Raw genomic sequence first — 57,671 nt, forward strand, 5'->3', positions numbered from 1 at the left:
CCACCATAGCCTTTCAACTTTATTTCTTTTCCATCTGTAATTCCTGCTGGAATGGTTATGCGAATGTCCTTACCTTTAAAATGGAATGTTTTTTTATGGGTTGAAAAGGCTTCACGAATGTCGATTTGCATTTCGGCATAGAAATCTTCTCCCTTGTATTTGGTTGTTCTGCTACGTCTTCCATACGATTGAGCACTGCCAAACATTGATTCAAAAAAGTCCGAATAATCCCCGCCTTCAAAACCACCAAAATCTCCGCTTTGATTGGAGTAAGATTGTCTCTCAGATTGCTGTTGGTATTGTTGGGTTCGGGCTTTTTCAAAGGCTTCTGCATGTTGCCAATCTTTTCCATACTGGTCATATTTTTTTCGATTTTCAGGATGGCTAAGCACTTCGTTGGCTTCGTTGATCTCTTTGAATTTCTTTTCCGCTTCTTTATCGTTGGGATTCAAATCGGGATGATACTTTCGCGCCAATTTCCGATAAGCTTTTTTGATGTCGTCCGGACTTGAAGATTTATCAACCCCTAAGGTTTTGTAATAATCAATAAAATCCATAAATGCAAATAATTTAGAATTCTAATGTATGAATTTTGGAAGTAAGATATGTAAGATGAAGAAAAATTATAAAAAAAAAAGCAGTAAAGAAACTTACTGCTTTTAAGTGCGGGCGGGGAGACTCGAACTCCCACACCTTGCGGCACCAGATCCTAAGTCTGGCGTGTCTACCAATTCCACCACGCCCGCAGGTATTTGTTGAATCGGGTTGCAAATATACATTAAAATCTTTGTTGACAAATTTTATTTTTCTGTTTTTTCCCTTCCCTTTTATTCCCTTACTTTTGTAAAAAATACGAACAATGGAACTAAGCGGAAGAATTAAAAAGATTTTTGACGAACAGACCTTTAGCAGCGGATTTCGTAAAAAAGAAATCGTAATTACAACTCAGGAACAATATCCTCAAGATATTTTGATCGAATTTACACAAGACAAAATTGACCTTTTAAGTCAGGTGACACCAGGTGATGAAGTGAAAATCTCTATCAACATCAGAGGAAGAGAATGGATCAACCCGGAAGGTGTTGCCAAATATTTTAATAGCATTTCTGGATGGCGTTTGGAAAAGGCCGGAGCAGCTGCACCTGCCATGAACCAATACGCAGATTTACCTCCTGTGACTAATGATGTTTCTTCATCCTCAGAGCCGGATGATTTACCATTCTAAATGAATATCTTTCAAGAATTAGAAAGAACCCATAGCAAAGAAAATTCTCTGAAAATAATCGCCTATATAGGTGATGATAAAGAAAAATTCAGTGAATTGATGGATTGCTTTTTTATGGAAACCAAAGACTATCGTGTGCCGCAAAGAGCGGCACATGTTGTTTCCCTGAGTTTTGATCAGAATCTGGAATTCATTCAACCTTATATCCCAAAATTGATCAAGCATCTTTTCATTCCCGATTTAAAAGGTGCTTTGAAACGAAATATCTTGCGTATATTTCAATTTACGGAAGTACCGAAAAAGGAAAGAGGAAAAGTTTACGATAAGGTCTGCGAATTTCTAAGTGATCCTAAAGAGGAAATTGCTATTCGCGCATTTGCCATGACCGTTTTATATAAAATCACCACGCATCATCCGGAACTCAAACCGGAATTGTTTACTACTATCCAATTTGTATTGGAAAAGCCCAATTCTTCTCCAGCAATCAGATCTAGAGGTAAGCATGTTTTAAGTCAATTGATTAAAGACGGAATCGGCAACAAGTTTTTAACACCATAAAAATTTTCAATATATTGCGGTAATTTAGGATTTAACAATTCTTTAAATGATTTGGCATTGACTTTGTAAAACGTTTGGATACGTAAATTATATATTATGAAAAATTTAAAGTTCATACTGGTATTGTTTGCTACTGCTTTAATTTCAACTGCTTTCATGCAGGACTTTCATGCTTCAACAACAAAAGTAGAGTATGAGAACAATTCGTTGAAACTTACTGCAAAATTTTTTACCGCTGATTTGGAAACAGCAGTAGGAGCAAGTGTTAGCAACAAAGCCAGTTTTGACAGTAAAGCAAAATCCTATACCAATTCAAATTTGGTCGTGAAAGTGAACGGAAGCCCTGTTGCTTTAACTTATGTAGGCTCTCAAACCAACGATAAATCAACTCGTTTGTATTTAAAAGCGGATAATGTAAACAATATCAATGAGATAGAGATTAGAAATTCCATGCTGATCAATAGTTTTTCAGATCAACAAAACTTGGTTACTTTTGATGTAAATGGTGTGCGTAAAAGCTTTACCGCCAAAAAAGGAGGTGATACCGGAAAAGTGACATTCTGATAAGCATCATATTAGAAATAAACCTTAGGCGAAATCCTAAGGTTTTTTTATTTAGCTATAGAAGTAATTCCGATTTTTTCAATGTCTTTCCAAAAATCAGGGTAAGATTTTACCACAACTTCCGGATTTTCAATTTCTAAATTTTGTACCATCGCAAAAGCCGCAAAACTCATCGCCATCCGATGGTCATTGTAAGTTTTGATTTTGGGGAGTTTTTCCGGAGGAATAAAGTAAATGATTTCTAACGAATTTTCCGTTATTTCCGTAACCGCACCTATTTTGAACAATTCATTTTGTAAAGCAACCAAACGGTCAGTTTCTTTTACTTTTAAAGTTTCCAATCCTGTCAATTTGCATTTAACTTTCAGTCCGGCACAGGTTACAGCAATGGTTTGGGCGATGTCCGGCGTATCGTTTAAATTTATTTCGAAATGCTCGGGATTGAATTTTTCGATTTTTTTAAGTCGAATTTGATTTTGACTAAAATCGGTTGCTACACCGAAATGATTCCGGTATATTTCTATCAATTTCGCATCGCCTTGTAAACTTTCCGTTTTAAAAGAATTGATTTTTAAATCTGCCGAATTTGAAAGTGCAGCAATCGAATAAAAATAAGAAACAGAACTCCAATCTGACTCTACCGTAAATTCCTGATTTTTGATGTTTTCAACAGGGTAAATTTGAATCTCATTTTCTATCCTTTCCGCTTTCAAACCAACTTGATTCATCATCTGAATCGTCATTTCCAAATAGGGAAGAGAAGTGATTTTTCCGTTCAATTTGATTTTTAAACCATTGGACAACTTAGGCGCGATGAGCATGAGCGCCGTGATGAATTGGCTGCTGACGTTTGCATTTAATTCGACAAAATCTTTTTCAAGTTTTTTCCCAACTATTTTCAACGGTGGAAATCCTTCCTTTTCTACAAAATAAATGTCAGCTCCTAAAGACCGCAAAGCTTCCACCAAAACACCGATAGGACGTTCTTTCATCCTTTCAGAACCGGTTAACAAAACTTCTTTTCCTTCTTGAATAGAATAAAAAGCCGTCAAAAAACGCATCGCTGTTCCGGCATGATGAATGTCGATGGTCTCGGAAGTTGATTTTAAGGCTTTTTGCAACAATTCCGAATCTTCTGAATTGGATAGGTTTTTCAGTTGAATTGGGTTTCCAAATAGCGCATTTAAAATCAACAAACGATTGTTTTCGCTTTTGGAACCGCTGATCGATATTTCTCCTGAAATATCCTTTTTATTGTTATTTAATACTAAACTACCCAATTTTTATGACTTCAATTTATCATTGTTCTGATGACGATCGTGGTCGCGTTTGGTTTTGATTTCCAATTTTTTTTGAAAAGCAGTCTCCAAATCTACGCCTGTTTGGTTGGCCAAACACAAAACGACAAAAAGCACATCGGCGAGTTCTTCTCCCAAATCTTTCTGTTTATCGGACTCTTTTTCTGATTGTTCACCATATCGGCGTGCGATTATCCTGGCAACTTCACCTACTTCTTCGGTAAGTTGGGCCATATTGGTCAATTCGTTAAAATAACGAACGCCATGGTTTTGGATCCAATCATCTACTTCTTTTTGTGCTGCTTTTATACTCATTTTATTATATTTTGACCAATACGATTTCCTGACTTTCGGCATTGATTTGTTTGCTTTCAAAATCTTTCATCAGTCCATAATAATTGGCAGGTAAAACACTGTGCGCAATTTCATAAACGGAATTTAAAATGATATGTCCGTCTTTTTCTTCGATTTTATACACATATCCGGCTACATTTCCATCCACTACAAATTGTTTTTCTGAAGGTAAGGATTCTACTTTATAACCTTCTGGAATTTTGATTTTGATGATTTTCGATTTAGAAATTAAAGAACCAAACTCCAAAGGATAATTCCTGTTGTCTTGGGTAAATGAACTTTCTTTTAATTGGGTGAAAAGCATAGGGTTGAGGATCAGTTTGTTGGAGATGGATTCTCCAACAGGAATGTCTGTGAATTTGAAAGAATAGCGTAAAAGGCCTTTCTCAGCATTTTCATCAATTTTGTATTGCTCAACATCGAAATTAAATTGTTCCAAATAATTTTTATCAAATCCTTTCGGGTCTTCTACTTGACTCATTTTATCGGTCATCGCAAAATACTTGTCTTTCGTTTCAGTAAATACGCCCGAAACTTTTCCATCTTCAGACAAAGAAACATTGATTACTTCTTTTTCTGTACTTAGTGCATAATTGGTCAATTGAATTTCCTGAACTGTTCCGTTGTCCATGATTCGGAAGCCACGATGATTGAGGTCGCGTAATGGTAACATATTGATATCGCTGTACTTTTCAGTTGCATCCATCAGATACAATCCATTGTTGATTTCAACAGCGGCAATTACGAAATCCAAACTGGTAACTGAAGGGAAGGTATAGTTGACCATTAAATTCTGAACGGTACTTAAGACGACAGGATTGGCGTTTAGTCCAGCTTTTTGTAACATGGAGACGAGCATGAGATTTAGATCGGCTACATTTCCGGTTTTGTCTTTAAAAGTACTTTTTACTCCGGTGTCACTGCCCAATCCCGAATAATTGTTCCATGAATAATTGGATTTTACAAAATTGAAAATCGCTTGCATTTTTTCTTTTGGAGAAGTCAATCCGGAAGTGATGTTTTCTACGGTTTCATCTAGAAAACCATTGCCTTTTAATTGTCCACCAAATTCACTGTGATTCATCAAATCTTTCCCAATTGCTACCCAAGTGGTCGAATAATTCTCTGTGAGGAATCCCGGGTGTTCAAATTTCATCAATTCAAACCTGATGGAGGATTTTAAATTATTTAAATTGAAAACAAAAGGTTCTTTTCTAAGTGGTTTTACATTTTGAAATACATATTCCGTAATCGTATTATGGAAATTCATCCCCATAGCAGCCTTTCGAGTTTGGTTTACTTTTCCTCGTAAACCTCCTCTTTCATCTGGACTGTACACAAAGAACTCCGGTCTGATGAAAGTGAATTCACTATATTCAATCGGAATTTCTTGTTGGAAATACCATCTGTCGATTTCTTGATAAAAAGGAGAAACCACGGTGTATTTGTATTCGAGGACAGATCCATTTTGGACATTTGGAAATGCAAATTTTTCTGATTCGTAGTATTTGTTTTCCTTTTCTTTGAATATATCTGATCCTTTTACTTTGGTTTCTACAGCTTTTCCGTTTTCGAGATTATAAGTTGAACCTTTGAAACTGGTGATTTTTTCACGAGTAGAATTAGGAGAATATACCCGAACTTTTTTATTTAAAAATCGGCTGCTCAAATTGTCTTTATCGTAAACTTTTATACGACCTTCCACTTCTTCTGTGATGTAAAATCGATTTTCAGTTGTGGAAAGCTCAAGCCTTATCTCAGCTTTTTCATACAGAATTTCTCCTGCCGCATCAGCGTCGATCATGCTTTTTTCTTTTTTTAATTCTTCGACACTTACTTTCCCATATTTAAAATCTTGGGAAAAGCCATGAATGGTAAAAATGGAGAGGAGAAAAATAAATGTAGTTTTCATTTGTGGTATTGGGTTTTATATTTTTTCTATTAAAATTTTCGCATTATCAAATGACGATATTTTTCTTCGAAATTCTACGTAATCATTGAATTTTTCTTTTGGATAAGTTCCGTCTTTGATGATCAATTTCCGATTGACAGATAGTTTTCCGTTTTCTTTTTCTTCGGCCGATAAGAGATAGGTGCCAAATTCGTCCGCAAATAAAATGGGTTGAAATTTTTCGCTCATTTTGTATCCGGAAGGAAGTTGAAATTCAAATTCACTTTGGTCTGTATACCCAAATCTGATCTCAAAAGGATGTTGGCGGTCATTCATTTTTTTGAGATTGGTCGCCATTCCACCGATTGGTAAAATATTTAAAGTCATGCTGTTGCCGTAGTTTTTAGCAAATTGTCCCGATTCCAAATTGACCTTCATTTTAAATCTTGCATTTTCCCAATCATTTTCTATCTTATGTTGGTTGATGGTCAAATTTGGAAGGTTATTCCAAATATTTTGCAGAATTTTCTTTTGTTCTTTTTCCGTTTCAAAATGAAGTCGGTAAATATTGTCGTATTGCAAACCGGAAACTTCATATTGTATATCTGTTTTCAATTTCCCATCAGCTGAAATAATCCCCACACCTTTTATCAATTCTAAGTTTTGTTCGGTAGGAAAGGCTTGGGTTTTTTTGATTTCGGCACCGTCTGGTGTGATGATCAACGCCATTCTATTATCCGTAAATTTCCCCAAATAATTAAAAGCAGTAGTTTGGCTCGTTGCTTCCAACCAAATTTCTTCTTCTTCCAGCGGAACGTAGAGGATGACGTGGTTTCCTTGTTCGAGACTTGCGAAATCTGTAAAGAAATCCTCTCTTGGTCCAGATTCTATAACGGTGTAATAGGATGGAATTCCGACGGCTTCCAGCATGGATTGTAAATAATTGGTCAGCGCTTTGCAGTCGCCATAACTTTTGTTCTCTACATAAGAAGCCGGATAGGGTTTGAGTCCTCCTATCCCGAGTTGTACGCCGATGTACCTCGTTTTATTTTGTAGAAATTTATACACAATCTGCACTTTTTCTTTGTCAGAGGTTGCGTCTTTCACCAAATCTTGAAAAAATGCTTTTTGAGCAGGTTTTAAATCATTTGTTCCTTTTAGCAAAGTATTGTACCAAATGCCCAATTCATTCCAATTGGTGAAACTGCCTTTCACACCGTCGATTACAAATTCGGAAGTTGAAAATGCGACATAAGGAAAAAGATATTTTAAGCTCGGCATCAATTCTTCTTCCTGAAACGCTATTTCATTATTGATTTCATAGGTGATGATTGACTGTTCGTTGTTTTGAGTAGGGATTTTAAATGCTTCCAAATTCAATTCTTTTGAGAGCACTTTCACATTGGCGTTGTTCTCTAGTGTAAAAGAAGATTTTTCGATGGCAAGATTTGGATGTTTAATCGGCATCCATGTTTCCAAATAAGTGTCAGAATTGGTGTAATTGGATTTAAAATGCAGCGTGTATGGATAAGTTACCGGAGTGTAGTTCAGGTATTTGACCCTTGTGTCTGTGTACATTTGTCCATTGGAAATATAAGACTGATCAGAGAAATCTTTGGTTTTGAACTTTTTGATTTCTTTTCCATTGGCATTGTAATAAACTGCTTCAAGCGAATGAATCTTCAGACTCGGTTCATACATTTGATAGGCAGTCGCAAAGGCGTCTCCGGCTTTGTTAAATACGGTTATGACCAATTCTTTTGAATAAACGATTTTATGGATGGATTCAAATCGGATATGAATTGATTCATTTCGGATGACTGCATAAGCGTCTTTTTTTAATTCATCTGAAATGTTTTGCGCTGAAAAGTTTTGGGCATTGAGAATTGGAAAAACGCAAATGAAAATTAGTAGGAGGAAACGGTTCACGTTGTAAAAGTTTGATTCTAAGTGTTATGCTTTATTTTTTGAGTCCATACAGATGGTAACCGGGCCGTCGTTGATCAATTCAACTTTCATGTCGGCACCAAATTCACCTGTTTGAATTGGACTAATATATTTATTTTGCAAAATTTTAACAAAATTTTCATACTGATTTTTGGCCAAATCAGGTGGAGAAGAAAGGATGTATGATGGCCGATTTCCTTTTTTGGTCAATGCATGAAGTGTAAATTGACTCACCACCAAAATTTGGCCGTTGATGTCCTGAACCGAAACATTCATTACGCCATCTTCATCGTGGAAAATCCTAAGCTGGATCAATTTGTTAGCCATCCATTCAAAATCATCCTCAGCATCAGCTTGTTCAAATCCAACTAAAACCAACAACCCAACGCCTATTTCTCCGACGATTTTTTTATCAACCGTCACATTTGCGTGTTTCACTCTTTGGATGACAACTCTCATTTGGTTTACGAATTACTATTTGGTGGTTATTTTAATATTCTTCTTCTTCAATTTCTTCTAGAAAGCCGAGGTAATTATCATATCGGCTCGGTGCGATTTCTCCATTTTCAACAGCTTCGATGATTGCGCATTTGGGTTCGTTCAGATGCAAACAATTGTCAAATTTGCATTCGCCCTTTCGTTCAAATATTTCCGGAAAATACTGCTGGATTTCTTCTTTTTCCATTTCCACCAAACCAAATTCTTTGATGCCCGGCGTGTCGATGCAGTATCCGCCAAACGGCCATTCATACATTTCGGCAAAAGTGGTTGTATGTTGGCCTTTTTGGTTAAAATCAGAAACGACGGAAGTTTTTAAATTCAATTCCGGATTCAAAACATTCATCAATGTGGATTTCCCAACACCGGAATGACCGGCAATCAAGCTGGTGATGTCCTTGAGTTCTGATTGTAATTCGTCCAAACCTAAACCCGTTTTAGAGGAAATCTCCATCGTTTTATAACCGATCGCTTCATATAAATACCGATAATATTTCACTTCTTCTTTTAAATCTTCATCATAAGCATCCATTTTGTTGATCAACAAAACAACAGGAATATGGTAAGCTTCTGCTGTAACCAAAAATCTGTCGATGAAGCCAAAAGAGGTTTTTGGATTGTCAATTGTGACTACCAAAAATGCTTTGTCGATGTTGGATGCGATGATGTGTGATTTTTTAGATAAATTCACGGAACGACGAATGATGTAATTTTTCCGCTCATGGATTTTGGTAATGATTCCCAAACAGTCTTTGTCGGTCTCAAAGTCGACAAAATCACCGACAGCAACCGGATTGGTATGTCGGATGTTGTCCAACCTGAACTTTCCCCTGATCCGTGCTTTCACTATTTCGCCCGATTCGGTTTGTAAAATGTACCAACTTCCCGTTGATTTGATCACGCGTCCGTTCATGGAAATTAATTCGAATTTTCTTTGTTCATGATTTGATTTTGATGTGAAATGGATTCTTGATGGATGGCACGTACCAATTTGTCGATGAATTCTTCTGATAATCCAAGTTTTTCTCCTTGTTGGACTGAATTGTCTTTAATTTGTTTCCATCTATCCGGTTGAAAAACCGCTACGTTATGCTCTTTTTTTAATTCACCGATTTGGGATGCAATTTTCATGCGCTGCGCAATGGTTTCTAGAATTCCCTGATCGGTTTCATCGATTTCATTTCTAAGGTGATTGATTTTGGAATGGTAGAAGGCATCTTCGTCATCGCTTTTGCGCAATTCTATTTTTCGAAGAATTTCCAATAATCTATCTGGTGTGATTTGTTGTTTGGCATCGCTCCAAGCTTCGTCAGGTTGATGATGGGATTCGATCATCAAACCATCGTATTCAAAATTATAGGCCTGTTGAGAAACATCAAAAATCCCTTCTCTGTTTCCGCAAATATGAGATGGATCACAAACCATAGGGATTTCCGGCATTTTATTCATAAAGTCGAGAGCGATTTGCCATTGTGGGTTGTTACGGTATTTTGTTTTTTTATAAGTTGAAAACCCACGATGGATGGCGCCGAGGTTTTGGATATTTTGTTGTTGAAGCCGTTCGATGGCTCCCATCCAGAGTTCCAAATCGGGATTGACCGGATTTTTAACCAAAACTACTTTTTTGGTATCTCGTAAGGCTTCTGCAATTTCCTGAACGGTAAATGGATTTACCGTAGAACGCGCCCCGATCCATAGATAATCAACATCATATTCCAGTGCCAATTTCACATGACTGGCATTGGCAACTTCAGTTGCGATTTTAAATCCGAATTCGTCTTTGACTTTTTTTAACCAATTTAGTCCGATGGCTCCTACGCCTTCAAAACAATTGGGTTTGGTGCGTGGTTTCCAGATCCCGGCGCGGAAAACTTGAACATAATCTTTGTTCAATTGTTCTGCGATTTCCATCATCTGCTTTTCGCTTTCGGCACTACAAGGACCAGCGATGGCAAGTGGTTTGTCGAATTCTTTTATCCAGTTTAATTTCTGACTCATGAGTTTACAAATTTACGATTTTATTCAATTAATTAATGGTTTCAAGGCTGGTGGGGTAGGCTTTAACATCCACGATTGGGTCGACAGCATTTTGATAGCATCCTAAAATTTCAAGGGATGTGGTTTTGGGTCGAATTCTTTCAAGTAATAATTCCAATTTTCGATCAAAATCCAATTCTAAATCGACATGAAAAGCGTATTGCCAAGGTTCGTCCACGATAGGTACGGATTGAATTTTTTTCATGTTGATGTCCAAATTGGAAATTTCATTTAAAACATTGACCAAAGCTCCTTTTTCATGAGAAGTGGAAAATTTGAGTGAGACTTTTGAAAAGGAATCGGGTGCTGAAGCATTTTTTTTCAACACAAAGAATCGGGTGGAATTCTTGTAAATATTTTGGATATCGGGTTGTAGGATTTTTAATCCATATATTTCAGCTGAAAGTTTGGAGGCGATTGCGCCGATGTTTTTTAAATTTTTATCAGCAATCAATTTAGCAGTAGAAGCGGTGTCAGAGGATTCAAATATTTTGAAATGGCTGTTTTTCTCTAAAAATTTGTCACACTGTAAAAGCGCCATGGGATGCGAATGAACTTCTGTAATGCTTTCCCAATCAGCTTCTGGATGCACCATGAATTGATGGTGAATGGGCAAATATACTTCACCTACGATTTTCAAATTGTATCGGGTGATCAAGCGGTAATTGGGCAATAGCGTTCCAGCGATGGAGTTTTCTATGGCCATAATCCCGAATTCTGACTCTTCTGTATGAATCGATTTGGCTACTTTTGAGAAGCTGTCCAATTTGTTTAAGTCCAAGTTTTGATTGGTGAAAAATTCAATTGCAGCTTGATGGTGGTAAGATCCTAAAGTTCCTTGAATGGCTATTTTCATGCGTTTTAAGTATAAAAAAAGTCCCGCCTTTTGAGCGGGACTGTGATTTCGTTTATGGTTTTGATTTATTTCATCACATAGATTACCCGCTTCTGAACGCTTGTCCAAAAGAAGTAATAAAAAAATGTGTTAAATAAATTGTTCATTTCCTGATGATTGTTAGGCAAATGTAATTAATTCTTGAAAAAAACGAAATTTTTTAAAAGAAAATTTGAAATATAAAAAAAGCCGATTTAAAAATCGACTTCCTAATTTGTATGTATAGAATGATTTATTCGAATTTTAAGGAGAAGAAAACGCCTCTTGTAGAAAGCGATTTAAGCGATCCTGCCCATTGTGGAGGTGTGTCGGGATTGTCCTGAACCAATTCGTTGTTGAATAGGAAAATTCCTTTTAAAGCCGGCGTTAATTTGAACTTTTTGAAATAGATTTCAACACCTAACTCTGCTTGCCAGTTGACGTTATGGGTTTTCATCCGGAACATGGCATCTTGGTTGTCTTCCTCTTTCTTTTCATTGGATTGAAGATTGACCATGTATCCGACACCAGCTTGTAGATAAGGTCTTGTGTTGACCCAACGATCACCATGGACTTTCAAAAGCAAAGGAATGTCGATGTAGGTAGATTTTACTTCACGAACGCTATCGACTTCAGAGGAAATGTTACCGAAATATAAATTTCTTTCAGCAAAATGAACACCTGGTTCTAATTTTAGATCCAAATATTCATGCAATTTCATTTTTCCCATTAAACCGACAGAAAATCCCATTTTATTTTCTTGTCGCAAATAAATCATCCCTTGTTGGTTCAGACCATTGTCGCCCGGCGTTACTTTGAAGGACATCAAATTGGTTCCCAAAAAGTATCCCCAGCTAAAAGGTTTTTCATCAAAATCCTCGCGATGCCAAGTTTTATCGTTGTTGGGACGAAATTGGCCAAATGAATTGACCATCAATGAAAAAAGGAGTATTGCCAAAAAATTTCTCATCTGTTCTGTTCTAGTTTTTTCATTTAGGTCAGTTTGATTTGCGGTTGAAAATGGATTTTTCAAAACTGCTGAATTCTTACCCTTTCCTTAACGAAAATTTCTGTGTTTTATTTTAAGCTCTCGTAAATGCTTGCGATTCCAAAAGTAAGTTTTTTATCGTAAGGTTCTACAAAATTTGAATTTTTTAAAATTTTCTTCATTTCATCTCCATATGGAAATGCTTTTACAGAGTCAGGTAGATAGGTGTATGCGCTTTGGTCTTTGGATATTTTTTTACCGATTTTTGGCAGGACATATCGCGAATAAAATGTGTACAATTGTTTCATGGGAACGGCTTCCGGCTGTGAGAATTCTAAGATGATGAATTTTCCGCCCGGTTTTAAAACCCTGTAAATGTCGTCCAATCCCTTTTTTAAATTCTCAAAATTCCGAACGCCAAATGCAACCGTAATTACATCAAAGGAATTGTCTGCAAATGGCATTTTCTCTGCGTCTCCTTGGATCATTTCGATGCGGTTTTCCAGATTTTGCTCTTTCACTTTTTTACGACCGACTTCCAACATACCAGCAGAAAGATCAAATCCGGTGATTTTGGCATCGGTTGCTTTTGCCATCGCAATCGCCAAATCTCCCGTTCCGGTGGCGATATCCAAAATGGTTTTTGGGTTTTCTTTTTTGACCGATTTTACCACTTTTTTGCGCCAACTTACGTCAATTCCCATCGATAAAATGCGGTTCAACAAGTCATATTTTCCTGAAATATTGTCAAACATCTGTTCGACTTGTTGCTTTTTGGTTAAATCTGAATCCGAATAGGGTTTTACATTACTCATAAGTTTGCAAAGTTAAATATTTTGTGCGAAGTTGGGTGTGGGATGTAGGAAGTAATTTTTTTGATTATTTTCTCCATTTGACTGATTTATGTAGATGATAATTTACGTGAATTCACTATCTGTTGTTAGTCATCCATCATCCATCATCCAACATTACTCATAATTCTCAAAATAAAATTGTTTGAAATCGTCTTTGGAAAATATTTTGGATAAATCGGTCGGAACGCCTTTTTTCAAAAAGATTTTAGGGTAATTCTGATCCAGATTATAATAGAAATCTTGGATGTAAATTTCGTTGAAATGTTTGATGTTTCCATGATAAATTTTTTCATCGATGGTGATCGTTTGGGAAGTAAACAAGGAATCTCGGTTTCTTCCGGCGCCATAAGGCCGTAGAAATACATAATAATCTGCGCGAGTTGGATTGATAATCGCATTGAAACGGGTTACGTTAATGATGGTATCGACGCTTTTTCCATTGTAATTGAACTTTAAACTATGTTTTCCGCCGTCCATTTGGATTTCCGTAGTTTGTTTGGGTGCGATAGAATACGTCTTTTCATCCAATTGGACTTTTAATATTTCGTCAGAAGGATTGGTGATCAGATAACTGTCTTTTTTTTCCAAAAAGAATTTGTAAATACCAAAGGAAAGGATAATAATTCCGATGGTCACCAATAAACCGATCATCGCAGGATTCTTTTTCATTTTATTCTTTTTAAATAAATTTTGTATCCGTTTTCAAGTATTTTATTAAAATTATCCACAAATTCATCATGTTGATTAGGGTCATATTCAATATTCATTACGACAGGATTAGGAGTATTGTGACTTATAAAATAAATAGAGTCATCACTAATTTTATGTATATTATAACTATAATAGTAATCGTAATCTAAAAATTCAATTATCGAATCCGATTTAAGTTTGTATGCTTGTTCATTTAAACAATCAGAAAGACCATTTTTATATGGATAAATTTTTAATTTTTCATTTGATTTAAATTCAAATACAGAATTTATTCTTAATGTGTCGGTACACATAGAACCATGTGAAAATGGATTAATTTCACAGTCATAAATTTGCCATTTACCAATAATCCAATCGGACTTATTTTTTTTACAATTAATCAGTACTAGAATAATACTAATAAATAGGATTCGCCTAAATAAATTCATTTAGCAAAATTACCCAATCGAAACCGAAATAATTCAAAACACCACAAAGTTTTTCTACTTTGCGAAATAATTGTACATTTGCAGCCGCATACATAATAATCATTTAAAACAATATTGGAATGTATTTGACAACAGAAAAAAAACAAGAAATTTTTGCAAAACACGGTAAATCTACAACAGATACCGGTTCTGCCGAAGGCCAAGTTGCCTTATTTACCTTCAGAATCAACCATTTGACGGAGCATTTGAAAAGAAATCGTAAAGATTTTGCTACGGAAAAAGCATTGGTTGCGCTCGTAGGTAAAAGAAAAAGTTTATTGGATTATTTGAAAAACAAAGACATCGAAAGATATCGTGCGATCATCGCCGAGCTTGGTCTTCGTAAATAATTCAAAACAACAACAGAAAAAAGGGCAATTGCAAGATTGCCTTTTTTGTTTTTTAGAAGTTTCAATTTCAAACTTGAAACCTTGAACTTGAAACCTGAAATGAAAATTATAGAAAGACTATAAATAACCGTGAAGCAAACGGCTTCACACAGACGAATTAAAAACATTAGACGATGATTCCACAAGCAATCACAGAAACGATTACACTGGCAGATGGCCGGGAAATCACGATTGAAACGGGAAAGTTAGCCAAACAAGCTGACGGTTCCGTTGTTGTAAAAATGGGCGGTACGATGCTTCTTGCCACCGTAGTTGCCAACAAAGAAGCCAACCCTGGTGTTGACTTTTTACCTTTGACAGTAGATTATAGAGAGAAATTTTATGCAGGAGGAAAGATTCCGGGGAATTTTTTCCGTAGAGAAGCAAGACCTTCTGACCAAGAAATTTTGACCATGCGTTTGGTAGACCGCGTTTTGAGACCTTTGTTTCCGGAGGATTTTCATGCGGAAGTTCAAGTGATGATTTCACTTATTTCTTATGACGGACAGTCTATTCCGGACGATTTAGCCGGACTTGCTGCTTCTGCGGCAATCGCCATTACTGACATTCCGTTTAACGGACCGATGTCTGAAGTACGTGTCGTGCGTATCAATGGAGAATTGTCCATCAATCCCAACTACAAACAATTGGCAGAAGTCGAATTGGATATCGTGGTCGGTGCTACGAAATCTTCTATCGTGATGGTAGAAGGTGAAATGAAAGAGATCACGGAAGAGGAAATGCTCGAAGCGATCAGTTTTGCACACGAAGAAATCAAAAAACAAATAGAAGCGCAAGAAAGATTGGCCGAGAAAGTCGGGAAATCTGCGCCGAAAAGAGAATATAGCCATGAAGATCACGATGAAATAATCCGTGAAAAAGTATGGGCAGAATGTTACCAAAAAGTATATGACGTTGCCAAATCTCCTTCTGCAAAAGAAGAAAGAGGAGAGAAATTCAAAGCCGTTTTGGATGAATTTTTAGCACAATATGAAGGTGATGAAGAAGAATTGGCCCGCGTTACGCCATTTGTAAAAGTATATTACCACGATGTGGAAAAAGAAGCGATGCGTCAGATGATTTTGAACGAACAAGTTCGTCTAGATGGTCGTAACCCGAAAGAAATCAGACCGATTTGGTGTGAAGTGGACTATCTGCCAGGAACACATGGTTCTGCAGTATTTACACGAGGAGAAACCCAGTCATTGACTGCTTTGACGCTTGGTTCTTCCAAAGATGCCAATATGGTAGACAGCGTGATTTCACAATACGATGAAAAATTCTTCTTACATTATAATTTCCCACCATTTTCAACCGGTGAAGCGCGTCCATTAAGAGGAACTTCTCGTCGTGAGGTTGGTCATGGAAATTTGGCACAAAGAGCATTGACTTGGACCTTGCCAGAGGAATATCCTTATACAGTCCGTATCGTTTCAGATATTTTGGAATCCAACGGATCCTCTTCCATGGCGACGGTTTGTGCCGGAACTTTGGCGTTGATGGACGGTGGTGTGCCAATTAAAAAACCGGTTTCCGGAATCGCAATGGGATTGATAACCGATCAGAAATCAGGGAAATTTACCGTTCTTTCAGACATCTTAGGAGACGAAGATCATTTGGGAGATATGGACTTTAAAGTTACCGGAACCAAAGACGGAATCACAGCTTGTCAGATGGACATCAAAATTCAAGGTTTGACCATGGACATCATGAAACAAGCGTTGGAACAAGCACGTGAAGGTCGTATTCATATTTTAGGCGAAATGATGAAAACAATCACCGAATCTCGTGAGCAATTGAAACCAAATGCACCGAAATTGATCGTAGTTGAAATCCCTAAAGAATTCATCGGTGCGGTAATCGGACCAGGTGGAAAAGTAATTCAAGAGTTACAAAAAGAAACCGAAACGGTTATTGCAATCGAAGAAACCGAAACTTCAGGACGCGTAGAAATTGCAGGTGTAGATCAAGCGAAAATCGATGCAGCCATCGCTCGCATCAAACAAATTGCATTTGTACCGGAAGTAGGTGAGACCTACAATGCCGTTGTAAAATCCATCAAACCATTTGGAGCTTTTGTTGAGATTTCAAAAGGCGTAGAAGGATTGGTTCATATTTCCGAAATCGAGCACAGACGTTTGAATACGGTTGAAGAAGTATTGAACTTGAACGATAAAGTGAAAGTGAAATTCTTAGGTTATGATGATAAAAAGAAAATGAAACTTTCCATCAAAGCTTTGTTACCAAAGCCGGAAAAAGCCGAAAAGCCGGCTCAAAACAATAATTCTGCTGAATAATTTGACTTTGTCGAATCTTCGATTTCAGTTGTTATACTCGAAAAACGCCTCCATTTGGGGGCGTTTTTTTATTTCAATTCAACTCAACTTCAAAACTCTCACCCAAACTCAAACTTCCTTCCGACTTATTTTCCGGATGCGATTTAAATCCTTTCAACTTTGAAGTTTTTCCTTTTTGTATCAAATCTTGTATTTGTTTCTCAGTCAGCTTTTTACCAAAAATTTCAAATGGAATTTTAAACCCACATTTCTTAAAATTCGTACAACCAACAGCCGTTTTCCCTTTGACCAATTTAGCGGATTTGCATTTCGGACAATCCATTTCTTCCCAAATGATTTTCGATTTTTTGCGTGATGCTTTTTCTTTTTTGACTTCAGGTTTTACTTCGTGCAGTTCTATGGTTTTGCCTCTTCCTGTTTTTACTTTTTGTGTCAATTCCCAAACCATTTTGATCAATTCTTGTTTGAATTGATTTGCTTCATATTCACCACTTTCTATCTTTCGGAGTTTTGATTCCCATTCGCCCGTCAATTCCGGACTTTTTAACAATTCATCTTCGATCGTATCGATGAGTTCCATTCCGGTTGAAGTCGCAACTAGGTTTTTGCGTTTTTTTTCAATGTATTTTCTTCGAAACAAAGTTTCGATGATGTTCGCTCGGGTGGAAGGTCTTCCGATCCCATTGTTTTTCATCATTTCCCGCAATTCCTCATCTTCTACTTGCTTTCCGGCAGTCTCCATCGCACGGAGTAAAGTCGCTTCTGTAAAGTGTTTAGGAGGGGAAGTTCTTCCTTGATGGACAAATGGTTCATGTGGTCCGGTTTCGCCAACTTTAAATTCGGGAATGGATTGTTCTTCGTTTTTTTCTTCCTCAGATTCGTCCTTTTTGTCTTTAACATAAACTTCGCGCCAGCCCAATTCTAAGATTTGTTTTCCGGTTGCTTTGAAAGGAATTTCGCCTACTTTACCTTCAACGAGCGTATTGGAAATTTTACACTCCGGATAAAAAACCGCAATAAACCGACGCGCAATCAGATCATAAATTAATTTTTCTTCTCTCACCAAACTAGCGCTCGGCGGAATGTCGGTTGGGATGATCGCATGGTGATCGGTCACCTTTTTATCGTCAAAAACCGCTTTGGATTTCTGAATCGGTTTTTCCAGAAGAGGCGCAATTAAATGGGTGTAAAAATGCATTTTCTGAAGAATTCCGGGAACTTTCGGATGCAAACTTTCCGACAAATAAGTCGTGTCTACCCGCGGATAAGTCACATGTTTTTTCTCGTATAAACTTTGGACATATTTCAACGTATTTTCAGCTGAAAAACCAAATTTTTTATTTGCCTCAACTTGCAAAGCCGTCAAATCAAACAACCGCGGATTTTTTTCTTTTCCTTCTTTGATTTCAAATGAAAGGATTTCAAAAAGGTGTTGTTTCAAATAATCCAAACCTTTTTCCGCTCTTTCTTGGGAATTCAACCGATCTATATCCGCATTGAACACAACTTCTCGGTATTTGGTTTTCAATTCCCAATAATCTTCCGTTTGGAATGCATCGATTTCTTTTTGTCGCTGAACAATCATCGCCAAAGTCGGCGTTTGAACTCTTCCAATCGACAAAACCGCTTTTCCACCACCAAATTTTTTGGTAAATAATCTCGTTGCATTGATGCCTAGAAGCCAATCCCCAACAGCTCTTGCGTTGCCGGCGAGATAAAGATTCAGGTATTCTTCAGCAGGTTTCAGATTTTCAAAACCTTCCTTGATCGCTTCTTCCGTCAAAGACGAAATCCAAAGCCTTTTGGTCGGTTTGTCACAACCTGCTTTTTGTAAAACCCAACCTTGGATGACTTCTCCTTCCTGTCCGGCATCACCACAATTGATCACTTCTTCACAATCTTGAACCAATTTTTCAATGGTTTTGAATTGTTTTTCAACGCCTTTGTTGGTCAGTAATTTGATGCCAAATCGCTGTGGAATAATCGGTAAAGTATTTAAATCCCAGTACTTTAAACTCGGATCATAATCATGAGGTTCTTTCAGCGTGCACAAATGCCCAAAGGTCCAAGTTACACAATAGCCATTCCCTTCCAAATAACCATCCCGAGCCGTTGTAGCGCCCAGGACTTTGGCGATATCTCGTGCTACACTTGGTTTTTCTGCGATGCAAAGTTTCATGAATGGAAATTTGGACTACAAAAATCTGTAAATTTTTTGACTTCGAATTAGCCTTAAGACGAAAGCTGAATTGAATTAGCTAAATCATTGATCGACTGTGTGAAATTCGTAAAAACAAAAAATAGAAATTAAAAACAAAGTTGCAGCTCCGCCAATTCCTCTGATCAATCTTGCAGCAGCTAAATGGGATTTTTCTTTTTGATCTTTAATCCAATCTCTGTACAAATAAACCGAATAATAGATTCCCAAAATCCCAAATGAAATTCCTCCGATCAATTGAATGTTCATCCTTTTACCAATTCTATCGACTCCAAATCGCTGAAATCTTCACTTAAATCTTTTGACAAATGGAAAATCTTTTCATTCTCAAATAATTCAATTGGACTGAAAACCACCAAAACATCTTGACGTTCATCGTTGACCAATAAAAAGAAATCTAACAAATCTTCGTTAACATCTGTATCATTTTTGCGAAGAAATTCCTTCAAATTTTGATCAATAATCGTTTTATCAATTGCCGCAATTTCAAAAATTTTTGTACTTCCTAAATAATATATCTCATCAAATTCTGCTAAAACTTCTTTCTCCAATAAAGTCTGTAAAGAATCCAACCAAACATTCATAAATCTTTCTTTTTAATTAATTTTCACTTTTTTTATCAAAAACCGCATCCAAACTAAATCTTCCTGCTCCTTCAAAAATCAACAACAAACTCCCAAAAAACATCGCCAAAGCCGGTGTCATTTCTTCCAAACTCAAATGTCTGTCCACAACAAAAAACGCAACCAGAAAATTGATCAACATCAGAAAAGCCACAAACCTTGTTTGGAGGCCGAGTACGATCAAAAGTCCGCAAATCATCTGTGCATAAACCGAGAGTGGCGCTGATAAAGTCGGATAAGGAACGCCATAACTATCGAGAAATTGAGCAAATTCAGCCATTTTCTCTGAACTGACCACATTGTCCCAAACGCCTAAAAATATCCGACCTCCCATGAAAAATCGAAATAGTAAAAGTCCTAAACCTTTTAATGCTTCCATAGTTTTTGAATTAGTTGCACTAAATTAACGAAAATCAATCAATTCATCGAAATATTTAGCTTTTGACAAACAGAATGGATTTGAAATGCTGAATAAAAATCCATTATATTTGTTTCGACAACAAACACACAAATGAATTATCTTTCGGCGAACAGCCTTTCCAAATCCTACGGGATCAGGACGCTATTTCGTGAAGTTTCCTTTCACGTAAATGAAGGAGACCAAATCGCATTGGTGGCCAAAAACGGCAGTGGAAAATCTACATTGTTGAAAATTCTGGCTGGTAAAGAAACTTCAGATTCCGGTGAAATTCTATTCAACAAAGACGTTAAAGTTCTCTTGTTTGAACAAACCGATGATTTTAACGAAGCTTTAAATGCAAGCGATTATATTTTTAATCATTCGAATTCGGTTTTGGATGTCATCCGAAAGTATGAAGAATTGATGCTGAAAAATCCATTTGATCCTAAACTTATGGACCTGATGGAAAAAATGAACCAATTGGATGCTTGGAAAGTGGAATCAACGATTCAGGAAATTCTTTCCAAACTCAAAATTGATTTTCTTCATCAAAAAATTGGCGAACTTTCCGGTGGTCAACGCAAAAGGATTTCTTTAGCTAAATTCTTGATTGACATCAGTTTAGAGTCTGGTCATTTGTTGTTGATACTGGATGAGCCGACCAACCATCTCGACATCGAAATGGTCGAATGGCTCGAATTCTTTTTGAACAAAGAAAATAAAACCATGATTTTGGTGACGCATGATCGCTATTTTCTCGATGCGATTTGTACCAAAATCATCGAACTGGAAGGTGGACAAACTTACGTACACAATGGTGATTATGAAACTTATGTGAACAACAAAGCCATCCGCATTGAAAACCAAACTGCAGAAATCGGAAAAGCCCAAAACCTTTACAGAAAAGAATTGGAGTGGATGCGTCGCCAACCCAAAGCCAGAACGACAAAATCCAAAAGTCGGATCGACGATTTTTACGATACCAAAGAAAAAGCCCATCAGAAAATCGATAAATCGGAAGTGAAACTCGATATGCAGATGACGCGATTGGGTAAAAAGATTATCGAAATGAAAGAAGTTTCCAAACGATTTGGAGAGAAAATCATTTTGGACAATTTTTCCCATTTTTTCGGACGTGGCAATAAAATCGGGATCATCGGGAAAAATGGCGTTGGAAAAACGACTTTTTTAAAAATAATTGAAGGAATCGAAACCGTTGATTCGGGTGAAATCGAAATTGGTGAAACGCTGAAAATCGGCCATTTCAAACAAGATGGAATCGACTTTAAAGAAGACCAGCGCGCCATCGATTTTGTAAAAGATTTAGCTGAGTCTTTTCCGCTTTCAAATGGAAAACAACTTTCGGCTTCGCAATTCATGGAATTGTTTCTTTTCAGTCCGGAACAGCAATACACGCCGATTCAGAAATTGAGTGGAGGTGAAAAAAAACGTTTGCAATTGCTGGCGGTTTTGTTTCAAAATCCAAATTTTTTAATACTCGATGAGCCGACCAATGATTTGGATTTACCGACTTTGACGGTTTTGGAGAATTTCTTACGGGATTTTCAAGGTTGTTTGCTCATCGTGAGTCACGACCGCTATTTCATGGACAAAGTTGTGGATGAAATGATGGTTTTTGAAGGGGATGGTAAAATCAATTGGTTTTTGGGAAATTATACCGAATATTTTTTGATCCAAAAGGAATTGGAAGAAACCAAAAAGATTCAAGAAAAACCAAAAGAAAAAATCCAAGAGACTTCAAAAGCAAATGCTAAAAAAGTGAGTTTTAAGGAAAAACGAGAATTTGAAACGCTTGAAAAAGAAATTCCAAAACTTCAAGAATTAAAAGAAAATTTAACCGATAAATTATCCCAACCCGATTTAGATTTCGAAGAATTACAGAAAATCAGTTTAGAATTGGAAAAAACCATAGAAAAGCTGGATGAAAAAGAAATGCGTTGGTTGGAATTGTCCTTATTAACAGAAGATTAATGGGTTGCGAAGAAGTCATAGGGTATTTTGGAGCACTTTTTATAGGGCTCATCATGGGATTGACCGGAAGCGGTGGTTCCATTCTTTCGATTCCTATTTTGGCTTATTTGTTCCATTTGGATGAAAAAACGGCAACGGCTTATTCGCTTTTTATCGTAGGTACGACGGCATTGTTTGGAGCAGTTCAGTCTGTTTGCAAAGGATTGGTCAATTATAAATCGGTTTGGATTTTTGGGATTCCGGCAGTTGTTGGCGTTTTATTGATCAGAAGAATCGTCTTACCGGTTCTACCCGAAGTATTGTTTCATGTACTCGGATTTGAAGTCACGCGTCGGATGTTTATATTTGGGCTTTTCGGGCTTTTGATGTTATTGGCAGCCTATACGATGTTGCATAAATCCAAAATAAATTTGTCCGAAATTGACAAAAAATCATTTGAGTTTAATCCCTTAATGTTGAGTGAAGGATTTTTCTTAGGCGTTTTTATGGGTTTAATCGGTGCTGGAGGTGGATTTTTAATCGTTCCGGCTTTGATGCTCATTGCCAAATTGCCGATCAAAGAAGCCATCGGAACTTCATTGGTAATCGTTTGTTTGAATTGTTTGATCGGATTCTTTTTGGGTGATTTTTTCACATTGGAGATCGATTGGTATTTCTTGTTAAAATTTGTGGTCATCTCCTTGATCGGTATTTTTATTGGCGGGATTCTAACTCAATTTGTCAACAATCAAAAACTGAAAGTACTATTTGGATACTTTATAGTAGGAATGGCGGTATTCATTTTTATGATTGAATTCTTTATAAAACCCAATTGAACTTAAGGATGAATGATATCATATTAAAATTTAAAACCAACTAAAATTCATAAATTTACACTTTAAATTCTTTAAAATGAAAATCGAACAAATCTATACTAAATGTCTGGCTCATGCGGCTTATTATGTTGAAAGTGAAGGAGAAGCAGTTGTAATTGATCCCTTGCGTGAAATAGACTCTTATTTTGAAATGGCCCAAAAAAATGGCGCAAAAATCAAATATATTTTTGAAACGCATTTTCATGCTGATTTCGTTTCAGGACATTTGGAATTGGCTAAAAAATCCGGCGCTCAAATCGTTTATGGACCAACTGCTGAAGCCGATTTTGACTTTCACATTGCAAAAGATGGTGAAATTTTTCAAGTAGGAAAATTAACCTTTGAATTGTTGCATACACCAGGACATACCATGGAATCTTCTTGTTTTTTGCTGCGAGATGAAAATGGAAAAGAAATCGCGTTGTTTTCAGGAGATACACTGTTCATCGGTGATGTAGGTCGTCCGGATTTGGCGCAGCGCGTTTTTTCCGATTTGACACAAGATAAATTGGCGGGGCATATGTTTGATTCGCTTCGAAATAAAATCATGCCTCTTTCCGACGAAATCGTCGTGTATCCCGGTCATGGAGCAGGTTCGGCTTGTGGAAAAAACATGAGCAAAGAAACCTTTGACACACTTGGAAACCAGAAAAAAGTGAATTATGCGTTGAATCCCGATTTGTCCAAAGATGAATTCATCAAAGAATTGACCACCGGATTAACGCCTTCTCCGGCTTATTTCCCAAACAATGCTGTGATGAACCGCAAAGAATCTTTGGGATTTGATGACGTCTTGAAAAAGAATTTAAAACCATTGTCGGTAGAAGAATTTGAAACGTTGGCTGCTGAACCGGATGTGTTGGTTTTGGATACGCGTCATCAAAATGATTTCGTAAAAGGATTTGTTCCAAATTCTTATTTCATCGGTGTTCAAGGTGATTTTGCACCATGGGTGGGAACGGTAATCGAGAACATCAACCAGAAAATAATTTTTATCTCCGAAATCGGTAAAGAAGAAGAAGTGATCATGCGTCTGTCCCGAATCGGATATGACAACGTTTTAGGTTTTCTAAATCGTGGATTTGACGAATGGAAAAATGAAGGAAAACCGGTTGAAACTTTGGAAAGCATTGATATTTCCGAATTTGAAAAACAATACACATCCAATCCTGAAATCAACATTTTAGATGTAAGACGTGCAGGCGAATTTGACTCAGAACACGTAAAATCGGCTCAGAATCTTCCGGTGGATTATATCCATAAAAATTTACATGAAGCTTCGGCCGATAAAACTTATTTCGTGCATTGTGCCGGTGGATATCGTTCTGTGATTTTCGCATCTATCGCGAAATCCAAAGGTTATGATAAATTGATCAATGTAGAAGGTGGATTTGGGAAAATCAAAACTTCAGATGTTTTTCCAAAAACTGAATTCGTTTGTCCGACGACGATGTTGTAAATTACAGTGTAAAAATATAGAATGTATCAACCTCGCAGGTTTCTGAAATCGGCGAGGTTTTTTATATATACTTAAATCATTTTTTAGCAGACTTCTTAGTTTTCAAAAAAGCAAACGTCAGCATCACGCCTATAAAAGCCATTCCCACACCGACCAAAACCGGCGTATCATACGCTAATCCCATCGTTATCGGAATTCCACCCAAATAAGCACCTAAAGTATTTCCCATATTAAAGCTGGCTTGTCCGGCAGAAGCAGCAAAGGTTTCTGCGCCTTTGGCATCTCGGATGAGCATCATCTGAATCGGTGAACCCACCGAGAAAGAAATCACACCCGTGATAAAAGCCATCACATACGCCATTTCATGAATATGTGCTGTAAAATGAACGACCAATAAACAGAGAACCATCGATGAAAAACAAATGATGGTCGCTTTAGTCGGATTGACCGCATCGGCCAATTTTCCACCCAAAATATTTCCAAAAAACATCCCGAGACCTACCAGAATCATGATCATCGGAACACGTCCTTCGGGCACATTGGAAACTTCGGTTACCATCGGAGCGATATAGCTGATCCAAGCAAATAACCCTCCGGTTCCGATGGAAATGATCGCAATCAAAAGCCAAGAACGGCCTTTTTTAAAATAGGAGAGTTGACCAAAAAGATTTTTATTGGAACCTTGAATCTTAGGCAACCAAAACCATAAAGCTAAGAAAGTAACCAAACCCAAAAAGGCGATTATTCCATAGGTAATTCGCCAAGAATAATGATGGCCAATGTAGGTTCCGAGCGGAACACCGATCAAATTGGCAAGTGTCATTCCGGTGAACATCGTCGCAATCGCTTGGGCTTCTTTTCCCTTTTTTGCCAAATGAGTAGCTACGACAGAACCTACGCCGAAAAATGCGCCATGCGGCAGTCCGGCTGCAAATCGGGAGACTTCAAGTAAGAAAAATCCAGGAGCGATGGCAAATAATCCATTGAACACAAAAAAGACCAACATTAACACCATCAATACGGTTTTGGGTGGATATTTCCCTGAAAACAACACCAAAGTCGGTGCGCCAACTACAACACCAAGCGCATACAAAGCAATCAAATGAGCTGCTTTTGGGATTTCGATTTCGAGGTCTTTTGCGATGTCGGGAAGAATTCCCATCATCGTAAATTCAGTCATTCCTATCGCCATTCCCCCAAATGCGAGGGCTATCAATCCTTTGTTCATCTGAATTTTCATAAGCGCACAAATGTCGAGCTGATTTCAATAAGAAAAAATGGAAATGAGCATTATTTTTTTATGGCGAAATTAAATTTGGTTATGATGTTTATTTGTATCTGTAAATCAATATTTTAGGTAAATTTGATGAATTGATTTTAAGAAATAAAAAGAATTAAACATCCATTTCTTTCAATTCTTTGATCAAATCCCGAAATTTCGCAGCTTCGATAAAATCCAAATTGGCAGCTGCTTTTTCCATTTTCTTTTGAAATTCTTCGATTTTATTGTTTAAATCATCGGCCGACATATTACCATATTTCGCTTTTTCCTCTGCAGCAATATTGTTCAAAGGTTTTCTTTCATAAGGATTCAATTCAAATTGTTCCGCAGAATTTTTGATCAAATTGATTTTTTTGTTCAGCGGTTGCGGGGTTTTATTGTTATCTGCATTGTATTTCATTTGAATTTCGCGACGTCGATTGGTCTCATCGATGGTCATTTGCATGCTTCCGGTAATTTTATCGGCATACATGATCACACGTCCGTTTACATTTCGCGCAGCTCGACCTGAAGTTTGCGTCAACGAACGATGGTTCCTTAAAAAACCTTCTTTGTCCGCGTCTAAAATCGCTACCAACGAGACTTCCGGTAAATCCAAACCTTCTCTCAATAAATTCACACCCACCAAAACATCAAACAAACCAATTCGTAAATCCTGCATGATTTGTACACGCTCCAAAGTGTCCACATCCGAATGAATGTACCTTGTTCGCACACCAAATTTGGTTAAATATTTGGTCAATTCTTCTGCCATTCGTTTGGTCAAAGTCGTTACCAAAGTACGTTCGTCTATTTCCGCTCGTTTTTGGATTTCTTCCATTAAATCGTCCATTTGGTTTAAAGAAGGACGTACTTCGATGATCGGATCGAGTAATCCGGTCGGGCGGATGATTTGTTCCACCACCACACCTTCTGATTTCTCCAATTCGTAATTTGCCGGCGTAGCCGACACATAAATCACCTGATTTTGCATCGCTTCGAATTCTTCAAATTTCAATGGTCTGTTGTCCATCGCCGCCGGAAGTCGAAACCCGAATTCCACCAAATTTTCCTTACGGCTTCTGTCGCCACCGTACATCGCATGAACTTGAGGAATCGTTACGTGGGATTCGTCCACTACCATCAAATAATCTTTTGGAAAATAATCGAGCAAACAGAAAGGTCGCGTTCCGGGAAGTCGACCGTCGAGATAGCGCGAATAATTCTCAATTCCTGAACAATAGCCCAATTCTTTCATCATCTCCAAATCAAATTCGGTGCGTTCTTGTAATCGTTTCGCTTCCAAATGTTTCCCGATTTCCTGAAAATAAGCGACTTGTTTTCCCATATCCAATTGGATGGATTTGATGGCACCGTTTAGCGTATCTTGTGAAGTCACAAACAAATTCGCCGGATAAATATTGATTTTGTCTAAAGTCGAAATCGTCCGTCCTGAAGCCGGATCAAATGTGGAGATTTCTTCGATTTCATCGCCAAAGAAATGAATCCGAACCGCTTGGTCAGAATACGCCGGAAAAATATCCGTTACATCACCACGAACCCGGAAATTTCCACGTTGAAATTCCACTTCCGAACGCGAATACAACGAACTCACCAACTTTTGTAAAAATTGTGTTCGGGAAATTGTATCACCTGCATTTATGTTGATGATGTTTTTATGAAATTCAGTCGGATTTCCGATACCGTACAAACAGGAAACGGATGCAACTACCAATACATCTCGTCTTCCGGAAAGGAGAGAAGAAGTTGTGCTCAATCGTAATTTTTCGATTTCTTCGTTAATTGACAAATCTTTTTCGATGTACAATCCCGTCGTCGGAATATACGCCTCAGGCTGGTAATAATCATAATAGGAAACGAAATATTCAACCGCATTTTCCGGAAAAAATTCCTTGAATTCCATATACAATTGCGCCGCTAAAGTTTTGTTATGCGCCAAAACCAAAGTCGGTCGTTGTGTTTCCTGAACGACATTTGCAACTGTAAAAGTCTTTCCCGATCCGGTTACACCCAAAAGTGTCTGGTATTTATCACCGGAAAGAATTCCATCCGACAAAGATTGAATCGCTTTCGGCTGGTCGCCCGTAGGCTCAAATTCAGAATTGATTTTAAATGACATATTCGGATTTGGAATGAGAATGCAAAGGTACGTTAAAAATGATGGAAGCTGGATGTTGGAAGCTGGATGATAGAAAAAGAAAAGTTAATTTTCACGCGCCGCAGCGGACAAATTAACTCATTTTCAAATTAGCTTCGCCTTTTCCCACAACTCATCTTGTTCTTTCAGCGAAAGTTCTGCGATGTTTTTCCCTTGTTGCTTCGCTAAATCCTCAATTTTTTGAAATCGTGAAATGAATTTTTTATTGGTGCGTTCGAGTGCATCCTCAGGATTGATTCCGGTGAAACGCGCATAATTGATGAGTGAAAACAAAACATCCCCAAATTCTTGTTCGCGTTTGGTTGCTTCTGTTTCTGCTTTGAATTCGTTGATTTCTTCCTGCACTTTTGCCCAAGTGTCTTCCGAATTCTCAAATTCAAATCCTACACCTTTTACTTTTTCCTGAATCCGATAGGCTTTTACCATTGCCGGAAGGGATTTGGGAACGCCTTCAAGAACGGATTTTTTTCCCTCTTTCAGCTTGAGTTTTTCCCAATTTTGTTTGACTTCCTCTTCGTTGGCAACTTCTACATCGCCATAAATATGCGGATGACGGTGAATCAATTTCTCCGAAATGCCATTCAGCACATCGGCCACATCAAAATCATTAGTTTCGGAAGCAATTTTCGAATAAAAAATCAAATGAAGGAAAAGGTCGCCCAATTCCTTCTTGATTTCATCTGTATCCTTTTCCAGAATCGCATCGGAAAGTTCATACATTTCCTCGATGGTCAAAATACGAAGCGATTCCAAGGTTTGTTTTTTGTCCCAAGGACATTTTTCACGCAAATCGTCCATAATGTCTAACAGACGGTTAAAAGCTTCTAATTTATCTTTGCGTGAATTCATATTCGTTTAAAGTTCAAGGTTTAAAGTTTAATGTTTTTTAAATCATCCAACATCAAACATCCCTCATCCAACATTTATTCTTCTTTCTTCGCTTTCGCAGCTTTTTTCTTCGGTTTTTCTTCCGTTGCAACTTCCTCTGTAGCAACTTCTGCAACTGGTTCCGGCGTCACCAAACCTTTGGCTTGAAGGATGTTGTACCATTGGAATAACTTTTTCAAATCGGAATCATAAACTCTGGATTCGTCGTATTCCGGTAAAACTTCTTCAATGTATTTTCTTAAAGTAGCACCTGATTCTTTATGGTTGATTGTCGGTCCACCGTTTTCTTTTTCATAGATTTTGGTGAAAACGTCTTTCAATGGAAATTCTTCCGAAACCCCATAAATCGCTACATTTTCGAGCAAACTCACGTTGTTATGTGCTGAAATAGAAGTCTTTTTTCCTTTGTCTAAATCTTCTACGATAAAACTTCCTTTGGCTTGAGAAACCAATTTGAACAATCCCGGTTTTCCGGAAATTGAAATAATCTTTGTTAAATCCATAATTCTTCTTCAGTCAATTTTTAGTTGGGAAATTGCATCTGATAATCTGCTTTCACTTTCCCTTTTGATATATTTTTTAATTTGTTTTGAACCAATTTTTTCTTGAATGGCGATAAATAATCCGTAAACAAAATGCCTTCGATGTGATCGTATTCATGTTGAATCACGCGGGCACGAATGTCGGAAATTTCTTCTTTGTGTTTTTTAAAATTTTCATCTAAATATTCGATGACTATGGTTTCCGGTCTGGAAACGTCTTCCCGCACACCCGGAATGCTCAAACAGCCTTCGTTAAACTTCCATTCTTCTCCTTTTTTCTCGATGATTTTTGGGTTGATGAATACTTTTTTGAAAGATTTTAATTCTTCAGAAATATCCTCATATTCTTCATCATCTGCAAAAGGCGTCAAATCTACTATAAAAAGTCGGATTGCCAAACCGATTTGAGGTGCTGCCAAACCTACGCCGTAAGCATCTGCCATCGTCTCAAACATGTTTTCAATCAATGGTTTGAGGTTTTTGTAGTTTGGGTCGATGTCAACTGCTTTTTGTCTTAAAACTGGATCACCAAATGCACGAATGGGTAAAATCATGTTGAAAATTTGATGCAAAGATAAAACTATGTAGAAAGTAAAAAATAGAAAGTAAAAAGAATTTAACGCAAAACACTCAACTCAGAACCTACAACTTAGATTCCATATATGATTGCAAAATAATCGTTGCACTGACTTTGTCAATTAAGGATTTGTCTTGGCGTTTTTTCTTTTTGGCTCCGGATTGAAAAATTGCTTGAGAAGCCATTTTGGAGGTGAAAGATTCATCTTGCCGGAAAATCGGAATGAGTGGAAATTTCTCTTTTAATTTCAATATGAATTTTTGGATTTCCGTTTCCAGTTGACCAACTTCACCATACATACGCATCGGAAGCCCAATCACGATTTCCTGAATATTATTTTCACTGAAATATTTTTCCAGAAAAGGAATCAATTTAGAAGTTTCGATGGTGTCAAGTGCAGTGGCGATGATTTGCAATTCGTCGGTGACGGCAATTCCCGTTCGTTTCATTCCGTAGTCGATGGCAATGATTCTTGGCATAGAGCAAATTTAGAATATAGAAATTAGAAGTCAGAAGTTTCGTGAGATATTTTAAAATCAAATTGAAATAAAAAGCGAAATTCGATTTTCGAAGTTCGAATTTCGTTTGAAAAATGTAGTTTTGTAGCCAACTGAATTATTAAAATGGAAAATTTACAATCGATCATAGAAGCGGCTTGGGAAAACCGAGAATTATTGAATCAAACTGAAACCCAAAATGCCGTACGAAAAGTTATTGACTTATTGGACGAAGGAAGTTTACGCGTGGCAGAACCAGTAGAATCAGGTTGGAAAGTGAATGAGTGGGTGAAAAAAGCGGTAGTGATGTATTTTCCAATCCAGAAAATGGAAACGATTGAAGTTGGGATTTTTGAATTTCACGATAAAATTCCATTGAAAAGAAATTATGCTGAAAAAGGTGTTCGTGTCGTTCCACATGCAATCGCACGACATGGTTCTTATGTTTCAAAAGGTGTGATCATGATGCCTTCTTATGTTAACATCGGCGCTTATGTAGATGAAGGAACGATGGTCGATACTTGGGCGACGGTAGGAAGTTGCGCTCAAATCGGGAAAAATGTTCATCTAAGTGGTGGAGTAGGAATTGGAGGGGTTTTGGAGCCATTGCAAGCTGCGCCGGTTATCATTGAGGACAATGCATTTATCGGTTCGCGTTGCATCGTAGTAGAAGGCGTACGCGTAGGGAAGGAAGCGGTTCTAGGCGCAAATGTCGTGTTGACGGCTTCGACCAAAATCATCGATGTAACGGGTGAGACTCCGGTTGAGGTAAAAGGTTCCGTTCCACCGAGATCGGTAGTGATTCCGGGAAGTTATACCAAAAAGTTTCCAGCAGGAGAGTTCCAAGTGCCATGTGCCTTGATCATAGGAAAAAGAAAAGAAAGCACCGATTTAAAAACCTCATTAAATGATGCTTTGAGAGAGCATAATGTTGCGGTTTAAGGAAATTCTGCTTAAATTCATTTTGAGGAAAAGGTATGCTGGAATTTCAAAAAAATAATCAGATCGATTCAAAATTCGTTTCGGGTAGAACAAAAGCTTTGATTTTGCAAAACAAATACATCGGCGATGTGTTGACTTCTTCGGTCATCGCTGAAAATTTGAAACAAATTGATCCTGAAATTGAGGTACATTATTTTTGTTATAAACCTGCAGTTTCAGTGTTGGAGAACAATCCTTTTATCGATCAAATCATTTCATTTGATGAGAAAAAACTTAAAAAGATTTTGGTTTTAAACCAATATGCCAACCAAATCAAACAGGAGAATTATGACATCGTTCTAGATCCTTATGCCAAATTGCAAAGTCGGTTCATCGTCTTAAAATCCAGAGCCAAACGTCGCATCAGTTACGACAAACCCTTTTTTAAACACATTTATACGGATGTGGTCAAGAAAACGATGATTCCTTCTGTAGAGACTTCTTGTACGGCCATTGATAACCGAGTTTCACTTGCTAGTCCTTTGATGAAAGGACAAATAGAACTAGCACTTCACCCCAAAATTTATTTAACGGAAGAAGAAATTCAGGAAGGAAAGGATATTTTGCAAAAAGCCAAATTGGATTTTGATCGTAAAACCTTGATGGTCGGAATTTTAGGAAGCAGTGAAGAAAAGTCATGGCCGATTGAATACATGATCAAATTGATTTCTCATCTCCAGAAATATTATGATTTCAATTTGTTGTTCAATTATATTCCGAGCCAACAAAGTACCGTCGATAAAATATTAGCAGGATTGAGTTCGACTGATAAAATTTATCCGGAAGTGATGGGGAAATCGGTTCGAGAATTTTTAAAAATTCTTTACCATTGTGATGCGTTTGTTGGAAATGAAGGTGGAGCGGTAAATATGTCCAAAGCTTTGGATATTCCGACTTTTAGCATTTATTCGCCGCATAAATTTCCTTCTGACTGGGGCTGTTTTGAAGATGGATTTCATCATGTGAGCGTTCATTTCCAAGATTTGGATAAAAAAACGGTAGACAATTCAACTGCTAAACAACTATTAAGAAATACTCACAAATACTATAGAAAATTGAACTATCCTTACGTAAGGACGGAAACCGACAAATTTTTGCAAGATAATTTTGGTGCGATTGATTTGCCTGTTGAATTCAAAAAGGAAACGCCAAAAATTTCTGCTTTGTTGATTACGTATAACGAAGAGCGCAACATTCAGAAATTTCTGGATGAAGCTTGGTATGCGGACGAAATCATCATTGTGGATTCTGAAAGTACAGACCGAACAGCAGAAATTGCCAAAAAGCATCCGAAAGTCACTTTCATCACGCGGAAATTTGACAACTTTACAGCGCAAAAAAACTTTGCCATCGATCAAGCTCAGAACGAATGGGTCACTTTTTTCGATGCAGATGAGCGGATTTCAAAAGCCTTAATTTTTGAAATGATGGATGAAATTAACAAAGCAGAAGCCGATGCTTTTTTTGTTTACCGCCGATTCTATTTCATGGAAAAATACATCAAGCGATCTGGTTGGCAAAACGACAAAGCCATTCGTCTATTTAGGAAATCCAAAAATCGATATGGTGAAGGAAGATTGGTTCATGAACTCATCGATAGCAAGGGAAAGGTGAAGTTTTTACAAAATAAATTGGACCATTATTCTTATTATTCAGTTGAAGAATACGACCGAAAATTGACCCAATACTCCATTTTACGCGCCAAAGAATTGTTCTCTAAGCGATTGAAACCCAATGTTTTTCATTTTTGGGTAAAACCATGGTTCCGATTTGTGCACCATTATGTTTTGAGGATGGGGATTTTAGATGGAGGAGAAGGATACATCATTTCCAAACTGCATGCGCACCACGTTTTTAAACGATATCTTTTCCTTTCCAAAATGTGGGAAAGTGAAAAAGAGAAAAAAGCAAAATAATTTTTTTACATTTATTTTTTAATTAGAACAAATCACATGAAACACCCATGATTAAACTTAAATCACACTGCGGAATGTTAATTTGGGTGTTCCATGTGACCATAGAAATCAATAAATAATAACAAATGAAAGCATACGTATTTCCGGGACAAGGTGCCCAATTTACTGGCATGGGAAAAAATCTTTATGATACTTCCGATTTGGCCCGAAATCTTTTCAATCAAGCTGATGCACAATTGGGTTTTGAAATCTCAAAAATCATGTTTGAAGGAACCGCAGACGAACTCAAACAAACCAAAGTAACCCAACCTGCGGTTTTTTTACATTCGGTTATTTTAGCCAAAACTTTGGAGAATTTCAAACCGGATATGGTGGCCGGTCATTCCTTAGGAGAAATTTCAGCTTTGGTTGCCAACGGAACTTTGGATTTTGAATCCGGATTGAATTTGGTATTTAAAAGAGCGATGGCGATGCAGAAAGCCTGTGAAATGCAACCTTCTACTATGGCTGCCATTCTCGGATTGGAAGACGAAATCGTCGAGAAAATATGTGCGGAAATTGATGGCGTTGTTGTTCCTGCTAACTATAATTGTCCGGGGCAATTGGTGATTTCAGGTGAAGTTCCGTCGGTAGAATTGGCTTGTGAAAAACTAAAAGAAGCCGGAGCCAAACGTGCTTTGTTATTGCCTGTCGGTGGTGCTTTCCATTCGCCACTCATGAAACCTGCCGAAGATGAATTGGCAGAAGCAATCAATCAAACAAAATTTAATACACCTATTTGTCCCGTTTACCAAAATGTAACGACAACGGCTGTGACTGATCCGGAAGAAATCAAGAAAAACCTGATTGCGCAGTTGACTGCTCCTGTAAAATGGACACAATCGGTTCAAAATATGGTCAAAGACGGAGCGGCGGAATTCATCGAAGTCGGTCCGGGAAATACTTTACAAGGATTGATCAGAAAAATTGATGGAACTGCTGTGACGAGTTCGGCAACTGCTACTTAACCTAAAGGCCTCAAACTCCAAACATGAAACCTGAAACACCTGTCCGCCGTGGCGGATTAAACGTTTTTAGAGCCAACGGAAAACTATTGATCGCTGGCGAATACACGGTTCTCGATGGCGGGCTTTCATTTGCGGTCCCTACAAATTTAGGTCAAACGTTAGAAGTGAAATATTTGGAGGTTTCTGAAAATCCTAAATTAATTTGGGAGGCTTTTTTAGAGGATGGTTCGCTTTGGTTTTCAGTTGAATTTGAACTCAATCCATTGATGATACTTCGAAGTTCTGATGCTAAATTGGCTTCCAAATTATTGGATATTTTTCAGGCAATTGAAAACTTAAACCCCAATTTTTTTCAAAGTCAAAATCGAAACATTCATTGCAAAACCCAATTGGAATTTCCAAATAATTGGGGATTGGGAAGCAGTTCGACTTTGATTTATTTATTGGCTCAATTTTCCGGTGTGGATGAGTTTGAATTGAACAAATTGACTTTTAATACAAGCGGGTATGATATTGCTTGCGCCGAAGAAAATCAACCTATTTTATATCAAATTGAAGAAAATCAAAGACAATTTGAGCCAATTCATTTTCAACCTAAATTTTTGGACAAACTTCATTTTGTTTATTTGAATCAAAAACAAGACACGCAAATCAGCGTTTCAAAAATCTATAAGTCCAAACTAAAAAATGAGAAATTGGTTCGGGAAATTTCTGAAATTGTTTCTAAAATGATTCAAGTTGAAGAATTGAATGAATTTGAAAATTTAGTGAATCAACACGAAAATCTGCTTTCCGCACATTTAGAAATTCCGAAAGTGAAAGATTTGTATTTCTCAGATTACGAAGGAACGGTAAAAAGCTTAGGTGCTTGGGGCGGCGATTTTGTGATGGTTACGGAACGTGAAAATTTCCGAAATTATTTTTTTGAAAAAGGATTCAAAACGATTTTCAGTTTTCGGGAAATGGTTTTATGTTATTAAATCTTTCAAAGCAGCGTCCGAGTTCTTGAACTTAAAATCGAATCCGGTTTTTTGAATTTTTTCGGAAGAAATCGCACTTCCTTTCAATAAAATAGTTGACATTTCTCCTAAAATTAATTTCAACATAAAACTTGGAACATTTGGAAAAATAACTTTTTTGTCCATTGCTTTTGTCAATTTTTGGACGAATTCTTTTTGGGTTATAAATTCGGGCGCGGAAGCATTGTAAGCGCCATTTAAATTTTCATTTTCTAAAATTTGAATATAAATATCGGTTAAATCGTCAATGTGAATCCAAGGTAAAATTTGTTTTCCCGAACCCAAAGCCGATAATAAATTCCATTTTGCTATCGGCATTAATTCTTTCAACATTCCGCCTTTTTTGGATAAAACAGCTGCAGTTCTCACCATCGAAACACTTGCACCGATTTCCTCAAATTTTTGGGCGGAATTTTCTAAATCGAAACAAAGTTTTCCTAAAAAATCATTTGCATGTTTGTCGTTTTCAGTGAAAATTTTATCAGTCGTTTGGGTTCCGTAATAATTGGTTCCGGAAGCGGTGATGAATTTTTTGACAGGAGAATTTAATTTTTTAGCAAATTCAAAAAGCAAATCTGCAGATTCGACTCTGCTGTCATACACTTCTTTTTTATAGGATTTGGTCCATCTTTTCGAAATAGGAGCACCCGCCAAATGGATGATGGCATCCAGATTTTCAAAAGCGGCTTCATCTATCTTTTTTTCATCAGGATCCCAATGGAATTGTCCAGGTTTTTTTAATTCTAGATAGCTTTCGGACCTCATATCCTTTTTCTTCTAATTTTTTGGAAATTGGTTTGCCAATTAATCCGGTTGCTCCGCTGATTAATACAGTTTTCATTTATAATGTGTACATTCGTTTTACAAATTTAGTTGAAATGAATTTGATTGATAGGCTGTTTTTTCCCAAAATGGAGAAAACAAAACTGAATCGTCGCAAAGACCGAATTTTTGAAATCATTTTTGAAGCAGACACTTATTATGGGAAGTTGTTTGATATCCTTCTTTTGGTTGTAATTATGATCAGTGTGGGGTTGGTTATGTTGGAATCAGTTCCGATGATCAACGCCAAGCACCATAAATTATTGGTCATACTGGAATGGATCGTTACCGCCATTTTTACCGTTGAATATGGATTTAGACTTTATTGTGTACGCAAACCTTGGCGGTATTTTTTCAGCTTTTATGGCATCATCGATTTGTTGAGTATTTTACCCACTTATTTGGGTATCATATATCCGCAAACCAAATATTTATCCAGTATCCGCATTTTAAGGCTCTTCCGTATCTTCCGTATTTTTGGTTTGACCCAATTTAATCGCGGCGGATATACCATGCTGATTGCTTTACGGAAAAGTCGTGCGAAAATTGTCGTTTTTCTGGCTTTTGTGATATTAATTGTCGTGGTGATAGGTTCTATCATGTATGTGGTGGAGGGAAAACATCCCGAATCCGGATTTACCAGCATCCCGATCAGTATTTATTGGGCAATTGTAACGCTTACGACGGTTGGTTATGGTGATATAGCTCCAGTCACATCAGTTGGAAAATTTTTAGCCTCTGTTGTAATGATCATAGGTTATGGTGTGATTGCGGTGCCAACCGGAATTGTGTCTGCTGAGGCAATGAGCGCCAATTTAGGGGAATCCAAACGAACCACTCAGGTTTGCCAAAATTGTCATGATCAAAACCATGAAGAAGCTGCCAACTATTGTAAAACCTGTGGAAATCCTTTAAAATAAAAAATCCCGACCTAAGCCGGGATTTCAATATCTCAATATTTAAATCCTAATTAATTTCCTGATCCATCTACCGGTGGTGTAGCAGGAGCGTCTGTTGCAGGTGTTTGAACCGGTGGTAATTCTACCGGAACGCTTTCTACATTTGTACTCGTAGTATATGGGTTTTCCATCAGAACGTTTGCGGTAATGATCAGAATTACGATGATTCCAGCGAGTGTCCAAGTTGCTTTGTCAAGGAATTCGTTGGTGCGTTGTACACCGAACATTTGTCCTCCTCCAGAACCACCAAATGTAGAAGAAAGTCCTCCTCCTTTAGGGTTTTGGGATAAAATAACCAAAGCCAATATGACACAAACCGCAATGATGATGATCATTAAAAATAAAAACGTCTGCATTTTAATCTTATTTTTTCAAATTTTAGTCTGCAAAGAAACTAAATTTTCGTATAATATTCAAAATTATTTACTTGAACTTATTTGGAATCGATCAGATTTTCGATTTCTTCAATTTTGTCTTCAAAAATTTCTTTTTTATCCGGATACTTTAAACTTAAAATTTTATAAGCACGGATGGCTTTGTCATACTTTTTTTGTTCTGCATAAATTTGCGCCAAAGTCTCCGTCATCAAATCTGAAAATTCAGTCGAAATCTCTGATTTTTTTAGGACCGGATTCGGCTCATGGGTCTTGTTGACCGGAGAAATTTTGGGTGATTTTTCGATAAATTCATCGATCAATTGGTATTTAATATCCTTTTCACTCGGTGTTTTTTCCGGTTCTTCCGAATTGGATTTTGAAAGCGAAAGCCATTCAGAAAAAGTATGTTCAGATGAGGTTGTATTGATTTCTTCTTGAACTTCCTCTTCTTTTTCCACTTGATTTTCAATCCTTTCTTCTGGCTGAATCAATTCAGTTTCTTCTTTTTGAATTTCTTTTTCAACTTCAACCTTTTCAATTACTGAAGTTGCTGTTTCTTCAATATTTGCCGTTTTATTATCGACAGTAGATGTTTGTTTTTCACGTTGGAGATAATGGTAAAGCGCAACACGACTCGGGCTGTGGATGCTCGTTTTCTTTAATTCTTCTTGATAAGTATCATGATCCAATTCCTTTAAACCAAATAACAAAAGCGTGCGCAAAGTCGCGAAATAGGGATATTTTTCGATTTCGTCTTGTAACAAAGCGATGTCTTCGTTTCCTACTTCAAATGGATTTTGTAAAAGGTGTGAAATTCTTGTATTCATTTTCAAAGCTTCAAATTAACTCATTTTCAAATTAGCCTTACCAATCCATTGCGATCGCATTAAAAATTTGCGTGGTCAATTGTTCCAAAATACTGTCAAGTAGTGCTCCTTCCGCTTGTTGCAAAGTCAAATTCGAAGCAAAATCTTCATAAGCAGAAAAAGACCGGTCAAAACTCTTGGTCTCGTCTTGGTTGTTTTGGTAGCGTACTCTCACGGTCATGGTCAAACGGTTTTGGCCGGCAACTTCGTTGGATTGAATTGCAACAGAACTTTGTTGGTATCCCGTGATTTCACCATCGATTAACAAGTCTGCCGTTTCATCTGTGGTCAGCGCCAATTTCGTTCGATTATTGAAAATGTCTTGCAGTTGATTAGTGAACTCTTGACTGAGATTGGGGTTTTGGTATTGCGGCGCATAATTGGGGAAAGTCGAAATATTGATCGTTTGCCATTCCGGTTTGATGGAGGAGCCCGAAAGCGTATAACAACTATTTAAAACCAAGATGCCCAAAATGAGAAGCAATATTTTTAAAGTTCGCATTTTAAAGTTTGATTTCAATTCTTTCATTTTTATATAGATCATTCTAAATCAAATTGTTTGATTTTTCTATAAAGCGTCCGTTCTGAAATGCCCAATTCGTCTGCAGCAGATTTTCTTCTTCCTTTGTATTTTTCCAAAGCTTTTTTGATCATTTCTTTTTCTTTATCCTGAAGCGAAAGCGGTTCTTCCAAATCGTTCACTTCTTCAAATTCATGATCGTCAAAATCATAATTTTGGACGATGGAACTCGGTTTTTCCTCTTTTGGGATGATTTTTAAAGGAGAGAAATCATTTTCAGCTTCATCATTGTCCTGAATGACACGTTTTAAAACATCCAGATTTTGAGACGAAATATTTTCTTTATTATGAATCAAATCCAAAGTCAATGAACGCAAATCATTCAAGTCTTGTTTCATTTCCAATAAGAATTTGAACAAAATTTCACGCTCCAAATGGTCTGCACTCCCAGTTGATTTTTCTGAATTGACCAATACAGGAACTGAATTTTGATAAGGAAGATAAGCTTGGATTTTTTCCAAAGAAATCAGCCTGTCTTTTTCCACAACCGAAATTTCTTCAGCTACATTTCGCAATTGGCGTATATTTCCAGGCCATGGGAAATTGACGATGTATTGGGCTGCTTCTGGGCTTAAATCCAACGGAGGCATACGGTATTTTGCAGCGAAATCAGCCGAGAATTTTCTGAACAAAAGCGGAATGTCTTGTTTGCGGTTGCGTAGGGCCGGCATGTCAATTTGAACGGTATTCAGCCTATAATACAAATCTTCTCTGAATTTTCCTTTTTCGATGGCCTGCATCATGTTGACATTGGTCGCAGCGACAACCCGGACGTCTGTTTTTTGGATTTCAGAAGAACCCACTTTCATGAATTCGCCACTTTCCAAAACCCGGAGTAAACGAACCTGGGTAGGTAAAGGCAATTCACCGACTTCGTCTAGGAAAATCGTTCCTTTATCTGCCACCTCAAAATAACCTTTTCTAGTGGTTGTAGCTCCTGTAAAAGCACCTTTTTCATGCCCAAATAATTCAGAATCAATCGTTCCTTCAGGTATGGCTCCACAGTTAACAGCGATGTAATTATTGTGTTTTCGGGCGGATTGCGAATGGATGATTTTTGGGATGAATTCTTTCCCTACGCCACTTTCTCCACTCACCAAAACGGAAATGTCAGTCGGCGCAACTTGAATGGCTTTCTCCAAAGCACGATTGAGCCCGGCATCATTACCTATGATTGAAAATCTTTGTTTTATCGTTTGTAAGTTGTCCATTAATTTGTTTAATGTTTCAGGTTTTAAGTTTCGGATTTCAAGTTTCAGGTTTAAAAATTAAACTTGAAGCCAACTTAGTTTATCATCTCTCCCAAAAGGGTTGCCGAAGTACAATCATTTGCTTTGACCATCACAAAATCACCTACTTTGGTTCCTTCTGTTTTTGGGAAAACCATTACAGCATTTTGTGAAATTCTTCCAAACCAATAGTTCTCATCGCGCTTGCTGTTTCCTTCGATCAAAACTTCATGTACTTTTCCGACATAAGCTTCCATTCTTTCTTTTCCGTGTTTTTGTTGAAGATTGATGATTTCGGTCAATCTTCTTTTTTTGATTTCTTCCGGAACATCATCTTCCATTTTTTTATGGGCCGGGGTTCCCGGGCGGTCAGAATACGCAAACATAAATCCGAAATCGTATTTCACATATTCCATCAAAGAAAGCGTGTCTTGGTGTTCTTCTTCTGTTTCTCCACAGAAACCTGCAATCATATCATGTGAAAGCGCCAAATCCGGAACGATTTCACGGATTTTATCGATTAATTCAATGTATTCTTCTCTGGTATGTTGACGATTCATTCTTTCTAGGACAGTCGTGCTTCCTGACTGAACCGGAAGGTGGATGTATTTACAGATATTATCGTATTTTGCAATCATCCGTAAAACATTTTCGTGCATATCTTGAGGGTTGGAAGTAGAGAATCTGATTCTCATTCCGGGTAATGTTTCAGCAACTAAAGAAAGCAATTGAGCAAAATCAACTGCAGTGGCTTTTTGCATTTCAGAAGCTTTTTTGAAATCTTTTTTCATACCGCCTCCAAACCATAAATAAGAATCTACATTTTGACCCAAAAGCGTGACTTCTTTGTAACCTTCTTTCCATAGATTTTTACATTCTTCAACGATCGAATAAGGATCTCGGCTTCTTTCACGTCCACGTGTAAATGGTACCACACAGAAAGTACACATATTGTCACAGCCTCTGGTGATCGTCACAAATGCAGTTACGCCATTTCCGCCTAAACGAACCGGATTTAAATCCGCATAAGTTTCATCTTTTGATAGAATGACATTGATCGCTTGTCGACCATCATCTACATCTTCTAACAAATTAGGCAAATCCCGATAAGCATCAGGCCCAACTACTAAATCTACGATTTTTTCTTCTTCGAGAAATTTAGATTTCAAACGTTCTGCCATACAACCGAGAACACCCACTTTCATCGTTGGATTGGTCCTTTTCAACGCATTGAATTCACCCAATCTTTTACGTACCGTTTGTTCGGCTTTTTCACGGATGGAACAAGTATTGACCAAAATCAAATCAGCTTCCTCCATCTTATTGGTCGTATTGTATCCGTTTTCAGATAAAATAGAAGCCACGATTTCAGAATCAGAAAAATTCATCTGACAACCATAGCTTTCGAGAAAAAGCTTTTTGGAATTGGTTTTATTATCCTGTAACAACAAAGATTCGCCTTGTCTGCTCTCGTTTATTTCTTTTGTTTCGGTATGCATTTTTTGAAATCAAATAGTTTGCAAAGGTACAAATTTCACTGACAATATGGCAGTTTTTTTGATCTTTGCATATTTTTAACTTTTCCCTATTTTTGAGGCAGAAACAAATTGACATGAATTCAGAAATAGAAAAAATTCAGAATAAAGAATATTCGATTAAATATGGAGTCGTATTTAACGAGTCTTGGAATCTTTTTACAAAATTAATTGGTGTAGGAGCTTTGGCGGTAATATTATATAGTTTTGCTTCTTTTTTGGTCAATTTTTTATTGGAAAGCCTCACGGGTTTTCGAAATGTCACCAACGAATTCATGATGGACATACAAGGCATCCAAGATCCAAATGTTCTTTTGTATGAAGTCCAGGATTTTTACATGGAACATATGAATACCTTATTAATTACCCGATTGGGAACGGAATTCGTCATGTTACTTGCTTTTCCATTAGCCGGCGGATTTATGATGGTTTGTCGAGAATTGGATAAAAATGGTGCTTTCAATATAGGGACGTTATTTGAAGGATTTAAGCCGCAATATTGGAGCCGATTGATGGTTCTGGCCGTGATTTATTTCTTTATTTCCAAAATTGCAACAGTTTTTTTCGTGCTTCCTGGAATTTATATTTGGGTAGCAGCTGTGATTGCTTGTCCGATCGTGATGTTCACTAACGCAAGTGGTGTTCAGGCTTTTACAACCAGTATCAAATTGGTCAATAAAAATTGGTTCACTGTATTTCAAATTCTTTTTGTGGCTTCACTCATAGGAATAGCCGGATATTTATTGTGTTTGGTAGGGAGAATCGTAACCTATCCATTGGTTCTGGTAACGGTTTATATGTTGTACAAACACATCGTAGGATTTCAAGAAAACGAAATCGAAGAAATAGGGCATTCTTAGTAGTTTTTGGTTGCTTCAAAAATTTGTTTCTATTTTTGCGGAAAAATTAACAAATGCCCAAGAACCTCGTCATAGTCGAATCACCTGCAAAAGCCAAAACCATTCAAAACTACTTGGGGAGCGATTTTACAGTCGAATCCAGTTATGGTCATATCGTCGATTTACCGAAAAAAGGAATGGGAATCGAAATCGAAAATAATTTCAAACCGATTTATGAAGTTTCAGCCGAAAAGAAAGAAGTTGTCAAAAAACTCAAAGACTTAACAAAAAAAGCAGAAATCATTTGGTTGGCATCCGATGAAGACCGTGAGGGAGAAGCAATTGCTTGGCATTTGTACAATGTTTTAGGTTTAGAAAAAAAGGATACACATCGAATTGTTTTCAATGAAATTACAAAAAAAGCAATTCAAAAAGCGGTTGATAATCCAAGAAAGATTGATGAAAATTTAGTCGATGCGCAACAAGCAAGACGCGTTTTAGACCGATTGGTTGGATTTGAAGTTTCACCTATTTTGTGGAAAAAAATCAAACCGGGACTTTCAGCCGGACGTGTTCAGTCTGTGGCTGTTCGGTTGATCGTAGAAAGAGAAAAGGAAATTCAGAATTTCAAACCGGTATCGAGTTTTAAGTTTACGGCGCAATTTCTGACCAAAGAAAAAAAATCTTTGAAAGCCGTTTTGACCAAAGAATTCAAATCACTAGAAGAAGCGCAGTCTTTTATCAATTCTTGTGTAGATGCTGATTTTAAAGTCAAAGAATTGCAGAAAAAACCTGCAAAACGTTCTTCTTCCGCACCATTCACTACTTCCACTTTGCAACAAGAAGCATCGTTGAAATTAGGTTTTCCGGTTTCCAGAACCATGCGCGTTGCGCAACAATTATACGAATCGGGTTTGATCACTTATATGCGAACTGATAGTGTGAATTTGTCACAAGATGCGATTGCAGCAGCTGAAAATGCGATTACCAAGGAATTTGGTTCGAAATACAGTTCCCCAAAAAATTATACCAACAAAAATAAATCGGCACAAGAAGCGCACGAAGCCATCCGTCCGACCAATTTCGAAGTGAAATCGGCGGGTGGAGATGACGCTCAAAGACGTTTGTATGATTTGATTTGGAAAAGAGCCATTGCAAGTCAGATGACCGATGCGGAATTGGAACGAACGATTATCGACATCGACAATACAAAAAACAAAGAAATCTTTCAAGCAAAAGGCGAAATCATCGTATTTGACGGGTTTTTAAAAGTTTACCAAGATACAATTGCTGACGATGAAGATGCGGAAAATGATACTTCGACAAGCTCAGCGCCTATTTTACCTGATGTTAAAAAAGGAGAGGATTTGAACGCAGAAGAAATATTTGGAACCCAAAAATTCACCAAATCACCACCGAGATATACAGAAGCTTCGTTGGTAAAGAAATTAGAAGAATTGAACATCGGTCGTCCTTCCACTTATGCACCTACGATTTCGACGATTCAAAACCGAGATTATGTAATCGTAGGGAATTTGGATGGTGAACAAAGAAAACTACAAACCTTGTCTTTGAAAAAAGGAAAAATTTCTGAGAAATTGGAAACCGAAACTTATGGTGCAGACAGAAGGAAGTTGATGCCAACGGATATAGGAATTGTGGTAAATGACTTTTTGGTGGATTATTTCCAAACCATTTTGGATTATGATTTCACGGCAAAAGTGGAAGAAAGTTTTGATGATATCGCGGAAGGAAAAGAGAAATGGACTTCGATGATTGATGGATTTTATAGCAAGTTCCATTCCAATGTTGAAAAGGTCGAAGAAACGGCAGAACGTGCTACGGGAGAGCGAGAGTTGGGAAAAGATCCGAAGTCAGGGAAACCGGTTTTTGCGCGCATCGGTCGATTTGGGCCGATGATCCAAATTGGTGAAGCAGAAGACGAAGAGAAACCGAGATTTGCGAGTTTGTTGAAAACGCAATCCATTCATAATATTACGCTTGAAGAGGCTTTGAAACTTTTTGAATTGCCAAGGAATTTAGGTGAATTTAAAGGTGAAACGCTAGAAGCCAATGTGGGAAGATTTGGTCCTTATATCAAATTTAAAGATACATTTGTTTCCATTCCAAAGGGAGAAGATTTGATGGAGATTACACTGGAAAGAGCCGTTGAATTGGTAGAAGAAAAATTAAAAGCCGATGCGCCGATTGCGACTTATGATGGCCTAGATGTGACGAAAGGAAAAGGGAGGTTTGGGCCATTTATCAAATGGAATGATTTGTATATCAATGTCAATAAGAAATATGATTTTGACCATCTTTCTCAATCAGATATCAACGAATTGATCGAAGCGAAACTGAAAAAAGAAGCGGAAAAAGTTGTACAGAATTGGGAAGCGGAAGGAATCCGAATCGAGAAAGCAAGATGGGGAAGGCATAATTTGATCAAAGGAAAAATGAAGATCGAATTGACAAAAGAAGTAGATGTGACCAAAATGACATTGGCGGAAGCCCAAAAATTATTGGATGCTAAAAAACCTGCTAAAAAATCTACTAAGAAAAAATAATGGTAAACGAATTTTTAACGCCGGTTTCAGATGAATTAAGAGGCTTGGCTGCTGAATTGGATCAATTTTCAATCGGAAGTTCATTGAGGTTTGATACAGAGATTGCTGAGAATGCTTTGGTGATTTTGGGTGTAAGAGATACCCGAGGTGGGAAGGAGAGTTTTAATGATGAATTGGAATTTGATTCGATCCGAAAAGCTTTTTATCAATTAAAAAAAGGAGGCTGGAATCTAGAGATGTATGATCTGGGTGATTTACACGCAGGCGCAACTAGGGAAGATACCCATTTTGCATTTTTAAAGATTCAAGAAGAATTGTTAAAGAAAAGATCTATTCTAATCATTTTAGGAGGTGCTCCTGAATTGGTTTATACACAGTTTAGGGCTTTTGATGTGATTCAACATACGGTGAATTTAAGTTGTGTGGACAATCGGTTTCGGTTGGGAAATGATGGTCAGGAATTGCATTCCCAAAATTATTTCAGCAAAATCATCACAAATGAGCCGCATACGCTTTTTGAATACCATCATTTGGGATACCAGACTTATTTTGTAGCCCAAGAAGAATTGGATTTGATGGAGCATTTGAATTTTGATGTGAAGCGGTTAGGGAAATTGACCGATAACGTCAAGGAAGCAGAGCCTGAATTGCGAAATTCGGATGTGGTGGTTTTGAATTTGGAGGCCATTCAATCCTCTGATTTTCGTTCTACAGTTGAATTGTCGCCCAATGGATTTAACTCCAGAGAGATTTGTTCTATCGCAAGATATGCAGGGATAAACAATAAAGTGCGGTCTTTTGGCGTTTATAATTTCAAAGCGAAAAACATTCCGTCAGATGAATTATTGGTGGCGGAGATTCTTTGGTATTTTATAGAAGGGAAAAACCACGTGCCAGAGCAAATAAATTTTGAAAAAGGGGAATCACTGGAAACATTTTTTGTGCAGATTCCGGAGCAGGATTTGGTTTTTTACAGAGATACAAAAGCAGATCAATGGTGGATGGAATTAGGAGAGATGAATGATGCGGAGCCGTTAGGGAAGCAAGTAATTCCTTGTTCATTAAAAGATTATGAAGATTCGCTGAAAGGAAAGGTTCCGGATAGATGGTGGAAATCTTTCAAAAAATTGTATTAATAACAATAAAATATAGAATTATTCGTTTAGCTAAATGCCAACGAAATAATATTTTGGAGAATCGTAAAATTATAATAGATTTACACGCTTAAAAAAAAATGAGGATGAATAAAGCATTGGTAGCAGTTATCATTTTATCCTTTTCACTTTCTTCTTGTAACATGTTAAAAAAGGGAAGAAATGGAGGGAAAGACGATGGTCAGATTGTAGGATCTAAATCGTCATCTTGGACGCCACAACGCCCAAAGGGGATGGTGCCGGTTCCAAGTGGTTCGTTTGTATTGGGACAGACCGACTACGACTTTACGTTTGACAATTATGCCCCGGTTCGTACGGTGTCGGTATCCGGTTTTTACATGGATGATACCGAAACTACGAACTCCGAATACCGCGTGTTTGTCGATTATGTAAAAGATTCTATCGCTCGAACCATGTTAGCTGAAAAGGCTGCTGAATTAGGATTTGATCCTACAAACGGCGGTTCTGGCGATGCAACTGGGATTGCAGCATTTCGATATGTTTCAGGAGGTGAGGACGGAGAGTCTACACCATGGGATGAATATGTAGCTTCAAAGGCTACAGGTCGAGAAGGTGATTTGCCAGTAGATCAAAGAAAATTAAATTGGAACCAAGAATTGTTTTGGGACAAATACGAATATCCGGACATCGATTATGCAGAAGCAATTGATGCACTTTATTATCCGCCGGAAGAGCGATTCAACAACGAACGATTGGTTGATGTACGAAAATTGAAATTCAAATATGTTTGGGTTGACCAAGAAGGAGCAGCAAGAGAAGGAAAAGATGGAGAGTCATTCCGCATCGATTTCCGTCATGAAGAAGAGGTGAACGTTTATCCAGATACGACAGTTTGGGTAAGAGATTTCAACTATTCACATAACGACCCGATGCATGAAAATTATTTCTGGCATGAAGCTTATTCGGACTATCCGGTAGTAGGTGTTTCATGGGATCAAGCGATGGCTTTCTGTGCTTATAAATCAAAGAAACACAATGATTTCCTTTCTACAAAAAAGAAAAAGAGAGGAGCGTCCAATAAAGTAATCGACTATCGATTGCCTACTGAAATCGAATGGGAATATGCTGCAAGAGGTGGTCTACAAGATGCGCCGTATCCATGGGGAGGTCCTTATTTGACAGATGACAGAGGATGTTATTTGGCGAACTTCAAACCAAAAAGAGGAGATTATGTTGAGGAACAAGGAAAAGGATATATGTACACAGGTCCGGTAAAAACTTTCCATGCAAACGGATATGGACTATATGATATGGCCGGAAACGTTGCGGAATGGACAAGTTCGGCTTATGACAAATCTTTTTACCAAATGACTTCTACATTAAATCCAACCATGTCACGTGATCATAGTGAGAACAAAACAATTAGAGGTGGTTCATGGAAAGACATCGGATATCTATTGATGGTAAGTGCAAGGGATTGGGAACATTCTGACTCTGCAAGAAGTTACATCGGATTCCGTACCGTTCAATCTTTCCCTGAAGGGTCAAAAATTAAATTTAGAAAGAAAAGATAAAAACTTAGAATTAAAACAATTATTCACTAATTAATTAACACAAATTCAAATTAAATTATGGCATTAAAAGCGAGCAAAAAGGATGTTAACTTAAACTTCTTTTACAGTATTGGGGCGGCTATCGTAATTTTGGGGGCTCTTTGTAAGATTAACCACTATTCACTTGGTCCATTGGATGGTTCTATCATCTTATTGATTGGTATGGGAATGGAGGTTGTCGTATTTACGATTTTTGCATTTGACAAACCAAAAGGTGAGTATGAGTGGGAAAAAGCTTATCCTGAATTGTTAGATGGAACACCGGTAGTAAAAAAAGCACAAAAAGTTGTAGAAGAATCAGACAATATGTCTCTTTCTCAGAAATTAGATAAAATGTTGGGTGAGGCTAAATTGGATGTTTCCTTGATGGAAAGATTGCGTTCTGGAATTGAGAACTTCGGATCTGCAGTAAACGAAATCAACAAAACAACCAGTGCTGCTGCTGCAACACAACAATATGGTGATCAATTAGCCCTTGCCGCTAACCATATGGAATCATTGAACGCACTTTACCAAGTTCAATTGGAAAGTGGTCAAAAACAAGTAGAATTAAACAAACAATTCATTTCGGAAATGGAAGCATCAGCAGGTGGTTCTCAGAAATTCCAGCAAGAATTGGAGTCATTGACACAAAGCATCAACAGCTTGAACAAAGTTTACGGTGGTATGTTGTCGGCGATGAAAGGAAGTTAATTACGGATTTTGTATTAACTAAAAAATTTAACTAAATGTTTAACAATCTACTTATTAAATAAAAATGGCAGGTAAACAGACACCACGTCAGAAGATGATTAACTTGATGTACCTTGTGTTCATCGCTATGATGGCCATGCAGGTCGATCGTCAAGTCTTAAGATCTTTTGAAGGGATAACAGTTACTTTGGATGATTCATCCAAACTAACAGCAGAAAATAACGCAACGTTTTACGAGCAAATCGTAAACAAAGCCGCAGATGATCCTGATTATGCAGCGATCAAAGGAAAAGCAGATCAAGTAAAATCAGAGTCCAATAAAGTATTTGATGTAATTGAGGGCATCAAAAAAACAATTATGGATGAACAGGAATATCAACTTCCTGAATGGGGAGCAGGTGATGAAGTAGAGACCAACTACAACTCTTTACAGAATGTAGATGTGATCACTAAATTATTATTTGCTAAACAAGATACACCAACAGCTAAAGGAGCTGAGTTGAAGAAAGCGATCGATGACTATAAAACATTTATGGCAACACAATACGCAACTTCAGCACGAGATAAAGAGCGTGTAGAACATATCTTCAGCACGGAAGACCGTGGTAGAAAATCTTGGTTAAATGACCAATTCTATGACCAACCAATGGTTGCCGGTTTGGCGAATTTGACTAAAATTCAATCCGATATCCGTACGGAAGAAGGAAACTTGGTAAGAACATTATTGGCCAACAAACTTCAAGACGAAATCGAATTGAAAGCTTTCCAACCTATCGTAATGGTTCCACCATTTGTTAGAGTGGGTGAGAAAGTTGAAGGTAAAATTGCTTTTGGAGCATTTGACAATACTTTGCAAGGTACAGTTTCAGTAAATGGAGCAAACGTTACTTTGACAGACGGCGTTGCCCAATTCAATTTAGATGCTGGTTCACCAGGGAAAAGAACCGTTTCCGGTACGATGACTTATAAAGGTCCTGATGGAAAAGATGTTTCTATTCCTTATTCTCAAGAATATGAAGTAGTATCAGAAACCATCGTTAAGCCACCAAGTGGTGCGGTAATTACTGCAGATAAGATGAATGTGGTTTACCGTAACTTAGATAACCCTATCACAGCAACAGTAAATGGAGCAAATGGCGCCATTAGCTTGAGTGCTTCTTCAGGAAGTTTAAGTGGATCAAATGGTAAATATGTATTCAGACCAGGTTCTGGAAATACAGTAACATTTACTGCTTCTGCAACCACTTCAACAGGTAAAAAAGTTTCAGGAACGCAAGAATTCCGTATCAAACCAGTTCCACCAGCACGTGGTGTAATCTTAGGGAAAACACATATTACAGTTCCTGCAAATGGTATTGCAGCCCAAACAGTACGTGTAGACTGGCCAGACTTCTTGTTTGACATGACCGCTACAGTAACTTCATTTAAAGTGAAAGTTCCGGGTCAACCTACAACTTCTGTGAATGGTACAACCATAGGTTCTGCTGCTAGCAAAGCCAAAAAAGGAGATGCCGTATTCATATTTAACATTAAGTATAAGAGCTCAACAGGAATTACGGGTGAAGCATCACCAATTACAATTGAAGTAAGATAATTAAATAAATATTTTCATCATGAAATGTCTTTTTTTCGGAATTATGAGTATGGTAACATCACTGGGTTTTGCTCAGAATGTTTTGAACTCCATGTCTCCTGACGAACTCAGAGAACAACGAGCCAACAAAACAAAAGTTACCGAAGCAGGAGATACAGTGAGTACAGTGGCTGAGCCACTCGAATACGGTTTTATTGAAGATAAAGACGTCATTTGGTCAAAAGTAGTTTGGGAAGTCATCGATTTGAACGAACGTTTGAATCAACCCTACTACCGTGCATCTGATGGATTGATCACCGAATCTGCATCTTTATTTGATGCATTGGTAGAAGGTGTAGAATCCGGTAAGATCCAGCAAGTGTATGATGATGAGTATTTTACGAATAAAATGACCTATCAGCAAATCGTTGATCGTACCAATCGTATCGATACGCAACAGTATTATTACGATATGATCGATGCCGGTGAAGAACCAGATCCGGCTGCTATCTTTAAATTTGAGATGGACTCTCAAGACATCGAAATGATCAAATTGAAAGGGATGTGGTACATAGACCGTCGTTTAGGTGAAATGAAATACCGTCTTTTGGGATTGTGTATCATGGGACCGGACGCGCAAACCATCGGAACTGAATTTGATGATGGCGTGTTTGTAGAAATGTTCTGGATCTGGTATCCGGACGCCCGTGAAGTGCTAAACAACTATACGGTATTCAACCCAAACAACTCATCTTCCAGTATCACCTTTGATGATTTGCTCAATGCAAGACGATTCTCATCGGTCATTTATAAGGCACAAACCATGTATGGTATCACGCCGATAGAAGAATACATCCCGAAAAACTCTAAAGGTCAGCTTGAAGAAAGTGACCGAATCAGGGAAAGTATCCTACAGTCGGAAGCCGATATGTGGAGTTATTAAAATTCAATTTGAATGAAATATAAATCCGTCAGTTTTTACTGGCGGATTTTTTTTGGTGGCTGAGGCTCTCGAAGCCACCAATCAAAGACTTTCATTATCTTCATTTCGAAGATCTCGATAAGCTAAAGCTAAATTTGGAAGCAATTCGGGAATGCCATTGATAAGAGCTTTTTTTTTCTCCTACTCCAGCCTTGTATTTGTTTTTCTCTGTAAAAAGCATCCTCAATTCTCAAATATTCCTCCACATAAATCAATTGAATGGGTAATCTTTTTTTTGTGTAATTGGCGCCTTGTCCGGATTGGTGTTGTAGTATTCTTTGTTCCAAATTATTTGTACTTCCGGTGTAATAACTACCATCAGAACATAAAAGTATATAAACCCAGCCTTTCATAAGTTGGAATTTTAGTGAAATTAAATTTACAAAATTCTTTCAATTGTTCCCTTCGAGAACCTCAGGGATTAATTTGACCAATTTTAACAAACCTACTTTATCAACAATGACATGAATTGACGTTTTCAATTTGTAATTTTAAATATGATTTCAAAAGCAACAAAAGGACAAGGTGCGATTCAAAATATTCAAAATCATTTTGAACGAAATCAGCTCGTTTCTACCTTTTATGAAGACGAAATCGAAGAATCTACTGTAAAAACCGAATTTCTCGAAGTATTTCCAAAATCGATCTTAAACGTTATAAAACGAAAAGATATGCCAATTGAATATTCCATCAATCCCTATCAAGGTTGTGAACACGGATGTGCCTATTGTTATGCCCGTCCTACACATGAATATTGGGGTTATAGTGCAGGAGTAGAATTTGAAAGAAAGATTATGGTAAAAAAAACTGCGCCAGTATTATTGGAGAAATTATTTCAAAAGAAAAACTATCAGCCGCATTCTTTTATGTTATCCGGCAATACAGATTGCTACCAACCGATAGAAAGAAAATTGGAGATCACACGGAAGATTTTAAAGATTTGTTTGAAATACAAGCATCCTGTTTCGATTATTTCCAAAAACGCATTGGTTCTTCGTGATTTGGATATTTTAAAGCAATTGGCAGAAATGAATTTGGTAAATGTTGCTATCAGTATTCCGACGATCAATGAAGATTTGCGCAAAAAATTAGAGCCCCGAACTTCTGCGATTACCAATAAACTAAGCGCAATTGAAATTCTTTCCCAAAACCAGATTCCAGTAATTGCGATGGTCGCACCGATCATTCCCGGCTTAAACAGCGACGAAATCCTCCAAATTCTTAAGAAAGTCTCAGCGTTGGGAGCGGTTGATTTCGGGTATACATTGGTTCGTTTAAATGATACAGTAGAGCCTGTGTTTATTCATTGGTTAGAAGCGCATTTTCCGGATAGAAAAGAGAAAATTCTTAACCAAATCCGTTCCATCCATAGTGGAAATTTAAATGAGAGATGGGCAAAAAAACGATATGTTGGAAATGGAAATTATGCAGAAATGATTCACCAAACGTTTAAAATCGGAAGACAAAAATATTTTAAAGATCAACCCAAACGGGAAAAATTAAGTACTGATTTATTTGTGGGCTCAAATGCAGATCAACTTTCTTTGTTTTAAGACTATTTTACAAACAAGTGTATTCCACGATTTCGATATCAAATCCACCCACATTTTGTTGAGTTTTTTTAGGATTTCGGGTGATCAAATTGATTTTTTTAATGCCTAAATCTTGGATGATCTGTGCTCCGATTCCATAGTCCTTCATGTCGTTTGGAATGATTCCTTTCTCCGCTTTTCCTTCCACCCATTGACGGAATTGATTCATTTTACTCATGAGCAATTCAGATTCAGAAACATTATTGATAAAAATCATCGCACCTTTTCCATATTCATTGATGATTTTACTGGTGGTTTCGAGTTGTGGCGTTTCCCCAAATTCTAATGCTGAAAAAAGATCATAATAACTATTGGACGAAATCACTCTAAGTGGAACGGTTTCTTCTTTTTCCCATTCACCTTTTGTCAAAACGAAATGAATTTGGTTATTGGTCGTTTGTTTATAAGAAATCAATTGAAAATCGCCATAAATAGTTTTTACCGGAAAACTATCAATTTGTTCAATCAACGAATCATACTGCAAACGATAGGCAATCAAATCTTGAATCGAAATGATCTTCAAATCAAATTTTTCTGCGATTTGGATCAATTGCGGCAAACGGGCCATGCTTCCATCTTCATTGAGAATTTCTACTAAAATTCCAGCCGGCTGAAAACCTGCCAATCGCGCCAAATCAACCGCAGCTTCCGTATGTCCGGCTCTTCGAAGTACACCGCCATTTTTGGCTTGAAGCGGAAAAATATGTCCGGGACGACCCAAATCTTCCGGTTGGGTGTTGGGATCAACGAGAGCTTCTATGGTATTGGAACGGTCTTGAACCGAAATTCCAGTCGTATTGCCCTTTCCTTTGAAATCGACGGAAACTGTAAATTGGGTTTCATGCAAAACCGTATTATGCGAAACCATCAATTGTAAATCCAATTCTTTACATCTATCGATGGTCAACGGCGCACAAATCAAACCTCGGCCATGCTGCGCCATGAAATTGATCATTTCGGGAGTTACGGTTTCGGCTGCAGCGATAAAATCTCCTTCATTTTCACGGTCTTCATCATCGACAACGATGATGACTTTTCCATTTTGGATTTCTTCTAGCGCTTCTGCGATTGTGTTCAATTGAATTTTGTCTGCTATTGTTTCCATCATTGATAACGGCTATGTTCTGTTTCTTTTTGTTTGCGGAATCTCGTGAAAAATTTGGCAATTGGATCCCAATAATTGCTGAAATTGAATAGTCCCGAATCGTTATTGGCTTTGTAAAATAGCACCAATGCGATGGGGAAAAATATCAAATTTGCCGACCATGCAGCAAAGGTAGGATGTAAAATCCCATTTTTGGTCATGTTTTCAGAAGAAAAATTGATGATGTAATAAAGCACAAAAATCACGATCGATATCACAACTGGCATCCCAATTCCTCCTTTTTTAACAATCGCGCCAAGCGGTGCTCCGATTAAAAAAAAGACGATACAGGTAAATGCATAAGAGAAATTTCGGTGAAAATGTAATTTTTGTTTGGCCTGTAATTTTACTTTTCCGGTGATTTCATCACCTTGGTATTTGTAATTGTCAATTTCTCGATCGATGAATTCCAGCGCCTCTTTGATGATTTGATTTTGTTTGGGTTGGGATAATTTATCCAGTGAATGAGGTAATTTGTCCGTTTCCGAAATTTTTATCGTATCCATTCCGCCTGAACCATAAATGTTCTTTGAAATATTGTTGGTGTAAATTCGGTCATAATATTTTTGATAATCCAACTGCATGGAATCAATTCTCTTGGCCAATTGATTGGAATTCAAAAATTTATAATGATCCTGTATGTTTTCTTCATCCATGGCTTTTTGAAGGATTTCAGAAATATCGATGTACTGGGTCAAAGTATCAAACTTGATGGCTTGGTTGGGTTGGTTTTTCCTTTCTTGTCCATTTTTTCCTTTGATTTGGTCCACATAAATATTGCCATCTACCAACACCATTTTTAACAAACGGATGTCATCTTTATCGCGATTTAAAGTTCCGTGATCAGCGACGATGGTTCTTTTGTCCTCATCAAACTTTCCATCTTGGAAAATGAAAACATCTTTCAACTGATCTTTTTCTTCACCCGAAACCTGACTGATTTTCATGCTGAATCCGGGAATGTTTTCAATAAAAGCGCCTTCCACTAATTGTAGTGTAGGATTGGCTTTGACGATGTTATAAGCCAAATTTTTTGCTTTGCGTTGCGAATAAGGCATCACGTGATCCCCAAAAAAATAGAGACCAATCGACATCAAACTCACTATCGTGAATAGTGGAAGAAGAATTCTTGCCAATGAAATTCCGGAAGCCTTCATCGCTGCCAATTCATATCGCTCACCTAGTCCACCAAAGGTCATAATAGAACCCAATAAAATCGCCAATGGAAGCACCAACTGGATAACGTTGATGCCTAAATACAATAAAAGTTCACCGATGGTAATCCAACTCAATCCTTTTCCGGCAAATTTTTCCATTTCTTGCCAGGCAAACTGGACGATGAAAATGAAAAACAATATGCTGAAAATAAAGAAAAAAGGTCCTAAAAATGTTTTAACCGTGTACCAATCAAGCTTTCTGAACATTTAGATAGAGGTTACGACGTAGCCGTCTTTTTCATATTTTGATTGGTCAAATTTAAACAAAGCACGTGGAATAATTAAATTTTCTAAATAATCTTTTACGGTCAATGTTCTCGTATGACCATTTTGGTATGTTTCTTTGTACGTATATAATGAATTGGATTTGGTCTTGATGCCAACTTGAACCATTTTGATTTCCGATTTGGAAGTTGGTGTCAGTTTCACAAATTGAACTTTTTCACCTTTGATGGTTTCCGTTTTTTCAAGTTCCAATTTGAAACCAGTTTTGTACATTTTCAAAACTTTGGTCGGTGTCAATAAATCATCACTATCAGCCGCCGGAGTAGAAATCGTGACTTCTTTGTCCTCTTTTGAAACGGTATAGAGTGTTTTTCCATCATACATTTGTTTGATGTCCATCACATCTAGACTATAACGTTCTTTCGCCGCAAAGATTTCTCCTTTGTGTACCGCAGAACTTCCAGTTTCTACCAAATCAAATTGGATATAATAAGTCGGAATATTTTGATAAGTATGACTCAATTTCTCCATCCATTCTTGTGCGGTTTGCGCTTGAATTGAAACAGAAATAAATAACGTTGTCAATAGGGAAAATACAAATTTTTGCATCGAATTAATTTTGGTTCAAATTATCCAACAACTGTTCCAAACTCATATCATCCTGAATCAGCACCTGTCTGGCTTTACTTCCTTCAAATGGTCCAACGATTCCGGCTGCTTCCAATTGGTCAATCAACCTTCCGGCACGGTTGTATCCCAACTTTAATTTGCGTTGCAATAAAGAAGCAGATCCTTGTTGCGCCATAACGATGACGCGAGCCGCATCTTCAAATAATGCATCTCTCTCGCTCAAGTCGATATCTAGTGGACTTCCACCATCTTCGCCCACATATTCCGGCAACAAGAAAGCATCTGAAAATCCGGCTTGAGAACCGATGTAATCCGTAATGTCATCTACTTCTGGTGTGTCGACAAAGGCACATTGTAACCTTACCAATTCATTTCCGGTCGTAAACAACATGTCTCCTTTCCCGATCAATTGGTCTGCGCCTGCCGAATCCAAAATCGTTCTTGAATCAATTTTGGACGTGACACGGAAGGCAACCCTCGCCGGGAAATTGGCTTTGATCGTTCCGGTAATGACATTTACGGAAGGTCGCTGTGTTGCGATGATCAAATGAATCCCAACTGCACGTGCCAATTGTGCCAATCTCGCAATCGGTGTTTCCACTTCTTTTCCTGCCGTCATGATCAAATCGGCAAATTCGTCCACGATCAAAACGATATAAGGCAAATATCGATGTCCATGTTCCGGATTCAGTTTGCGGTTTTTGAATTTTTCGTTGTATTCTTTTAAATTTCTGACGTAAGCGTTCTTTAGCAATTCATAACGTTCATCCATTTCGATACAAAGCGAATTCAATGTGTTGATTACCTTGGTGTTATCGGTTATGATTGCATCTTCGCTATCCGGTAATTTGGCTAAATAATGGCGTTCTATTTTTGAATAAAGGGTTAATTCCACTTTTTTGGGATCGACCATCACAAATTTTAATTCGGTCGGGTGTTTTTTATAAAGCAATGAAGCAATGATGGCATTCAAACCAACTGATTTTCCTTGTCCTGTAGCTCCTGCCATCAAAAGGTGAGGCATTTTGGCCAGGTCGGCGACAAAAGTTTCATTTTCGATGGTTTTCCCAAATGCAATTGGAAGATCCATTTTGGATTGTTGGAATTTGTTTGACGCGATCACCGAACGCATAGAAACGATCGTCGGATTGCTGTTTGGTACCTCGATTCCAATGGTTCCTTTTCCCGGAATTGGTGCGATGATACGGATTCCGAGCGCACTTAAACTCAAAGCGATGTCATCTTCCAGATTTTTGATTTTCGAAATTCTGATTCCCGCTTCTGGAACGATTTCGTATAAAGTTACCGTTGGACCTATGGTCGCTTTGATTTGGGAAATACCAATTCCATAGTTAGCAAGCGTTTCGACAATTCTGTTTTTATTTTGTTCCAATTCTTGTTGGTTCACCGTCACATTGTCTCCCGTTTCGTATTTGCGGAGCAAATCCAAAGTGGGGAATTTAAATTTCGGTAAATCCAAACGATGATCGTATTCGCCATGTTTTTGAACCAAATCGGCGGCAATTTTTTCGACTTCATCTTCATGTTGGACTTTTTCGATGGTGAGCGCCACATCGTTTTCGTCTTTGGCAGGAATGATTTCAGGTGTTGGCTCCGGTTGTACGATCGTTGGTTTTTTTTCTTCCAAAACGATTTTCTCAACCGGTTTTATGGCTTCATCTAGAAAATTTTCCGTGATTTTTTTATCGGTTGGATTTTCTTTTTCTTCTGTTAGTTTGGGTTCAACC

56 protein-coding genes and 1 tRNA gene (2 of these 57 running past the window's edge) are annotated in these 57,671 nt (G+C 37.5%); 21 read left to right on the forward strand and 36 right to left on the reverse strand.

Annotated elements, in window-relative coordinates; all coding sequences use genetic code 11:
• Positions 1-557, reverse strand: partial view of a DnaJ C-terminal domain-containing protein gene (locus HU137_RS06425; protein ID WP_182042962.1) — the 5' portion only. The gene continues 358 nt to the left of window position 1, outside the view; only the first 557 of its 915 coding nucleotides appear in the window; it begins with the start codon at positions 555-557; its stop codon lies beyond the left edge, outside the window.
• Between the two features lie 107 nt (positions 558-664).
• A tRNA-Leu gene (locus tag HU137_RS06430) sits at positions 665-746 on the reverse strand.
• Between the two features lie 113 nt (positions 747-859).
• Between HU137_RS06430 and HU137_RS06435 the strand changes: the two genes are divergently transcribed.
• From HU137_RS06435 to HU137_RS06445, 3 genes are all read left to right on the forward strand, one after another.
• Complete coding sequence (locus HU137_RS06435; protein WP_182042963.1) at positions 860-1,225, forward strand: DUF3127 domain-containing protein; 366 nt, start codon at positions 860-862, stop codon at positions 1,223-1,225.
• Positions 1,226-1,783: a hypothetical protein gene (locus tag HU137_RS06440; protein WP_182042964.1), complete on the forward strand. Its 558-nt coding sequence runs from the start codon at positions 1,226-1,228 to the stop codon at positions 1,781-1,783.
• Between the two features lie 96 nt (positions 1,784-1,879).
• Positions 1,880-2,347: a DUF6702 family protein gene (locus HU137_RS06445; protein WP_182042965.1), complete on the forward strand. Its 468-nt coding sequence runs from the start codon at positions 1,880-1,882 to the stop codon at positions 2,345-2,347.
• Positions 2,348-2,394: 47 nt separating this feature from the next.
• Here HU137_RS06445 and HU137_RS06450 read toward each other — a convergent pair whose 3' ends face one another.
• The 12 genes from HU137_RS06450 to HU137_RS06505 form a co-directional block, all read right to left on the reverse strand.
• Positions 2,395-3,627, reverse strand: coding sequence for a 3-phosphoshikimate 1-carboxyvinyltransferase (locus tag HU137_RS06450; protein ID WP_182042966.1), 1,233 nt, complete (start codon positions 3,625-3,627; stop codon positions 2,395-2,397).
• 3 nt (positions 3,628-3,630) lie between these two features.
• Entirely contained in the window at positions 3,631-3,960 is a 330-nt protein-coding gene (locus tag HU137_RS06455) for a nucleotide pyrophosphohydrolase (RefSeq protein ID WP_182042967.1), read from the reverse strand.
• A 4-nt stretch (positions 3,961-3,964) separates the two neighbouring features.
• Positions 3,965-5,911 (reverse strand): DUF3857 domain-containing protein, encoded by a 1,947-nt coding sequence (locus HU137_RS06460; RefSeq protein WP_182042968.1) that lies wholly within the window; start codon positions 5,909-5,911, stop codon positions 3,965-3,967.
• Between the two features lie 15 nt (positions 5,912-5,926).
• Complete coding sequence (locus HU137_RS06465; protein ID WP_182042969.1) at positions 5,927-7,819, reverse strand: DUF3857 domain-containing protein; 1,893 nt, start codon at positions 7,817-7,819, stop codon at positions 5,927-5,929.
• 24 nt (positions 7,820-7,843) lie between these two features.
• Complete coding sequence (gene dtd, locus HU137_RS06470; protein WP_182042970.1) at positions 7,844-8,296, reverse strand: D-aminoacyl-tRNA deacylase; 453 nt, start codon at positions 8,294-8,296, stop codon at positions 7,844-7,846.
• Positions 8,297-8,327: 31 nt separating this feature from the next.
• Positions 8,328-9,248 (reverse strand): ribosome small subunit-dependent GTPase A, encoded by a 921-nt coding sequence (gene rsgA / locus HU137_RS06475; RefSeq protein WP_182042971.1) that lies wholly within the window; start codon positions 9,246-9,248, stop codon positions 8,328-8,330.
• A gap of 5 nt (positions 9,249-9,253) precedes the next feature.
• Positions 9,254-10,333 (reverse strand): bifunctional 3-deoxy-7-phosphoheptulonate synthase/chorismate mutase type II, encoded by a 1,080-nt coding sequence (locus HU137_RS06480; protein ID WP_182042972.1) that lies wholly within the window; start codon positions 10,331-10,333, stop codon positions 9,254-9,256.
• 28 nt (positions 10,334-10,361) lie between these two features.
• Entirely contained in the window at positions 10,362-11,228 is an 867-nt protein-coding gene (locus tag HU137_RS06485; protein WP_182042973.1) for a prephenate dehydratase, read from the reverse strand.
• Between the two features lie 271 nt (positions 11,229-11,499).
• Complete coding sequence (porT, locus tag HU137_RS06490; protein ID WP_182042974.1) at positions 11,500-12,216, reverse strand: type IX secretion/gliding motility protein PorT/SprT; 717 nt, start codon at positions 12,214-12,216, stop codon at positions 11,500-11,502.
• Between the two features lie 107 nt (positions 12,217-12,323).
• Complete coding sequence (ubiE, locus tag HU137_RS06495; RefSeq protein ID WP_182042975.1) at positions 12,324-13,049, reverse strand: bifunctional demethylmenaquinone methyltransferase/2-methoxy-6-polyprenyl-1,4-benzoquinol methylase UbiE; 726 nt, start codon at positions 13,047-13,049, stop codon at positions 12,324-12,326.
• Between the two features lie 153 nt (positions 13,050-13,202).
• Positions 13,203-13,757 (reverse strand): hypothetical protein, encoded by a 555-nt coding sequence (locus HU137_RS06500; protein ID WP_182042976.1) that lies wholly within the window; start codon positions 13,755-13,757, stop codon positions 13,203-13,205.
• A complete protein-coding gene (locus tag HU137_RS06505) occupies positions 13,754-14,227 on the reverse strand; it encodes a hypothetical protein (RefSeq protein WP_182042977.1) in 474 nt (157 codons plus the stop codon). Before HU137_RS06505 ends, HU137_RS06500 begins: the two co-directional genes overlap by 4 nt.
• A gap of 119 nt (positions 14,228-14,346) precedes the next feature.
• Here HU137_RS06505 and rpsO point away from each other — a divergent pair, with 119 nt between their 5' ends.
• Complete coding sequence (gene rpsO / locus HU137_RS06510) at positions 14,347-14,616, forward strand: 30S ribosomal protein S15 (protein ID WP_182042978.1); 270 nt, start codon at positions 14,347-14,349, stop codon at positions 14,614-14,616.
• A gap of 173 nt (positions 14,617-14,789) precedes the next feature.
• Positions 14,790-16,952: a polyribonucleotide nucleotidyltransferase gene (locus HU137_RS06515; protein WP_182042979.1), complete on the forward strand. Its 2,163-nt coding sequence runs from the start codon at positions 14,790-14,792 to the stop codon at positions 16,950-16,952.
• A 73-nt stretch (positions 16,953-17,025) separates the two neighbouring features.
• Here the strand turns inward: HU137_RS06515 and HU137_RS06520 are convergent, their stop codons facing one another.
• The 4 genes from HU137_RS06520 to HU137_RS06535 form a co-directional block, all read right to left on the reverse strand.
• Positions 17,026-19,131 (reverse strand): type IA DNA topoisomerase, encoded by a 2,106-nt coding sequence (locus HU137_RS06520; protein WP_182042980.1) that lies wholly within the window; start codon positions 19,129-19,131, stop codon positions 17,026-17,028.
• An 84-nt stretch (positions 19,132-19,215) separates the two neighbouring features.
• Positions 19,216-19,419: a hypothetical protein gene (locus tag HU137_RS06525; protein ID WP_182042981.1), complete on the reverse strand. Its 204-nt coding sequence runs from the start codon at positions 19,417-19,419 to the stop codon at positions 19,216-19,218.
• A complete protein-coding gene (locus tag HU137_RS06530) occupies positions 19,416-19,754 on the reverse strand; it encodes a hypothetical protein (protein WP_182042982.1) in 339 nt (112 codons plus the stop codon). The genes HU137_RS06525 and HU137_RS06530 overlap by 4 nt, the downstream gene beginning before the upstream one ends.
• 16 nt (positions 19,755-19,770) lie before the next feature.
• Positions 19,771-20,172: a DoxX family protein gene (locus HU137_RS06535; RefSeq protein ID WP_182042983.1), complete on the reverse strand. Its 402-nt coding sequence runs from the start codon at positions 20,170-20,172 to the stop codon at positions 19,771-19,773.
• A gap of 132 nt (positions 20,173-20,304) precedes the next feature.
• Between HU137_RS06535 and HU137_RS06540 the strand changes: the two genes are divergently transcribed.
• From HU137_RS06540 to HU137_RS06550, 3 genes are all read left to right on the forward strand, one after another.
• Positions 20,305-22,185: an ABC-F family ATP-binding cassette domain-containing protein gene (locus HU137_RS06540; RefSeq protein ID WP_182042984.1), complete on the forward strand. Its 1,881-nt coding sequence runs from the start codon at positions 20,305-20,307 to the stop codon at positions 22,183-22,185.
• Positions 22,185-23,000, forward strand: coding sequence for a sulfite exporter TauE/SafE family protein (locus tag HU137_RS06545; RefSeq protein WP_182042985.1), 816 nt, complete (start codon positions 22,185-22,187; stop codon positions 22,998-23,000). Before HU137_RS06540 ends, HU137_RS06545 begins: the two co-directional genes overlap by 1 nt.
• A 76-nt stretch (positions 23,001-23,076) precedes the next feature.
• Complete coding sequence (locus tag HU137_RS06550; RefSeq protein ID WP_182042986.1) at positions 23,077-24,498, forward strand: MBL fold metallo-hydrolase; 1,422 nt, start codon at positions 23,077-23,079, stop codon at positions 24,496-24,498.
• A 76-nt stretch (positions 24,499-24,574) separates the two neighbouring features.
• Here the strand turns inward: HU137_RS06550 and HU137_RS06555 are convergent, their stop codons facing one another.
• The 6 genes from HU137_RS06555 to ruvX form a co-directional block, all read right to left on the reverse strand.
• Positions 24,575-25,726: an MFS transporter gene (locus HU137_RS06555; RefSeq protein WP_182042987.1), complete on the reverse strand. Its 1,152-nt coding sequence runs from the start codon at positions 25,724-25,726 to the stop codon at positions 24,575-24,577.
• 166 nt (positions 25,727-25,892) lie between these two features.
• Positions 25,893-27,899: an excinuclease ABC subunit UvrB gene (gene uvrB / locus HU137_RS06560; protein ID WP_182042988.1), complete on the reverse strand. Its 2,007-nt coding sequence runs from the start codon at positions 27,897-27,899 to the stop codon at positions 25,893-25,895.
• Between the two features lie 123 nt (positions 27,900-28,022).
• Positions 28,023-28,787, reverse strand: a complete 765-nt coding sequence (gene mazG / locus HU137_RS06565; protein WP_182042989.1) for a nucleoside triphosphate pyrophosphohydrolase — start codon at positions 28,785-28,787, stop codon at positions 28,023-28,025.
• A gap of 74 nt (positions 28,788-28,861) precedes the next feature.
• Complete coding sequence (locus tag HU137_RS06570; protein WP_182042990.1) at positions 28,862-29,329, reverse strand: DUF5606 family protein; 468 nt, start codon at positions 29,327-29,329, stop codon at positions 28,862-28,864.
• A gap of 20 nt (positions 29,330-29,349) precedes the next feature.
• Positions 29,350-29,922, reverse strand: a complete 573-nt coding sequence (def, locus tag HU137_RS06575) for a peptide deformylase (RefSeq protein WP_182042991.1) — start codon at positions 29,920-29,922, stop codon at positions 29,350-29,352.
• An 88-nt stretch (positions 29,923-30,010) separates the two neighbouring features.
• The gene (ruvX, locus tag HU137_RS06580; RefSeq protein WP_182042992.1) at positions 30,011-30,424 is read right to left on the reverse strand and encodes a Holliday junction resolvase RuvX; all 414 of its coding nucleotides are present in this window, start codon (positions 30,422-30,424) and stop codon (positions 30,011-30,013) included.
• A gap of 144 nt (positions 30,425-30,568) precedes the next feature.
• Between ruvX and HU137_RS06585 the strand changes: the two genes are divergently transcribed.
• From HU137_RS06585 to HU137_RS06600, 4 genes are all read left to right on the forward strand, one after another.
• Positions 30,569-31,384 carry a 2,3,4,5-tetrahydropyridine-2,6-dicarboxylate N-succinyltransferase gene (locus tag HU137_RS06585; protein ID WP_182042993.1) on the forward strand — a complete coding sequence of 272 codons (816 nt, stop codon included), beginning with the start codon at positions 30,569-30,571 and terminating at the stop codon, positions 31,382-31,384.
• 35 nt (positions 31,385-31,419) lie between these two features.
• Positions 31,420-33,339, forward strand: a complete 1,920-nt coding sequence (locus HU137_RS06590) for a glycosyltransferase (protein WP_182042994.1) — start codon at positions 31,420-31,422, stop codon at positions 33,337-33,339.
• Between the two features lie 125 nt (positions 33,340-33,464).
• On the forward strand, positions 33,465-34,346 hold the full coding sequence (fabD, locus tag HU137_RS06595; protein ID WP_182042995.1) for an ACP S-malonyltransferase: 882 nt from the start codon (positions 33,465-33,467) through the stop codon (positions 34,344-34,346).
• 23 nt (positions 34,347-34,369) lie between these two features.
• The gene (locus HU137_RS06600; protein ID WP_182042996.1) at positions 34,370-35,326 is read left to right on the forward strand and encodes a GYDIA family GHMP kinase; all 957 of its coding nucleotides are present in this window, start codon (positions 34,370-34,372) and stop codon (positions 35,324-35,326) included.
• On the opposite strand, the gene HU137_RS06605 is transcribed toward HU137_RS06600, so the two are convergent.
• Together HU137_RS06605 and HU137_RS13120 are read right to left on the reverse strand one after the other, a co-directional pair.
• Positions 35,315-36,130: a TIGR01777 family oxidoreductase gene (locus HU137_RS06605; protein WP_182042997.1), complete on the reverse strand. Its 816-nt coding sequence runs from the start codon at positions 36,128-36,130 to the stop codon at positions 35,315-35,317. The two genes, HU137_RS06600 and HU137_RS06605, sit on opposite strands and share 12 nt — an antisense overlap.
• The gene (locus HU137_RS13120; RefSeq protein WP_182042998.1) at positions 36,072-36,206 is read right to left on the reverse strand and encodes an NAD-dependent epimerase/dehydratase family protein; all 135 of its coding nucleotides are present in this window, start codon (positions 36,204-36,206) and stop codon (positions 36,072-36,074) included. The genes HU137_RS06605 and HU137_RS13120 overlap by 59 nt, the downstream gene beginning before the upstream one ends.
• Positions 36,207-36,276: 70 nt before the next feature.
• Here HU137_RS13120 and HU137_RS06615 point away from each other — a divergent pair, with 70 nt between their 5' ends.
• Complete coding sequence (locus HU137_RS06615) at positions 36,277-37,107, forward strand: ion transporter (RefSeq protein WP_182042999.1); 831 nt, start codon at positions 36,277-36,279, stop codon at positions 37,105-37,107.
• Between the two features lie 50 nt (positions 37,108-37,157).
• Here HU137_RS06615 and secG read toward each other — a convergent pair whose 3' ends face one another.
• The 5 genes from secG to miaB form a co-directional block, all read right to left on the reverse strand.
• Complete coding sequence (secG, locus tag HU137_RS06620) at positions 37,158-37,502, reverse strand: preprotein translocase subunit SecG (protein WP_182043000.1); 345 nt, start codon at positions 37,500-37,502, stop codon at positions 37,158-37,160.
• 77 nt (positions 37,503-37,579) lie between these two features.
• The gene (locus HU137_RS06625; protein WP_182043001.1) at positions 37,580-38,350 is read right to left on the reverse strand and encodes a tetratricopeptide repeat protein; all 771 of its coding nucleotides are present in this window, start codon (positions 38,348-38,350) and stop codon (positions 37,580-37,582) included.
• A 37-nt stretch (positions 38,351-38,387) separates the two neighbouring features.
• Complete coding sequence (locus HU137_RS06630; protein WP_246361487.1) at positions 38,388-38,933, reverse strand: LptE family protein; 546 nt, start codon at positions 38,931-38,933, stop codon at positions 38,388-38,390.
• Positions 38,930-40,180 (reverse strand): sigma-54 interaction domain-containing protein, encoded by a 1,251-nt coding sequence (locus HU137_RS06635; protein ID WP_182043002.1) that lies wholly within the window; start codon positions 40,178-40,180, stop codon positions 38,930-38,932. The genes HU137_RS06630 and HU137_RS06635 overlap by 4 nt, the downstream gene beginning before the upstream one ends.
• A 74-nt stretch (positions 40,181-40,254) precedes the next feature.
• Entirely contained in the window at positions 40,255-41,697 is a 1,443-nt protein-coding gene (gene miaB / locus HU137_RS06640; protein ID WP_182043003.1) for a tRNA (N6-isopentenyl adenosine(37)-C2)-methylthiotransferase MiaB, read from the reverse strand.
• Positions 41,698-41,810: 113 nt separating this feature from the next.
• Here miaB and HU137_RS06645 point away from each other — a divergent pair, with 113 nt between their 5' ends.
• The 7 genes from HU137_RS06645 (at position 41,811) to porN (ending at position 51,076) form a co-directional block, all read left to right on the forward strand.
• Positions 41,811-42,593, forward strand: coding sequence for a hypothetical protein (locus tag HU137_RS06645; RefSeq protein WP_182043004.1), 783 nt, complete (start codon positions 41,811-41,813; stop codon positions 42,591-42,593).
• Positions 42,594-42,646: 53 nt separating this feature from the next.
• Positions 42,647-45,139, forward strand: a complete 2,493-nt coding sequence (gene topA / locus HU137_RS06650; protein WP_182043005.1) for a type I DNA topoisomerase — start codon at positions 42,647-42,649, stop codon at positions 45,137-45,139.
• Positions 45,139-46,275 (forward strand): formimidoylglutamase, encoded by a 1,137-nt coding sequence (locus tag HU137_RS06655; protein WP_182043006.1) that lies wholly within the window; start codon positions 45,139-45,141, stop codon positions 46,273-46,275. The genes topA and HU137_RS06655 overlap by 1 nt, the downstream gene beginning before the upstream one ends.
• Positions 46,276-46,379: 104 nt before the next feature.
• Positions 46,380-47,828 (forward strand): T9SS ring complex lipoprotein PorK/GldK, encoded by a 1,449-nt coding sequence (gene porK, locus HU137_RS06660; protein WP_182043333.1) that lies wholly within the window; start codon positions 46,380-46,382, stop codon positions 47,826-47,828.
• 57 nt (positions 47,829-47,885) lie between these two features.
• Positions 47,886-48,560 (forward strand): type IX secretion system motor protein PorL/GldL, encoded by a 675-nt coding sequence (gene porL / locus HU137_RS06665; protein ID WP_182043007.1) that lies wholly within the window; start codon positions 47,886-47,888, stop codon positions 48,558-48,560.
• A 64-nt stretch (positions 48,561-48,624) separates the two neighbouring features.
• Positions 48,625-50,154, forward strand: coding sequence for a type IX secretion system motor protein PorM/GldM (gene porM / locus HU137_RS06670; RefSeq protein ID WP_182043008.1), 1,530 nt, complete (start codon positions 48,625-48,627; stop codon positions 50,152-50,154).
• A 19-nt stretch (positions 50,155-50,173) separates the two neighbouring features.
• Entirely contained in the window at positions 50,174-51,076 is a 903-nt protein-coding gene (gene porN / locus HU137_RS06675; protein ID WP_182043009.1) for a type IX secretion system ring subunit PorN/GldN, read from the forward strand.
• A gap of 128 nt (positions 51,077-51,204) precedes the next feature.
• On the opposite strand, the gene HU137_RS06680 is transcribed toward porN, so the two are convergent.
• Positions 51,205-51,468: a GIY-YIG nuclease family protein gene (locus HU137_RS06680; protein WP_317169904.1), complete on the reverse strand. Its 264-nt coding sequence runs from the start codon at positions 51,466-51,468 to the stop codon at positions 51,205-51,207.
• Positions 51,469-51,612: 144 nt separating this feature from the next.
• Between HU137_RS06680 and HU137_RS06685 the strand changes: the two genes are divergently transcribed.
• Positions 51,613-52,668 carry a PA0069 family radical SAM protein gene (locus tag HU137_RS06685; protein ID WP_182043010.1) on the forward strand — a complete coding sequence of 352 codons (1,056 nt, stop codon included), beginning with the start codon at positions 51,613-51,615 and terminating at the stop codon, positions 52,666-52,668.
• Positions 52,669-52,675: 7 nt separating this feature from the next.
• Here HU137_RS06685 and ribB read toward each other — a convergent pair whose 3' ends face one another.
• The 4 genes in view from ribB to HU137_RS06705 are tightly spaced (at most 4 nt apart) and all read right to left on the reverse strand, a layout consistent with a single transcriptional unit that may run on beyond the window.
• The gene (ribB, locus tag HU137_RS06690; protein WP_182043011.1) at positions 52,676-53,815 is read right to left on the reverse strand and encodes a 3,4-dihydroxy-2-butanone-4-phosphate synthase; all 1,140 of its coding nucleotides are present in this window, start codon (positions 53,813-53,815) and stop codon (positions 52,676-52,678) included.
• Positions 53,812-55,275, reverse strand: a complete 1,464-nt coding sequence (locus HU137_RS06695; RefSeq protein ID WP_182043012.1) for an LptF/LptG family permease — start codon at positions 55,273-55,275, stop codon at positions 53,812-53,814. The genes ribB and HU137_RS06695 overlap by 4 nt, the downstream gene beginning before the upstream one ends.
• Entirely contained in the window at positions 55,276-55,902 is a 627-nt protein-coding gene (locus HU137_RS06700) for a LolA family protein (RefSeq protein ID WP_182043013.1), read from the reverse strand.
• A gap of 4 nt (positions 55,903-55,906) precedes the next feature.
• Positions 55,907-57,671, reverse strand: the 3' portion of a protein-coding gene (locus HU137_RS06705; RefSeq protein ID WP_182043014.1) for an FtsK/SpoIIIE family DNA translocase. It continues 605 nt past the right edge of the window; the window shows 1,765 of its 2,370 coding nt (coding positions 606-2,370); its start codon lies beyond the right edge, outside the window; its stop codon occupies positions 55,907-55,909.

It is taken from the genome of Moheibacter lacus (assembly GCF_014042165.1).
Lineage (GTDB): Bacteria > Bacteroidota > Bacteroidia > Flavobacteriales > Weeksellaceae > Moheibacter > Moheibacter lacus.

Excerpts from the sequence above, each read along its gene's own strand:
- HU137_RS06500 (WP_182042976.1), bottom strand. The coding sequence starts at position 13,757 with ATGAAAAAGAATCCTGCGATGATCGGTTTATTGGTGACCATCGGAATT.
- def (WP_182042991.1), bottom strand. The coding sequence starts at position 29,922 with ATGATTTTACCCATTCGTGCATTTGGTGATCCAGTTTTAAGACAAAAA.
- porM (WP_182043008.1), top strand. The coding sequence starts at position 48,625 with ATGGCAGGTAAACAGACACCACGTCAGAAGATGATTAACTTGATGTAC.
- HU137_RS06630 (WP_246361487.1), bottom strand. The coding sequence starts at position 38,933 with ATGATCTATATAAAAATGAAAGAATTGAAATCAAACTTTAAAATGCGA.
- HU137_RS06525 (WP_182042981.1), bottom strand. The coding sequence starts at position 19,419 with ATGAACATTCAATTGATCGGAGGAATTTCATTTGGGATTTTGGGAATC.
- HU137_RS06480 (WP_182042972.1), bottom strand. The coding sequence starts at position 10,333 with ATGAGTCAGAAATTAAACTGGATAAAAGAATTCGACAAACCACTTGCC.
- HU137_RS06520 (WP_182042980.1), bottom strand. The coding sequence starts at position 19,131 with ATGAAACTTTGCATCGCAGAAAAACCAAGTGTAGCACGAGATATCGCC.
- HU137_RS06655 (WP_182043006.1), top strand. The coding sequence starts at position 45,139 with ATGGTAAACGAATTTTTAACGCCGGTTTCAGATGAATTAAGAGGCTTG.
- HU137_RS06445 (WP_182042965.1), top strand. The coding sequence starts at position 1,880 with ATGAAAAATTTAAAGTTCATACTGGTATTGTTTGCTACTGCTTTAATT.
- HU137_RS06625 (WP_182043001.1), bottom strand. The coding sequence starts at position 38,350 with ATGAATACAAGAATTTCACACCTTTTACAAAATCCATTTGAAGTAGGA.
- HU137_RS06590 (WP_182042994.1), top strand. The coding sequence starts at position 31,420 with ATGCTGGAATTTCAAAAAAATAATCAGATCGATTCAAAATTCGTTTCG.
- HU137_RS06605 (WP_182042997.1), bottom strand. The coding sequence starts at position 36,130 with ATGAGGTCCGAAAGCTATCTAGAATTAAAAAAACCTGGACAATTCCAT.
- HU137_RS06530 (WP_182042982.1), bottom strand. The coding sequence starts at position 19,754 with ATGAATGTTTGGTTGGATTCTTTACAGACTTTATTGGAGAAAGAAGTT.
- HU137_RS06455 (WP_182042967.1), bottom strand. The coding sequence starts at position 3,960 with ATGAGTATAAAAGCAGCACAAAAAGAAGTAGATGATTGGATCCAAAAC.
- HU137_RS06515 (WP_182042979.1), top strand. The coding sequence starts at position 14,790 with ATGATTCCACAAGCAATCACAGAAACGATTACACTGGCAGATGGCCGG.
- porL (WP_182043007.1), top strand. The coding sequence starts at position 47,886 with ATGGCATTAAAAGCGAGCAAAAAGGATGTTAACTTAAACTTCTTTTAC.
- HU137_RS06695 (WP_182043012.1), bottom strand. The coding sequence starts at position 55,275 with ATGTTCAGAAAGCTTGATTGGTACACGGTTAAAACATTTTTAGGACCT.
- HU137_RS06685 (WP_182043010.1), top strand. The coding sequence starts at position 51,613 with ATGATTTCAAAAGCAACAAAAGGACAAGGTGCGATTCAAAATATTCAA.
- HU137_RS06700 (WP_182043013.1), bottom strand. The coding sequence starts at position 55,902 with ATGCAAAAATTTGTATTTTCCCTATTGACAACGTTATTTATTTCTGTT.
- HU137_RS06485 (WP_182042973.1), bottom strand. The coding sequence starts at position 11,228 with ATGAAAATAGCCATTCAAGGAACTTTAGGATCTTACCACCATCAAGCT.
- HU137_RS06545 (WP_182042985.1), top strand. The coding sequence starts at position 22,185 with ATGGGTTGCGAAGAAGTCATAGGGTATTTTGGAGCACTTTTTATAGGG.
- porT (WP_182042974.1), bottom strand. The coding sequence starts at position 12,216 with ATGAGAAATTTTTTGGCAATACTCCTTTTTTCATTGATGGTCAATTCA.
- rsgA (WP_182042971.1), bottom strand. The coding sequence starts at position 9,248 with ATGAACGGACGCGTGATCAAATCAACGGGAAGTTGGTACATTTTACAA.
- HU137_RS06615 (WP_182042999.1), top strand. The coding sequence starts at position 36,277 with ATGGAGAAAACAAAACTGAATCGTCGCAAAGACCGAATTTTTGAAATC.
- mazG (WP_182042989.1), bottom strand. The coding sequence starts at position 28,787 with ATGAATTCACGCAAAGATAAATTAGAAGCTTTTAACCGTCTGTTAGAC.
- HU137_RS06570 (WP_182042990.1), bottom strand. The coding sequence starts at position 29,329 with ATGGATTTAACAAAGATTATTTCAATTTCCGGAAAACCGGGATTGTTC.
- porK (WP_182043333.1), top strand. The coding sequence starts at position 46,380 with ATGAATAAAGCATTGGTAGCAGTTATCATTTTATCCTTTTCACTTTCT.
- uvrB (WP_182042988.1), bottom strand. The coding sequence starts at position 27,899 with ATGTCATTTAAAATCAATTCTGAATTTGAGCCTACGGGCGACCAGCCG.
- HU137_RS06550 (WP_182042986.1), top strand. The coding sequence starts at position 23,077 with ATGAAAATCGAACAAATCTATACTAAATGTCTGGCTCATGCGGCTTAT.
- HU137_RS06585 (WP_182042993.1), top strand. The coding sequence starts at position 30,569 with ATGGAAAATTTACAATCGATCATAGAAGCGGCTTGGGAAAACCGAGAA.
- HU137_RS06645 (WP_182043004.1), top strand. The coding sequence starts at position 41,811 with ATGAATTCAGAAATAGAAAAAATTCAGAATAAAGAATATTCGATTAAA.
- rpsO (WP_182042978.1), top strand. The coding sequence starts at position 14,347 with ATGTATTTGACAACAGAAAAAAAACAAGAAATTTTTGCAAAACACGGT.
- HU137_RS06635 (WP_182043002.1), bottom strand. The coding sequence starts at position 40,180 with ATGGACAACTTACAAACGATAAAACAAAGATTTTCAATCATAGGTAAT.
- HU137_RS06505 (WP_182042977.1), bottom strand. The coding sequence starts at position 14,227 with ATGAATTTATTTAGGCGAATCCTATTTATTAGTATTATTCTAGTACTG.
- HU137_RS06535 (WP_182042983.1), bottom strand. The coding sequence starts at position 20,172 with ATGGAAGCATTAAAAGGTTTAGGACTTTTACTATTTCGATTTTTCATG.
- porN (WP_182043009.1), top strand. The coding sequence starts at position 50,174 with ATGAAATGTCTTTTTTTCGGAATTATGAGTATGGTAACATCACTGGGT.
- HU137_RS13120 (WP_182042998.1), bottom strand. The coding sequence starts at position 36,206 with ATGAAAACTGTATTAATCAGCGGAGCAACCGGATTAATTGGCAAACCA.
- ubiE (WP_182042975.1), bottom strand. The coding sequence starts at position 13,049 with ATGAGTAATGTAAAACCCTATTCGGATTCAGATTTAACCAAAAAGCAA.
- topA (WP_182043005.1), top strand. The coding sequence starts at position 42,647 with ATGCCCAAGAACCTCGTCATAGTCGAATCACCTGCAAAAGCCAAAACC.
- HU137_RS06600 (WP_182042996.1), top strand. The coding sequence starts at position 34,370 with ATGAAACCTGAAACACCTGTCCGCCGTGGCGGATTAAACGTTTTTAGA.
- HU137_RS06555 (WP_182042987.1), bottom strand. The coding sequence starts at position 25,726 with ATGAACAAAGGATTGATAGCCCTCGCATTTGGGGGAATGGCGATAGGA.
- ribB (WP_182043011.1), bottom strand. The coding sequence starts at position 53,815 with ATGATGGAAACAATAGCAGACAAAATTCAATTGAACACAATCGCAGAA.
- HU137_RS06435 (WP_182042963.1), top strand. The coding sequence starts at position 860 with ATGGAACTAAGCGGAAGAATTAAAAAGATTTTTGACGAACAGACCTTT.
- ruvX (WP_182042992.1), bottom strand. The coding sequence starts at position 30,424 with ATGCCAAGAATCATTGCCATCGACTACGGAATGAAACGAACGGGAATT.
- dtd (WP_182042970.1), bottom strand. The coding sequence starts at position 8,296 with ATGAGAGTTGTCATCCAAAGAGTGAAACACGCAAATGTGACGGTTGAT.
- HU137_RS06680 (WP_317169904.1), bottom strand. The coding sequence starts at position 51,468 with ATGAAAGGCTGGGTTTATATACTTTTATGTTCTGATGGTAGTTATTAC.
- secG (WP_182043000.1), bottom strand. The coding sequence starts at position 37,502 with ATGCAGACGTTTTTATTTTTAATGATCATCATCATTGCGGTTTGTGTC.
- HU137_RS06460 (WP_182042968.1), bottom strand. The coding sequence starts at position 5,911 with ATGAAAACTACATTTATTTTTCTCCTCTCCATTTTTACCATTCATGGC.
- fabD (WP_182042995.1), top strand. The coding sequence starts at position 33,465 with ATGAAAGCATACGTATTTCCGGGACAAGGTGCCCAATTTACTGGCATG.
- miaB (WP_182043003.1), bottom strand. The coding sequence starts at position 41,697 with ATGCATACCGAAACAAAAGAAATAAACGAGAGCAGACAAGGCGAATCT.
- HU137_RS06540 (WP_182042984.1), top strand. The coding sequence starts at position 20,305 with ATGAATTATCTTTCGGCGAACAGCCTTTCCAAATCCTACGGGATCAGG.
- HU137_RS06440 (WP_182042964.1), top strand. The coding sequence starts at position 1,226 with ATGAATATCTTTCAAGAATTAGAAAGAACCCATAGCAAAGAAAATTCT.